This is a genomic window from Flectobacillus sp. BAB-3569 (assembly GCF_002270355.1).
GTDB lineage: Bacteria > Bacteroidota > Bacteroidia > Cytophagales > Spirosomataceae > Flectobacillus > Flectobacillus roseus.
In genome coordinates this window covers 230,686-288,356 of sequence record NZ_NJFZ01000003.1, presented here as the reverse complement: position 1 = coordinate 288,356, position 57,671 = coordinate 230,686, and the positions used below count along the sequence as shown (strand labels likewise).

At 37.0% G+C, this 57,671-nt stretch carries 49 protein-coding genes and 2 tRNA genes (1 of these 51 running past the window's edge); 30 read left to right on the top strand and 21 right to left on the bottom strand.

Annotated elements, in window-relative coordinates:
• The 13 genes from BWI92_RS01995 to BWI92_RS01935 form a co-directional block, all read left to right on the top strand.
• Positions 1–2,991, top strand: the final stretch of a protein-coding gene (locus tag BWI92_RS01995; RefSeq protein WP_095160446.1) for a tail fiber protein. The gene continues 3,657 nt to the left of window position 1, outside the view; 2,991 of the gene's 6,648 nt are visible here — the last part of the coding sequence; the start codon falls outside the window, past its left edge; it ends in the stop codon at positions 2,989–2,991.
• A gap of 7 nt (positions 2,992–2,998) precedes the next feature.
• Positions 2,999–3,349 (top strand): hypothetical protein, encoded by a 351-nt coding sequence (locus BWI92_RS01990; protein ID WP_095160445.1) that lies wholly within the window; start codon positions 2,999–3,001, stop codon positions 3,347–3,349.
• A 142-nt stretch (positions 3,350–3,491) separates the two neighbouring features.
• Positions 3,492–3,794 (top strand): hypothetical protein, encoded by a 303-nt coding sequence (locus BWI92_RS01985; protein ID WP_095160444.1) that lies wholly within the window; start codon positions 3,492–3,494, stop codon positions 3,792–3,794.
• Positions 3,795–3,849: 55 nt separating this feature from the next.
• Entirely contained in the window at positions 3,850–4,494 is a 645-nt protein-coding gene (locus BWI92_RS01980) for a hypothetical protein (protein WP_095160443.1), read from the top strand.
• Positions 4,454–4,987: a hypothetical protein gene (locus BWI92_RS01975; protein ID WP_141234670.1), complete on the top strand. Its 534-nt coding sequence runs from the start codon at positions 4,454–4,456 to the stop codon at positions 4,985–4,987. Before BWI92_RS01980 ends, BWI92_RS01975 begins: the two co-directional genes overlap by 41 nt.
• The gene (locus BWI92_RS01970; RefSeq protein ID WP_095160441.1) at positions 4,962–5,183 is read left to right on the top strand and encodes a hypothetical protein; all 222 of its coding nucleotides are present in this window, start codon (positions 4,962–4,964) and stop codon (positions 5,181–5,183) included. Before BWI92_RS01975 ends, BWI92_RS01970 begins: the two co-directional genes overlap by 26 nt.
• Entirely contained in the window at positions 5,183–5,407 is a 225-nt protein-coding gene (locus BWI92_RS01965; protein WP_095160440.1) for a hypothetical protein, read from the top strand. The genes BWI92_RS01970 and BWI92_RS01965 overlap by 1 nt, the downstream gene beginning before the upstream one ends.
• A complete protein-coding gene (locus tag BWI92_RS01960; protein ID WP_095160439.1) occupies positions 5,367–6,932 on the top strand; it encodes a hypothetical protein in 1,566 nt (521 codons plus the stop codon). Before BWI92_RS01965 ends, BWI92_RS01960 begins: the two co-directional genes overlap by 41 nt.
• On the top strand, positions 6,919–10,716 hold the full coding sequence (locus BWI92_RS01955) for a strawberry notch-like NTP hydrolase domain-containing protein (protein WP_095160438.1): 3,798 nt from the start codon (positions 6,919–6,921) through the stop codon (positions 10,714–10,716). The genes BWI92_RS01960 and BWI92_RS01955 overlap by 14 nt, the downstream gene beginning before the upstream one ends.
• Entirely contained in the window at positions 10,709–11,761 is a 1,053-nt protein-coding gene (locus BWI92_RS01950) for a hypothetical protein (RefSeq protein WP_095160437.1), read from the top strand. Before BWI92_RS01955 ends, BWI92_RS01950 begins: the two co-directional genes overlap by 8 nt.
• Before the next feature lie 26 nt (positions 11,762–11,787).
• The gene (locus BWI92_RS01945; RefSeq protein WP_095160436.1) at positions 11,788–12,489 is read left to right on the top strand and encodes a hypothetical protein; all 702 of its coding nucleotides are present in this window, start codon (positions 11,788–11,790) and stop codon (positions 12,487–12,489) included.
• 558 nt (positions 12,490–13,047) lie between these two features.
• A complete protein-coding gene (locus tag BWI92_RS01940; RefSeq protein ID WP_095160435.1) occupies positions 13,048–13,668 on the top strand; it encodes a hypothetical protein in 621 nt (206 codons plus the stop codon).
• 110 nt (positions 13,669–13,778) lie between these two features.
• Positions 13,779–14,324 (top strand): hypothetical protein, encoded by a 546-nt coding sequence (locus BWI92_RS01935; protein ID WP_095160434.1) that lies wholly within the window; start codon positions 13,779–13,781, stop codon positions 14,322–14,324.
• 101 nt (positions 14,325–14,425) lie between these two features.
• Here BWI92_RS01935 and BWI92_RS01930 read toward each other — a convergent pair whose 3' ends face one another.
• From BWI92_RS01930 to BWI92_RS01895, 8 genes are all read right to left on the bottom strand, one after another.
• Positions 14,426–14,860 (bottom strand): hypothetical protein, encoded by a 435-nt coding sequence (locus BWI92_RS01930; protein WP_095160433.1) that lies wholly within the window; start codon positions 14,858–14,860, stop codon positions 14,426–14,428.
• Positions 14,861–15,252: 392 nt separating this feature from the next.
• Positions 15,253–15,606, bottom strand: a complete 354-nt coding sequence (locus BWI92_RS01925) for a type II toxin-antitoxin system PemK/MazF family toxin (RefSeq protein WP_095160432.1) — start codon at positions 15,604–15,606, stop codon at positions 15,253–15,255.
• Positions 15,603–16,166: a hypothetical protein gene (locus BWI92_RS01920; RefSeq protein WP_141234669.1), complete on the bottom strand. Its 564-nt coding sequence runs from the start codon at positions 16,164–16,166 to the stop codon at positions 15,603–15,605. The genes BWI92_RS01925 and BWI92_RS01920 overlap by 4 nt, the downstream gene beginning before the upstream one ends.
• Before the next feature lie 336 nt (positions 16,167–16,502).
• On the bottom strand, positions 16,503–16,946 hold the full coding sequence (locus BWI92_RS01915; RefSeq protein ID WP_095160430.1) for a hypothetical protein: 444 nt from the start codon (positions 16,944–16,946) through the stop codon (positions 16,503–16,505).
• Positions 16,947–16,986: 40 nt separating this feature from the next.
• On the bottom strand, positions 16,987–17,706 hold the full coding sequence (locus BWI92_RS01910; RefSeq protein WP_095160429.1) for a hypothetical protein: 720 nt from the start codon (positions 17,704–17,706) through the stop codon (positions 16,987–16,989).
• Between the two features lie 51 nt (positions 17,707–17,757).
• Complete coding sequence (locus tag BWI92_RS01905; protein ID WP_176464334.1) at positions 17,758–18,969, bottom strand: phage integrase SAM-like domain-containing protein; 1,212 nt, start codon at positions 18,967–18,969, stop codon at positions 17,758–17,760.
• Positions 18,970–19,277: 308 nt separating this feature from the next.
• Positions 19,278–19,349, bottom strand: a tRNA-Glu gene (locus BWI92_RS01900).
• 63 nt (positions 19,350–19,412) lie between these two features.
• A tRNA-Glu gene (locus tag BWI92_RS01895) sits at positions 19,413–19,484 on the bottom strand.
• 396 nt (positions 19,485–19,880) lie between these two features.
• Between BWI92_RS01895 and BWI92_RS01890 the strand changes: the two genes are divergently transcribed.
• A complete protein-coding gene (locus BWI92_RS01890; RefSeq protein WP_095160427.1) occupies positions 19,881–21,464 on the top strand; it encodes a putative maltokinase in 1,584 nt (527 codons plus the stop codon).
• 186 nt (positions 21,465–21,650) lie between these two features.
• Here the strand turns inward: BWI92_RS01890 and kbl are convergent, their stop codons facing one another.
• Together kbl and BWI92_RS01880 are read right to left on the bottom strand one after the other, a co-directional pair.
• The gene (kbl, locus tag BWI92_RS01885; RefSeq protein ID WP_095160426.1) at positions 21,651–22,844 is read right to left on the bottom strand and encodes a glycine C-acetyltransferase; all 1,194 of its coding nucleotides are present in this window, start codon (positions 22,842–22,844) and stop codon (positions 21,651–21,653) included.
• 16 nt (positions 22,845–22,860) lie between these two features.
• On the bottom strand, positions 22,861–23,826 hold the full coding sequence (locus BWI92_RS01880; RefSeq protein ID WP_095160425.1) for an NAD-dependent epimerase/dehydratase family protein: 966 nt from the start codon (positions 23,824–23,826) through the stop codon (positions 22,861–22,863).
• Between the two features lie 203 nt (positions 23,827–24,029).
• Between BWI92_RS01880 and BWI92_RS01875 the strand changes: the two genes are divergently transcribed.
• The 3 genes from BWI92_RS01875 (at position 24,030) to glgB (ending at position 27,668) form a co-directional block, all read left to right on the top strand.
• Positions 24,030–24,491 (top strand): Lrp/AsnC family transcriptional regulator, encoded by a 462-nt coding sequence (locus BWI92_RS01875; protein WP_095160424.1) that lies wholly within the window; start codon positions 24,030–24,032, stop codon positions 24,489–24,491.
• Between the two features lie 189 nt (positions 24,492–24,680).
• Positions 24,681–25,298, top strand: a complete 618-nt coding sequence (locus BWI92_RS01870; protein ID WP_095160423.1) for a trimeric intracellular cation channel family protein — start codon at positions 24,681–24,683, stop codon at positions 25,296–25,298.
• Between the two features lie 309 nt (positions 25,299–25,607).
• Positions 25,608–27,668 carry a 1,4-alpha-glucan branching protein GlgB gene (gene glgB, locus BWI92_RS01865; RefSeq protein WP_095160422.1) on the top strand — a complete coding sequence of 687 codons (2,061 nt, stop codon included), beginning with the start codon at positions 25,608–25,610 and terminating at the stop codon, positions 27,666–27,668.
• 549 nt (positions 27,669–28,217) lie between these two features.
• Here the strand turns inward: glgB and BWI92_RS01860 are convergent.
• Complete coding sequence (locus BWI92_RS01860; protein ID WP_095160421.1) at positions 28,218–29,828, bottom strand: amidohydrolase; 1,611 nt, start codon at positions 29,826–29,828, stop codon at positions 28,218–28,220.
• A 1,019-nt stretch (positions 29,829–30,847) separates the two neighbouring features.
• On the opposite strand from BWI92_RS01860, the gene BWI92_RS01855 reads away from it, so the two are divergent.
• Together BWI92_RS01855 and BWI92_RS01850 are read left to right on the top strand one after the other, a co-directional pair.
• Entirely contained in the window at positions 30,848–31,066 is a 219-nt protein-coding gene (locus BWI92_RS01855) for a hypothetical protein (RefSeq protein ID WP_095160420.1), read from the top strand.
• A 15-nt stretch (positions 31,067–31,081) separates the two neighbouring features.
• Positions 31,082–31,309, top strand: coding sequence for a hypothetical protein (locus tag BWI92_RS01850; RefSeq protein ID WP_095160419.1), 228 nt, complete (start codon positions 31,082–31,084; stop codon positions 31,307–31,309).
• A 379-nt stretch (positions 31,310–31,688) separates the two neighbouring features.
• Here the strand turns inward: BWI92_RS01850 and BWI92_RS01845 are convergent, their stop codons facing one another.
• The 3 genes from BWI92_RS01845 to BWI92_RS01835 all read right to left on the bottom strand — a co-directional run bounded on the left by BWI92_RS01845 (position 31,689) and on the right by BWI92_RS01835 (position 34,977).
• On the bottom strand, positions 31,689–32,321 hold the full coding sequence (locus BWI92_RS01845; RefSeq protein ID WP_095160418.1) for a DUF1275 family protein: 633 nt from the start codon (positions 32,319–32,321) through the stop codon (positions 31,689–31,691).
• Between the two features lie 253 nt (positions 32,322–32,574).
• Complete coding sequence (gene pyrF / locus BWI92_RS01840) at positions 32,575–33,405, bottom strand: orotidine-5'-phosphate decarboxylase (protein ID WP_095160615.1); 831 nt, start codon at positions 33,403–33,405, stop codon at positions 32,575–32,577.
• Positions 33,406–33,741: 336 nt separating this feature from the next.
• Positions 33,742–34,977 (bottom strand): pitrilysin family protein, encoded by a 1,236-nt coding sequence (locus tag BWI92_RS01835; protein ID WP_095160417.1) that lies wholly within the window; start codon positions 34,975–34,977, stop codon positions 33,742–33,744.
• A gap of 240 nt (positions 34,978–35,217) precedes the next feature.
• Here BWI92_RS01835 and BWI92_RS01830 point away from each other — a divergent pair, with 240 nt between their 5' ends.
• Together BWI92_RS01830 and BWI92_RS01825 are read left to right on the top strand one after the other, a co-directional pair.
• Entirely contained in the window at positions 35,218–36,318 is a 1,101-nt protein-coding gene (locus BWI92_RS01830) for a glycosyltransferase family 1 protein (protein WP_095160416.1), read from the top strand.
• Between the two features lie 290 nt (positions 36,319–36,608).
• Complete coding sequence (locus tag BWI92_RS01825) at positions 36,609–37,694, top strand: glucosaminidase domain-containing protein (protein ID WP_166580029.1); 1,086 nt, start codon at positions 36,609–36,611, stop codon at positions 37,692–37,694.
• A 363-nt stretch (positions 37,695–38,057) separates the two neighbouring features.
• Here the strand turns inward: BWI92_RS01825 and BWI92_RS01820 are convergent, their stop codons facing one another.
• Both BWI92_RS01820 and pyrR read right to left on the bottom strand, forming a co-directional pair.
• Entirely contained in the window at positions 38,058–38,981 is a 924-nt protein-coding gene (locus BWI92_RS01820; RefSeq protein ID WP_095160614.1) for an aspartate carbamoyltransferase catalytic subunit, read from the bottom strand.
• A gap of 80 nt (positions 38,982–39,061) precedes the next feature.
• On the bottom strand, positions 39,062–39,598 hold the full coding sequence (pyrR, locus tag BWI92_RS01815) for a bifunctional pyr operon transcriptional regulator/uracil phosphoribosyltransferase PyrR (protein WP_095160414.1): 537 nt from the start codon (positions 39,596–39,598) through the stop codon (positions 39,062–39,064).
• A gap of 300 nt (positions 39,599–39,898) precedes the next feature.
• On the opposite strand from pyrR, the gene BWI92_RS01810 reads away from it, so the two are divergent.
• The gene (locus tag BWI92_RS01810) at positions 39,899–40,768 is read left to right on the top strand and encodes a sugar phosphate isomerase/epimerase (protein ID WP_095160413.1); all 870 of its coding nucleotides are present in this window, start codon (positions 39,899–39,901) and stop codon (positions 40,766–40,768) included.
• A 316-nt stretch (positions 40,769–41,084) separates the two neighbouring features.
• The gene (locus BWI92_RS01805) at positions 41,085–43,292 is read left to right on the top strand and encodes a carbohydrate binding family 9 domain-containing protein (protein WP_095160412.1); all 2,208 of its coding nucleotides are present in this window, start codon (positions 41,085–41,087) and stop codon (positions 43,290–43,292) included.
• 160 nt (positions 43,293–43,452) lie between these two features.
• Here the strand turns inward: BWI92_RS01805 and rfbC are convergent, their stop codons facing one another.
• The gene (rfbC, locus tag BWI92_RS01800) at positions 43,453–43,983 is read right to left on the bottom strand and encodes a dTDP-4-dehydrorhamnose 3,5-epimerase (protein WP_095160411.1); all 531 of its coding nucleotides are present in this window, start codon (positions 43,981–43,983) and stop codon (positions 43,453–43,455) included.
• 236 nt (positions 43,984–44,219) lie between these two features.
• Here rfbC and hemW point away from each other — a divergent pair, with 236 nt between their 5' ends.
• The 3 genes from hemW (at position 44,220) to BWI92_RS01780 (ending at position 47,709) form a co-directional block, all read left to right on the top strand.
• Positions 44,220–45,347: a radical SAM family heme chaperone HemW gene (gene hemW / locus BWI92_RS01795; protein ID WP_095160410.1), complete on the top strand. Its 1,128-nt coding sequence runs from the start codon at positions 44,220–44,222 to the stop codon at positions 45,345–45,347.
• Positions 45,348–45,802: 455 nt separating this feature from the next.
• Positions 45,803–46,600: a monofunctional biosynthetic peptidoglycan transglycosylase gene (gene mtgA / locus BWI92_RS01785; protein ID WP_229242160.1), complete on the top strand. Its 798-nt coding sequence runs from the start codon at positions 45,803–45,805 to the stop codon at positions 46,598–46,600.
• Between the two features lie 518 nt (positions 46,601–47,118).
• Positions 47,119–47,709, top strand: a complete 591-nt coding sequence (locus tag BWI92_RS01780; RefSeq protein WP_141234668.1) for a hypothetical protein — start codon at positions 47,119–47,121, stop codon at positions 47,707–47,709.
• Between the two features lie 48 nt (positions 47,710–47,757).
• Here the strand turns inward: BWI92_RS01780 and BWI92_RS01775 are convergent, their stop codons facing one another.
• Complete coding sequence (locus BWI92_RS01775) at positions 47,758–48,090, bottom strand: MGMT family protein (protein WP_095160407.1); 333 nt, start codon at positions 48,088–48,090, stop codon at positions 47,758–47,760.
• Complete coding sequence (locus BWI92_RS01770; RefSeq protein ID WP_095160406.1) at positions 48,090–48,662, bottom strand: DUF3109 family protein; 573 nt, start codon at positions 48,660–48,662, stop codon at positions 48,090–48,092. The genes BWI92_RS01775 and BWI92_RS01770 overlap by 1 nt, the downstream gene beginning before the upstream one ends.
• A 473-nt stretch (positions 48,663–49,135) precedes the next feature.
• On the opposite strand from BWI92_RS01770, the gene BWI92_RS01765 reads away from it, so the two are divergent.
• Positions 49,136–51,505, top strand: coding sequence for a LysM peptidoglycan-binding domain-containing protein (locus tag BWI92_RS01765; RefSeq protein ID WP_095160405.1), 2,370 nt, complete (start codon positions 49,136–49,138; stop codon positions 51,503–51,505).
• A gap of 278 nt (positions 51,506–51,783) precedes the next feature.
• On the opposite strand, the gene BWI92_RS01760 is transcribed toward BWI92_RS01765, so the two are convergent.
• Entirely contained in the window at positions 51,784–52,431 is a 648-nt protein-coding gene (locus BWI92_RS01760; protein ID WP_095160404.1) for an O-methyltransferase, read from the bottom strand.
• A gap of 350 nt (positions 52,432–52,781) precedes the next feature.
• Positions 52,782–53,552, bottom strand: coding sequence for a class I SAM-dependent methyltransferase (locus BWI92_RS01755; RefSeq protein ID WP_095160403.1), 771 nt, complete (start codon positions 53,550–53,552; stop codon positions 52,782–52,784).
• Positions 53,553–53,843: 291 nt separating this feature from the next.
• Here BWI92_RS01755 and BWI92_RS01750 point away from each other — a divergent pair, with 291 nt between their 5' ends.
• From BWI92_RS01750 to rlmB, 3 genes are all read left to right on the top strand, one after another.
• Complete coding sequence (locus BWI92_RS01750; RefSeq protein ID WP_095160402.1) at positions 53,844–55,094, top strand: GWxTD domain-containing protein; 1,251 nt, start codon at positions 53,844–53,846, stop codon at positions 55,092–55,094.
• Between the two features lie 210 nt (positions 55,095–55,304).
• Entirely contained in the window at positions 55,305–56,213 is a 909-nt protein-coding gene (locus tag BWI92_RS01745; protein WP_095160401.1) for a hypothetical protein, read from the top strand.
• 208 nt (positions 56,214–56,421) lie between these two features.
• Positions 56,422–57,219 carry a 23S rRNA (guanosine(2251)-2'-O)-methyltransferase RlmB gene (rlmB, locus tag BWI92_RS01740; RefSeq protein ID WP_095160400.1) on the top strand — a complete coding sequence of 266 codons (798 nt, stop codon included), beginning with the start codon at positions 56,422–56,424 and terminating at the stop codon, positions 57,217–57,219.
• Positions 57,220–57,671 lie beyond the last annotated feature (452 nt).

Genomic DNA, 57,671 nt, shown 5'->3' with positions numbered 1-57,671 from the left:
TATGAAAAAGATGCTGATTTATTCATTAGAAGTGATATGTCTCAAGCTGGAGCAAATGTTCATAATAAAATTTGGACTCAACTCAATCATGGGGTTGGCTCTGGATTGAATGCTGACCTTTTGGATGGATACCATGCCACGTATTTTACAAATGTAGATAACATTATTTCCAATGCTAACAAACGATTTGTGGCAGACACACAAATCTCATACTGGAATGCAAAAGTTGATAGAGCTGAACTTGGAGCTTATTTACCGCTTTCAGGTGGTAAGGTAACTGGTAGACTTGAGGTATTTGCTGAAGGTATTGATCTTACCAATGGAAATACATCGATTGATACAGCTAAACTAGTTATAACAACCTCAAATACTAGTAAGCCACCAGCGATTGTTTTTCATACGCCCACTATTTCGTCAGTCGCTCTGTATGAAAAATCAGGAAATCTCTACATAAGAGATTTTGGAAGTACTTCTGATAATGTATTATGGAGTCAAAAGAATCATGGCATTGGTTCTGGGCTAAATGCTGACTTACTGGATGGGTTTCATGCAGCATATTTTACGGATGCCAATAACATCGTGACTAATGCAAACAAGAGGTTCATTACAGATACTCAAGTATCTTACTGGAACGGTAAAGTAGATAGAAGTGAGCTTGGTGCGTATCTGCCTCTTACAGGAGGAAATATGACATTTGGAGCTAAGATAAACTTTGGAGGCTCTGAGTACATTGGTTATGGTACTGGTGATGGTGCGACACCTAGTTCGTACAATATTGAAATAGCATCTTGGTATGGAATTGGGTTTAAATCAACAATAGACAATACCACAAGAATCGTATTCGATACACGTGCTGGTAGAATCCTTTCCAAAGCCGTTCGTATTTCAGATTTCGCAGATGGACAGAATGCCGTCCCTGTTGTATCGGATGGAAGTGGCAATTTAGTCAAATCTGCCTTCTCTGCAGACTGGATTAATACAAGTGCTACTAAACGTTTTGTCTCAGATACGCAGATTAATTACTGGAATGGCAAGGTGGACAGAACTGAATTAGGAGCGTATTTACCTCTTTCAGGGGGCTATCTGACAGGTAAAGTTGAAATACAAGCTGTTGGTGGTACGCATTGGTCTGATTCTAAACTAGCAGTTATAACAACGGATAATACCAAGCATCCATCTATTACACTACATTCACCAGGAAGTTCTGCGGTAACTATTTACCAAAGAAACTTTGATTTATACATCAGAACCGATTATACTGACGCTGGAGCTTTGGTTCACAAGAGAATCTGGTCAGAAAATAACCATGGAATTGGCTCTGGTTTGAACGCTGACTTATTGGATGGATTTCATGCTTCCTATTTTACTGATGTGAATAATCTTATTACCACAACAGGTAAAAGATTGGTGTCAGATACTCAGGTATCTTACTGGAACGGAAAAGTAGACAGAAGTGAACTTGGTGCATATCTACCACTCGCAGGTGGTACGATGACGGGAAGAGTCATGTTTGACCCAAACTGCTACTTTGCCTACGGTACTGGAGATGGTGCAACACCAACGACCTACAACCTTGAGATTGCCTCTTGGTATGGAATCGGATTCAAGGATACTAATGGGAACAAAACGAAAATTATTTTTGATACTAGAGCTGGTCAAATGCAGTCTAAGAAAGTTTTTATTGCTAACTTTGATGAAGCTTCATATCACTCAATATCTCTCGAACAAGGAAAAGTATCTTTCATACCAGCTAATGGTTTGGTTGGTGGTCACATTTCTGTTGGTAACGCTGATAGCGCAACGACTACAGGCTACAACCTCCAAATTGGTTCTTGGTATGGCATCGGTTTCAAAGACACGTGTTTTGGTAACACCCACATCGTTTTTGACCTTCGCCAAGGAAGAATACTTTCAAAAACAGTCCGTATTTCTGACTTTGCAGATGGAACTAATGCGGTTCCTGTTATTTCAGATGCAAATGGCAACTTAGTCAAATCAGCTTTTTCAGCCGATTGGATTAATGCAAATGCAAATAGACGCTTTGTAACAGATGCCCAAATTACCTACTGGAATTCAAAATCGGACAGTAACCATACCCACAATTGGGATAGTATCACTGGAAAGCCAGCGGTATTCAATATTTTACTGCAAGAGAATGCAAACGACAAGGGTATATACAACACCGTTAACTTTTCTTCTGGCGCTTACAACGTAGTACAAGTAGACGGAAATGTGGTCAGATACCATGTGGATGTTATCAACGATGATGCCAGATGGTCAAACGCCATTACGAATCCTGTATCAGTTGCACTAGTGAAATCAAAAATTGATGGTAAAGCTGATTGGGGGCATACCCACCATTGGGATAGTATTGTAGGAAAACCAGCTTTTAACATATCATTACAGGAAAATGCTGGAGATAAAGGGCAATACAGCACTATCAATTTTTCCTCTGGTGCTTACAACGTTGTTCAAGTAGACGGAAATGTGGTAAGATACCATGTGGATGTTGTCAACGATGATGCCAGATGGTCAAATGCTATTACTAATCCTGTGTCTGTGGCACTCGTGAAAAATAAAATTGATGGTAAAGCTGACTGGGGACATACCCACAACTGGGATAGCATCACAGGAAAACCGTCCGAGTTTAATCCAAGTGCGCATAGTCATCATTGGGATAGTATCGTAGGAAAGCCTGCGACCTTTAGCCCAAGTCCACATGGACACGATTGGAATGACATTTCAGGAGCTCCAATTTGGGTTTCAAACGGGTCTGCTCTTATTTCGAACTTTATTCTTTACAGTCCGAAGGGATGTATTTTTGGTGATATGAGTTCATTCAATAGCATTTTAACCTCCAGTTTGACGCTAACTGGAAGTGCTATCAATATTAAGGATATTCCTCAAGTGTCAAAAAGTAACGCCCCTTATGGATACTTAACAATCGACTACTGGGGAAATGTAGTTTTCGTTCAACACAATGTAACTTAAAATCAATATGTTTAAAGCAATCCTTGCCTCTAATAAACGGGGCATTTCAGAAATTGAGATGAACTATGACAACATCTCTGAGTCAAGAAAAACAATTAATGTCAGCTACAACGAAAAAATTGATATTTCGAAAATTGCTGATTCAAAAAAGTACCCTGATGCGACTGGTTTCGCCACCTCTCCAAAAAGTTGGGAGGCTAACCAAACTGAGTTTCAAAATTGGTACAATCAACCAGAAATTCTACTCATTGAAATCCTTGTGACAAGTTTGGGATTGGTGGCGACTGAAATTCAACAACTGGATCCACAAACATCAAACTACTCAACTATCAAATTGCTAAATCAAGTTGAAGCGTAGTTGGTAGCAAAACACAAATTCTCTGGTCTAATATTATCCGTAAATTCTTAGCATCTGCTACCAATTTATAGTGGCCACACACACAACAACAGTTGTTCGACACTATATTTTGGTAGCAACAAATCTTCTAATTACTAAAAAAATGAAAAAGGACATTCAACCAATTGTAAAAAAAGTAAGTCTTAACACGCCATTTTTGGGAATCGACAATAAACCTATTCTCGAAAATGGGCAAGAAGTAAATCTGGGTAAAATCGTTGGGCAAAGCATTGCCTACTCTACCTCAAACCAAAATGCTCAAAAGCTCATGTACATTGGTTTTCAATTGTATAATGGAGAAGATGTACAACTCGACCCACAAGACCTTAAAATCTTAAAAGATTTCATCGAGGCCGACACACAAATGACCAATGTGTTCAAGTATCGGGTTTTAGAGCAATTATAATCCAAGATACCATTGTAGTGTAATAGCAATATTACACTACATAATTTTCAAAATAATGGCAGCACAAGCAGGAACAGAATTATTTAGCATACAGCTCAATGGAGCGATATGCTATGAAAGTACAGATGATTTTCCCAATACGCTACGGCCTATGCAGACCTTCTATGGTGATACAGATGGAGCAGCTGAACCTCCCAAGGATAAGCTTTTCTTGTCTGGAGAGAGGGTAGGCATAACATTAGGGGAAACAAAATCAGTTGGAAATAAGCTCTATTATCACATAAAATCCACTACAGAAAATAGAGAAAAATCGGGTTTTAATGGATGGGGTAAAGGAGTTTATAATAAGGTAGAAGCCGTAGTATGGGTTCTCTCAACCGATGTTACCGATGATAAGCAAGAGGCCGACAAGTTATTAAATGAGAGAATAAACGCTAAGCAGGTTGCCAAAGACAAAGCAACTCAGAAAGTCTTAGATACAATTGAGGAGAACGATAATTCTTTCGCAGGTACAGAGGGAAATAGTGATAATGCACAATCACTCAATATCACAAAGCTACTAGCGATTGTGTTGGGATTTATTGCCATCATCATCATGGGTGTACTTCTATTCAAGTCAAAAAACAGGGAGCAAATTCAATTAGCAGGTAAAAAACACTATGGGGTTCTCAAAACAAAGTGGAAACAGCTCTTCAACTAACCAGAAGACATCCACATCAAATAGCTCAAGCAATTCGAGCACCAATAATCAAACGGCATTAAGTAGCTTACTTGGAAGCGGATTTGACACCTCAAGCAATATCAGTGTAGGAATGAGTGCAGACCCAGTAAGCGCCATTGTAGGCTCAGTGTCAGGCGTAGTTCAAGCCTTCGTCAATGCAGATTCAAAAAAGGAAGTTGCTAGACTCCAAGTAGAAGCTGAACAACTGCAAGTCGAAGCTGAAGATGCCAAAGCTGACCAAGAGCTTTACAAGGTTTTACAGGAAAAAGTAAAGACCAAACAACAGCAATTGCAAACTGCGGCAGACAAAGCTAAACAAACAGCCACAAACAATATGCTGATTTTCTTAGGTGTTCTTGTCTTTGCCTTGGGAATCATCTTTGTCGTATTCAAGTACCTATTTGGTAAACCAAAGCAAGCCATCACACCAAAACCAACCACTAACAATGTTCAAACTATTCAAGCTAATTGAGATTTATAATAAGCTCAAAAGCCAGACTTACTTCTTTCATTCAAGAAACCAAAAGGTATCCTTAGTCATTCAAGATGCCAGAGTGACACAGGTACTCTTCAACGGACCTAATCCGAGCCCTGACGATATCAAGGACGCCATCAACCAAGGCGCTGAGTATATTGAATCTGAGGTCAAAAAATCCTTTGGGCTATAATGGACACTCAACAGGCGTTCATCAATTTGTTTGCAAGCTTCTATCGTCGTGGATTTACAGAGGCACAATCCTGCTCAACCTGTGCTGAGCAGGATTTAAGTGATTTATCTATATCCAAAGCAAAGGAGTTCTACCAGCAATACCAACCACTCATTGAAAATCTAGGTATTTATGCCTTTTTATATGAATCAGAGCTTACTTTTACAGCAGCCCAAAAAGAATGATTTTATCGAATTAATCAATTATTCGGGGGATGATACATTCAACCTAATCACACAAAATCTTATTCCCAAATCCATTGAACAAACCACCGTTCTATCTAATCAATTTAAACTTTACTCAGGTGTTGTTCTTTGTCAAAAAATTTACGAGTTTTGTAAAGCGTATATCAATTACCGTTTCGACAAAGAAGGTACTGAACAAATCAGATTACCCAGACGTACTTGGGCAGATAGACAAAAGGGCGTAGACTGCGAAGATTTTACCATTTTCATCTCTTCTATTTTACACAATCTCAAAGTTAACCACACGATTAAGATGGTTGATTTTGGGCAAGGATGGCAACATATCTATGTGGTTGTTTCCGATATAGTACTTGACCCAGTTCAAGATAAATTTAATTATGAGGACTCATATGAAACAGCTCGTGAGTATGATTTTGACTTCGCTTCCTTAGGTTCTATCGGTAGAAGCTTGAGTATAACTTCGAGTGAAAAGCAATTCGTTCAACAGGTACAATTAGAGCTTGAGCGCAATGAGAAACATAACAAAAGAAGTATTGAAAAGCTCGCTAGTAAGTTTGGAATCACTGATAAAACGGATATCAAAGAACTCACCGAATTAGCCATTGTTAATGTTTGTAGAAAGATTGCCAATGATAAGGCTCTAAGCGACTATGAAAAGTACCTTAGTATTCTTGAAACTTATCGAAATCAGGTAATACTTTCACATAGAACCAGTATTTCGATTTTATTACAACAGTACTCAACAGCATCTCCCATTGCTTATTTAGCAGGGTTGTATGTAAAAAATGGAGTACAAAATTATCAAGGTCAAATTTTTGAACCAACAGCAGGTAACGGCATGATGACCATTGCTTTTCGTCCTGAGCAATGCACCGTCAACGAAATTGATGATACCCGATACAAGAATTTATTAACTCAAGGTTTTAGAAAAGCAACGCAAATCAATGCTATCTACAACACGCCTAACGAGAAGTTTGATGGAGTCATTACCAATCCTCCATTTGGGGCAGTTGACCAAAGGGATTACCTAAAAATCGACAATAAATACATTCTCAAAGACCTTGACCATATTCTTAGCTATTATGCGCTCAACAATTTAAAATCAGATGGTCGATGTGCCATTATCATAGGTGGACACACGCATTATGACAGTGAAGGCAGGGTTCAGGCAGGTAAAAATAGAATTTTCCTAAGTTACCTATATCGCTATTTTAAGGTAGATGACGTAATTAACATCAATGGCGACCTTTACTCCAGACAAGGAACAAGCTTTGATATTCGACTTATTCTTATTTCTGGCATAAAACAAGTAGCTGAGGGATTTGCACCTCTCAAGGAACAAGCCAGAGGTGAAGTGATAAATACTTTCGAAGAGCTTTACGAAAGAGTTACTTCCAATTTTAGTCAAGAAACAACTAGCACTCTCAAAATTAAATACAAATATAGACTAAGGCTTCAATTACAGTCGAAGTCGCTTTCATCAGTACTACATGAAAAAAACTAAAAAATTGATGGATATTGCCCTTGGCATGAAGTACCCTGTACTTTCTCAGGGACAATCTCTTGATGTGGACACACCCGATTCTATGGCGTTTGAAATCAATCAAGCGCTACAAAATCTCAAACAAGCCATCGGCGGTGACGTGGATGCCTTCGTCCAAAGTCGTTTGAAGTACCTAACCAAGGCAGCTCTTTACAAAGCTTTATCGGCTGAGCAAATCGATGCTGTAGCACTTGCCATCTATAACATTGAAGCAAAAAATCAAGGGATTATCATCGCTGACCAGACTGGAATCGGTAAAGGGCGTATCGCTGCTGCAATGATTAGATATGCTACCAAACAAGGATATAGACCCGTCTTTATTACAGAGAAACCAAATCTATTTTCTGATTTGTATCGAGATATGGACGACATTGGAAGCAAGTCACTAAATCCTTTTATTGTGAATGCTCGTGATGCAAAGACTCAAATCAAAGACCGAAACGGAGACTTGCTATATGCTCCCCCAATGAAATCGGAACAAGATAGCATTATCAAATCTGGAATTCTTCCAAGAGAATATGACCTTGTTATGCTAACCTATTCTCAGGTATCAGACTCAAAAGGATCTCCCAAAATTGAATTCTTAACGAGCGTAGCAAAAGGCTCTATCTTGATTCTTGATGAAGCTCATAATGCCTCAGGGGTATCTAACACAGGCCAAATCCTGATGAATGCTTGTGCCCAAGCCAAAGGGGTTACATTCCTTTCAGCAACTTTTGCGAAAAGACCTGATAATATGCCACTGTATGCTATGAAAACTTGTATTTCGGAAGCTGCCATTGATACAGAATCTCTCGTAAGTGCCTTCAAACAGGGTGGTGTGGCACTGCAAGAAGTTGTAGCATCTCAATTGGCTAGTCAGGGACAACTCATTCGTCGTGAGCGCTTGTATGAAGGCATTGAAGTAAACTATATCAATCTTGATAAAAACGCTTTAAGGGATAGAAAAATAGCAGATGAGTTTACTGAAATTGTTAGAGACATCATTGATTTTCAGAAGGAGTATATTATTCCTGAAGTTCAACAACTCGACAAACAGGTTCGTGATAGTCAAGCCCAAGCAATTATTGAAAATGGTACTAAACGTGCTGGTGTTGATGCTTCTCCTGCCTTTTCAAAGGTGTTTATGTTGGTCAACCAAATGCTTTTTGCCCTAAAAGCTGATGATGTGGCAAACCGTGCTATATTGAGATTGAAAGAGGGTAAAAAGCCTGTTATAGCTTTTTCTTCAACGATGGGGTCTTTCTTAGAAAATATGGAGGATGAAGAAGGCACAATGGTCTCAGATGGTTCTACTATTTCAGCTTCGTTTAGTAATGTTCTCCTAAAGTCCCTAAATGCGGTACTAGCCTATTCAATCAAGGATGAGGTGGGGAAACACCAAAAAAATGCGTTCGATATTGAAGCCATGTCCATGGATGCTCGTGATGAGTATTTCCGTATTTTCAATAAAATACAAAATGCTTCACGCTCGCTATGTATTTCACCCATTGACTACATCAAGCAAAAAATAGAAGCCTATGGCTATAAGGTGGCTGAGGTTACAGGACGTAAATTGGAAGTAAATCTTTCTATCAATTTTACCAACGTATCACTTAATGGTCTTGGTGAAAGATTGTCTGAAAAAACTACTCAAAATTTTGTCGGAGTGGTCTCTCGAAGAAAAGCGGAAAATGTAAATGATGCCTTTAGAAGATTCAATGACAATGAAATAGATGTCTTGATGATTAACCAAAGTGGTTCTACTGGCGCTTCAGCTCATGCCATCATTACGGCTAAAGTACCTGCTGAAAAGGTCAAACAAAGGGTAATGATTGTTCTGCAAGCTGAATTGGATATTAATACTGAAGTACAAAAAAGGGGGCGAATAAACAGAACGGGGCAGATTAAGAAGCCTATTTACGATTACCTTATTTCCTCGATTCCAGCGGAAAAAAGACTCATGATGATGTTGCAGAAAAAGCTAAAATCTTTGGATGCTAACACAACAGCTAACCAAAAGAACTCTGAATCTTTGATGAAATCAGAAGATTTTTTGAACAAGTATGGTGATGAGATTGTGTTTAAATACATGCAAGAGAATACAGACCTTTGCTTACAACTTGATGACCCTCTTAATTTGTTCGAAGAAGATAAAGACCCGATCCAAATTGGAGCAGCCAGTAAAGTTTCTGGTCGAGTTGCAGTATTACCAGTACATGAGCAGGAAAAGTTTTATACTGAGATTTTGGAGCGCTACCAAGAGCATATCAAACAGTTAATCGAAGATGACAAGTTTGACCTTGAGGTTGAAACACAGGACCTGCGTGCAAAAACATTGGAAAGAACTATCGTACAAGTAGGTACGGGAGGTAGAAGCCCATTTTCTGACAATACATTTATCGAACGTTGTGAAGTAAATGTATTAAGAAAACCAATGAGTGTCTCTGAGTTACACGACGAGTTAAAAGCATCATTAGATGGTAAAAGACCTGAGCAAATTACTCAAGAGATTATTCTACAGGCTGAAAACTCCTTTGCTCTAATTCTTAAAAGAGACATTGAGAAAATAGAGAAAAGTTATGCCCTAAAAAGAGAAAGAATTACTTCTGAGAAAGCTTACCAAGAAAAAGCAGAAAAAGGAATACCTGCTGCTTTAGATTCTTATGTTCAAAGCAGGCTGATTGAGCTTGAAGAGGCTGAAGAATCATCCATCAATGATTGTAAAAGAAAATCGGCTAATGAATTATCTTACGTGAAAGAAATTGTAGGCTTCTTCCAAGTTGGAATGCCTCTATTATTTCCTGAAAATAATTTCGAAAATGGAAGCGTAACGAGAGTATTAGCCACTTGTTTAGGAGTCAGAATTAATCCAACAAAAGATAAACCTTTTTCGCCATCCAATATAGGGCTTCGAATTGCAATAGCTTCCTCGAGAAGATTACTCTCATTTCCGTCCATCTCAGGAAGTAATTCGGAAAGGATTTTTTCTATCAAAGGAACCTCTCAAAAAATGCCTCAAAATTACTCTTTCGTTAAAGAGCTTTTGCCTAAATGGGAGACCGCTATTTCGAATAACTTAAAGGATAGAAGTATTAGATACATCGTTACTGGTAATTTAATTCAAGCATACCGTAACGATAATTTTTCAGGGCGATTAGTTCAGTTTACCACTCTTGAAAATAAAGTTAGAAAAGGAATCCTTCTTCCAGAAAACTACATTCAAAAAGCAAGTAGAACCTCGTCACAGAAAGTAAGTGTACCTATCAATAAGTGCTTGAAGGTTGTCTCAAGTATTATGACCAACCAATCGTTACAGTGTTCTAATACTTTGTCTATCTTCAGAAAAGACCCTTATCACTTTAAACTGATTGTTTCAGCCAGTAAACAGGTGGCTGGAAATGTGTACCTAGACGAAGATATTCTTTCTGCTATTGTTGGAAACTCTTTCGAAAAGGTTTCTGCTACCATGACAGCGTTAGTCCATGTCAGTAACCTAAGTAAAGTCCTCAATACTTTAGGTGGCAAACTAAAGGTAAGTGCTGAGCTAAGCCCTGAGCAATTTAAAATTATTGCTGATGAAGTAAACCTTGAAAATCAGTTTAGTGATGAGCTTCAAGATCTGCCTGTATTTAATAGTCCAACCTTAGTGCAGGAACAGCCTAAGAACGATGATGCTAAAAGAGTTCTTACCCTCAAGTATAAATATCGTTTAAGGTTGCAGTTACAAATTCTTGAAAGAAATAAGCTATTACAAAATGGTTAAAGATAGCACAATTGGTAAACTCCCCCTTTCTCTCTACAGTCAGAGAGAAAGGTTTTTGGTAGCGCTTTGGAAATACTTTAAAAGTACAGGAATCTCTGGTGATAAAATCGATGGAAATGCAATTCCGTTCTTGAGTGTCCAAGAACTGGCTGACTATATCAGAAAAAACTTTGAGGTTAACTCCGCTGAGGCTGTTTTTGAAAATAGTATTCTTAAACTGAAGGTTACACTAAGTGACAACTCATCTGTAACCTTCAATCCGTATCAACTATCAAACTTGATTTATAGAATTGAAGGTGAAGAAGCTCTGAAGCCAGAACCCAATGAATTGATTAGTCCATCTAATCCGAAGTTCATGAAATTCATGGCAAAGTTTCTCGACCAGAGTTCCATATCACAAGACTACGGAATATGCTTTTCAGATGACGGGGTATTTAGTGCAAATCATTTTTCCATGATTTGGATACATACCAAGGGTTCACAAAGAGGGCATTATACAGAGCATGGTCTAAAGTTCGATGTGAAGTGGCCACCCAACTACTTAAGAGGTGTACCAGACATTGAAAAACATACCTTTGGAATTAATGTAGCTGAGTTGCTCAGCATCGTCGAAAAGTTCAACAGAATCGATGTAGCTGAAGGAGTTGAACACCCAAGAATCACTATTTCGGGAACTAGGTTTAGCGTTCGTGTCAACTCCAGCACCAATCTAAAATGGGCAGAGGGAATACAGACCAGTGGGCATTTTGTCTCACCTTCTGAAACCAATAGCGTCACTTTAATCAATGCGACTATTCTACCGATTTTAAAATTGCTTAAATCACAACAGGTAAAATATATCTACCTCAAGGTGAATCGTCAAAAAAGTGTGAGAATTGATGTCAATCTCAAGGATTATGGAGATGCTACCATTATTTTTTCTCAAAAAGCTGAATTGGATAAACTGGAGAAAATAGAAGACAAAGACCCTAAGATTATCTCGAAGAAATACACCTATCGATTAAGATTACAACTCCAGCAAATGGAATTACAAAAACTTAAATAATAACATTCACTCTCAAAATACATAACATGAATACTTCAAAAAACATCGAATTAGTAAAAAGTATTACTCCTTCTCAGTTAGCTCAACTAGACAAAGTTTCACAGGAGAACTATCAATTGTTAAAAGAGGATACTGAGGGATTTTCGGATTTTGACACTTTGTTCTCAATTTCAACGGAAGCAGAAGAAACCCTTGACGCACTAATACAAACCGCAGAAGCAGTTGGTATATTCCAAAAACAGGAAAAGCCAAAATCAACAACTTCAAAAGCTCCAAGTAAGAAAAAAATATCCAACTCAGTTGACAAAAGAGCACAACAAAAGGTCGAGAAACAAACCTTGGAAAGAGACAATCTCGAAAAGGAAGTAGAAGAGTTAAAAGCAACCGTGATTTCAAACGCTCAATTCAAAGAAAAGATAGCAGCAGAATTAAGAAAGTTCCTCAAAGTTAGCCAAACAGGATTATCAGGGGTATTAACCAAAAACCAAAAAGAGTTAACCTTGGAAGAGCAAATTCAAATTCTGAAAGGCAAAAGAAAATTCTATAAGAATCTCATCAAAGGTGATACAGCAGATTTCAAAGCTATTGCCTTACGTATAGGTTTAGATTTCAAAAAGTCTAAACCAAAACCTAAGAAGCAAAGTCTTTCAGGAGTTCCTCAAACCATTGCAGGCACAAAGAAAAACGTCTCATTAATTGATAAATTCAAGCACTGGTGGGATAATTAATCTTGCTACCAAAAATGAAAGCCCGGTAATGAAATAACATCAAATGCCAGGAACGAATTGGTAGCAAAAACCAACTTCTTACGGACAATATTTAACCAGGGAATTTGTGTTTTGCTACCAGTTTAAATTGTTTACAAAAGTGTTCCTTAAATGGTATAATTCAAAAGCTATTTTAAGACGCCTTGAAACGCATAAATATACTAGACAATACTTGTACCAACTATCAAAGTGTATTTTAGTATAATTCCTCTTGAAAAATGGTATAATAAAATGAGCTGAAGCCTTCCTTTCATTGAGTAACGAGAAAAGTCCTCCAGTAAAACCAAAGGACTTTCGAGATTAATAGTTCTACACCTATTTTGTATTTAAAACGAATTAACTAAAATATTGTCACACTAGAAAGGTTTTTTATTTTTTGGTAGCAAAAAGGTAGTGGCCAGATCTACTTCAGATAACAGTTACAGTTGTTTTTGCTACCAAAAATTTCTCAAGCTTTGCCTGATCAGGACGATATCAGGAATTAACAATCTAACTATTGCTACCAAAATCAATTTTAAAATGAAAAAAGCATTAATAGTAATTGGCTCAATTATTCTTGGAGGAGTAATCTATTTCGTGGGCAAATCTAAAAGATGGTGGACTCGAAGTATTGTCAAAACAAAAGATTCATCTAATGGGAGTGCCACAGTCAATAACCCTATGATTAAACTTAGTTCCAAACTGTCAAGCTTGGGTTTAAACAGCAATTCAAATATTGAAGTCAAAAACCCAAATGTCAACACTTCACCTTCACCGAATAATAGCTCCATTGTTGATACTTCGATTGTACGTATTTTTTGGAATGGTCAAAATGTCTATGCCAAGAAGGGAGGGAAATATGCGTATGAATTAGTAGAATATGGTTTCGGGTTCTTGCAGGATGGAACAATAGTTTATCAATATCCTAAAGATGGGATTTGGATATTTTCAACAAGCCCATATTTGAGTAGTATCAATGAATATGGTGTTGACACCAATAGTGCTTATGATAGTTGGTATGGTATCTCTATATATAGGCTTAGACCTCAAGGAAGTTCCAGTGATCCGTTTGTAATTGGATACCTTTATGATGGCACATCTGTTTTTGAAAGATGGGACAATGAAGGTACTCCAGATGAACGTAAGGTATATTATTGGTAGCAATAAATCTCACTTCAGTTGAGCAGCCTATTAAATATTGCTATCAAAAAAATAGGATTACATTTAATTATAAATCTATCAAGTGTTAAATAACATAATTTGCTATCAAAATGAAAAAAACATTATTGATTATCCTAACAATTACAGTGGCCATAATCACTTACTTCATCGGTAAATCGAAAGGTTGGTGGAATTTATTCCTAAATAATAACGCCGACTCGTCCAGTAGTAAAACTAATACTCTTGCCAAACTTACCAAAAAGGCAAGAAGCCTCGACTCCACGGTAAATGAATATGGAGTAGACACAGCCATAGTACAAGTAAACTGGGATGGCAAAGAAGTATATCAATTAAAGGACTCAGAAAGACCCACAGAGAAGTTTTCAGTAGGGTATTTATATGATGGTACAATTGTTTATCAATACCAAGAAAATGGCGTTTGGGTTTTTTCTACAGAACCCTATAAGCCAACTCAAAATAATTACGGTGTAGATACCAGAACGATATTGGACTACTATAATGGAATCCCTATCTATCAATTTGGGAGTGGTACAAAACCTGAGGGGGCTATAGGTTTTTTGGATGATGGTACTCCTGTATATGAAAGCTGGATAAATGAAGGTACTCCAGATGAGAAAAAAGTATATTATTGGTAATAACTGAACTAGAATAAATTTTGCTACTATTTACTTAGAGAGGCACGAAATTAGATGTTACATCTTCTATAGTGCCTCTTTAGTTTTACACTTTGTCTAATCTACTGTAGCAAAATGCTTTTCAAATCAACCAAAGGAAATATTTCATTTTGCAAAACAGTTCCTTTCATTCTTTCCGAAAGTATTCCTCTAATAGTCCCTGTAACTATTGTAGTTAAACTTAATATAAGGGTGTCAGGAAGTGCAAAAGAAGAGGAAGAATCTTGCCGAATAACTGACGATAGTGGGTATATCTTAAACTTAACAAGCGTTTTCATTTCTGCATACTTTACATTTCGCCTTTTTAAGTTAAGTACTACAATCGAGGTTACACCTATTTCACTTGATTCTTCAAAAAGTTGAAAGTTATATTGTGTTTGAAACTCTATCTCCCTATCCTCTATTGGGTCAAGACCTTCTATTTCGAACTGTGAGAAACTAAGAACTCGAATTGTTGAAATTCCTATCTGAAGGTTTGCTATATTTAGATTATCCATGTAGCTCTAGTATTTTAGGTATTTACTGGTAAGTTTAAATCTATTATGATAAGGTTGCTCTAAAACGGAAAAACAGCCAATACAGAATATAGGCTGTTTCTGATTGCTTGTGATATTTGAGACTAAGTATTTATCAATAAAGCCTCAAATTTTACCAAAAGTATTAAATTATCTTTTTAGTAAAAAATAAACTCATTGTAAACTACTAGGATTGCGTAAAGTTATAAAAATAGGTTTAACACAATTAGCGGTTAGGTATCGCTAAAAATACTAAGGCAAAAATTAGTCCAATTATCAATATAGTGTATTCTTGGTAAAAGAAAAAAAGCCCTTCAAATTAGAATGAAGGGCTTTTTTTTCTTTTATGGGTTTGAATTACGCTTTAAAAAATATCACTGTGGTAAATCAAGAAGGTCACTTAGAACAGTCAACACTTTGAAAAAGTGACTATTAGGTAGTACGCCAACTCTCTTAGTGATACGTTGGCTCGAAACACTTCGAATTTGATGACAAAGTGCATAAGAATCGGATTTAAGTCCACCATTTCCTTTTTTTACTTCGACAACGCTATACAATGAAGACTTTGGCTTGCTGGTGAATGGCACTATGATTGCCAGTTCGAGAGCATTTATCGATGAAATAATCAAACATGGGCGTGCATTTGCTTGTTCATGGCCTTTTACTTGGTCAGGCACTGTTCCTAGGTCTACAAAAACTATTTCTGCTTTTTGGTAATTTGGCTTCATAAATTTAAAACATATTCAGCTAACCCTTGTTCCAATAAAATAGAATCCTCATCAGATAGCTTTTGATTTTCAATATCGAACACATTAATCTTAGGGATTAACATCCCTAATTCCATAGCGCATGCTCCGTACTCTTGTGCTGTATTTGCAACAAAGCTTGAGACTTGGTTTAGTTTGGAAGGACTAATCTTTAAATTATCTTCAAGGATAAAAAGTGATGTTAGTAACGATATTTCGAGTAGAATTGAAGTATCAACCCAATTAATTACTTTTTCACTTTCTACTGGAGGGATATTGGCATAAATTCCAGCTACGAAGACATTATAATTTTGAGGAATAGATGACAAAACATCACGTCTTTCAAGCTCATTTATTTTCTCAAAATAATCTTCTTGTAATCCTTGAGAAAGTTTGGCAATTACTCTTAGATTAGTTCTAATGGCAAAATTAACATTGTCTATAAGTTCGTGTTTATCGCTAGAGACAAGTTCTTTCGAAAAACTACTATTGAAACTATCCATCACTTTCGACAAATCAGATACATTAAACTTTTTTGCCAAAAACCACTTCAATGTTAAAATTCTGAAATCAAACACATCAGAAATAAAGAGTATAACAGCGTCATTAAATCGCTTTCTTGATTGTAAAGCACCAATTATATCACTCTTAATTTTTTTACACGACTATCCATTTGAGCATCAATTCTAGTAGATTGATTCCCAAAATCATAATGAAATGGTAAAATACCCATTTCTATTCGTTGACTTATAGAGTGTAACATATAAAGCAAAGATAACAAAAAATCAGGACAATTCTTATAAACAAAACGATTCTTATGGCTTATTATTTCACATGATTTAGTCTGTGTAACAAAAGCTACACAGACTAAAATGATTTTAATCTTTTGTCAATAAAAAGGTTTGGCTAACTGTATTTTTACCATCATTGGACGTCAAATCAAGCTTTAAGTTTTTTCCAATCAATTTACCAGTGCCTGTTGCCATGTAGTTTTGACCTGAAGAGTTAACTATTGAACTGACACTTAAATCAGTTTCATTGGTACACTTAACATCAGGAATGGTAAATGAGTTAGTCGCCTGTTCAACTACTACAGAGCCTTTGGTAAGAACATAAGTGTTCGATGCAACCATCTTAACTTGATTTTCACCCGACTTTGTAATAAGAAATTTGTAAGTTCCCTTGGTTCGATAAAGGTTAGACTCCAATTCGTCATAATTTTGCGTAAAGGACCCTTGAAAGTTTACGGTGTAGTCTGGTGTCACATCTTTCTTGCAAGCGACAAATAATAGGACTAAAGATGATAGAATAATCTTTTTCATTTAATTTTTTACGGTGGTTGAATTTTAGATAAAGTCTTATTTACTTCTTCTTCGCTTCCAATGCTTCTACTTCTTGAACTGAAATATCTAGTTTGGATAATTGGGCAAATTTTGCCTCTCTATTTTGTTTAGTACCTAGTTCTCGAATAAAGCCACTGTCACTATTAACAACCGATACTACTATACACTTCTTTTGGTTGTAAAGCACATAATCACCTCGTTTAAATTTAGCTTCAACCACAACAGGTTTTGGCTCTTCCTTTGGTACCTCGACCTTTTTAGCAGGTTTTACAACTTCTTCTACTTTTTTCATAGCTACCTCTTCTTTCTTTACAATATCTGTAGTCTGAATTTGAGCATCGGTAACAGTAGACTTGATGGTATATCCCTTTCCAAAGACGGTAGTTTTGTAATTAACGTAGGTAAACAGAACAAGAGGAACTACAAGCTTTTCTGTTTGATATTTGGGTTGAAGGATTCCATCAATACCATTTTCCTTACAAGCCTTCAAATACGCATACTCACGTCTAGTCTCTTCAGTTTTACTCCCAAATGGAATAAATAGTAGCCAAAACTTATCGAATCCTTTTTCAGAAGAAACACTTTTTGTAATGTTTAGATTTTCAATTTTAAGCGCTTCTAGGTTAGTAGCATCAATTTTATTAATTCCCATTCCAGACCGATTATGTTGTACTGTAGAACACGAGGAAAGTGATAGAGCGAAACTTATCGCTGCAATGGGATAAAGCAATTTTTTCATTTTTTACGGTGTTTGAATTTTAGATTACAAAAGTAGTTGATAGAATTGAATTTAATTAAGCTCTTTCGCTGTTTTTACGGCATGGGCAACATCCTCCATGTCAAGGTTTACATAATACTTTTTAGTATCTGCTTTGTTATGCCCAAGCATTCTTGATACGAATTTGTCTGCTATGTTCGTTTTTTTGTACCAATACTGACCAAAGGTTCTTCGAGCGATTTTAGTAGAAAGACTTATCTTGAATCCTAAAATCTTTCCGATAACCTTCAGCTCTTCGTTAATAGTAGTTAAATGTAGACAGGGAATAGTTTCAATACTACCATACTTTTCTATTAACACTAGGGCTTTGTCGTTCACAACTACAGAGTAATCAATCTTTGTTTTAGACCTTTTTCCTCCGAGCATCGTCAATTCACTATCTAGCTTGTGTATCTGAGCCTCAGTTAAACCACTTGTATCTATGTGACTTTGTCCAGTATAGCACATCCAAAGAAAACAGTCAATAACTCTCTGATATTTTTCACAAACAAAAGGTGAAAGTTTTTCAAGTGCTTCTACTTCTTGTTGACTAAGGTGAGAATAGTCTTGAGAAACATCATTTGTATTAACCTTATACTTAAGCTCTTTAGCATTGATCACCTCAGTATCCACTCCAAAACTTATTACCTTCAAAATAAACGTAATTAATTTCTTGATAGAAGTGGACTTCATCTTCAATCCATGTGAATGAGATTTAGGCACATGGACGGTTTTAAAATAGATTTCTAGTTTTCTGAGAAATTCAGTATTTATCTGACCCGCAAGAATTTTTGTTTGATTTGAGTAGGCTAAATACTCCTTCACATTCTCTGCGGATGACTTATGACTCTTTATAGTATTTGGTGTTAAATGAGCTGAGTATTCTGCGAGGGTCTTTTCAATTAGTGCTAAAAAAGAAATAGGGTTTATAACTGGTTTTTTGAACTGCTGAATGATATCATCTGGAGAATAGGCCATTCTTTCATATTCGAAGCTCATTTTTATTGCCTCAAGCTTCTTTCTGATAAAGACTAAGCGATTGTTGTAAAACTCAAGACTAGCTTTGTCTATTTGTCCATTTTCACTTTTACATATCTGATAATGAGCGTCTAATGTATTACTTGGTACTTGAACTCCAGATGCAACCCATACGGTTTTGTATCCTTCAAGTGATATACCAACTTTAAGATTTACGAGTCCTTTTGAATTTGGCTTCTTGCCGTCTTCGCAAAAGCGAATTTCCATAACTAGAAAGTTATAGTGTAGATTCATGTTTTAGATGTATTTGTCTCACTGAAAAATTTAGAGTGATAAGACATACCCAGCCTAGTCCATGAAAACACATGAAAAAACAAATTTGGAGAATGGAGGGGGGCGCTGGAGAATAAATAAGTGTAAAATGGAGAATAGAAAAAATTCATGCGAAAAAACATGAATTATGCTCCATTTAATCATTTATATATCAGCGTACTTAGGTGTAAACTCAAAAAAAAGTACCCCTCTGTCATGAAAGGTACTATATGGCTTCTTTCAGTGAAAGAAATACTTCTGTGTAGTCCGTACGGGAATCGAACCCGTGTTTCATCCGTGAAAGGGACGTGTCCTAACCCCTAGACGAACGGACCTTGTGGGTTAACCTAATTAGTACTCTTACTTCGAAAATATTAACCTCTATCAGTAAATATTTGTAGTCCGTACGGGAATCGAACCCGTGTTTCATCCGTGAAAGGGACGTGTCCTAACCCCTAGACGAACGGACCTGATGGGGACAAAAACGCTTAGAATATGTTTCCTTGTCGTTTTTCGTGGTGCAAAATTACAGCTTTAAGGCATTCACTCCAAATGTTTTTTACAAAAAAAGTGAAATTATTTTTTAATCACCTGATTATGAATTCATTATTTTTATAAAATTTTTCAAACTGTAATTTAAAAACTCAATCATAAATCACAAATTGTTTGTTTTACTCCTAAATGAGTCGCTTTGGTTTTCTTTAACGCTACATTTTTTATTTCTCCCATAACAGCTTCCTATACTATACCCATTGATACTTTATTACTACCCAATCACTCCTTAGAGTCTGTGAAAAGGCTTTTTTTTCACCTAAATATATTCTAAATTTAAGCCATTAAAATACCATTTTTGTAAATAATCAACTATGAATGAAATCACCTCGACAAATCTCAGCTCCTTAAAGGCTTGGGAGGATATCAAAAATGATACGGCACTATTTTCAAAATTCGAGACCGAAATTCTTCCCTCTTACATGAATAGTTGTCGATGGTTTGCAGGTAAAGCCCGAGTTCAACAATATTTTAAAATCGCTTCAGCTCTCGAACTCCCGATCAAAGACTCGATTGCTTTGCTCTGCATTGTGGAGGTAGGTTACGACAATCAGGAGATTGAGCGTTATCTACTGCCTGTTTCATTTATCGAAGCTACTCAGTCAAACGCAATAGCGCCTGTAGGTATCATCAGCTTGGCATATATCAATGAAAAACGTGGTTTTGTAATTGATGCCTTATACGATGAGCGTTTTCAACAAGCTCTTTTTTACCAAATCTCTCATGCTGAATCGGTCTATCAACAAGAAGGAAAATTGGATTTTGTTCGTGGTAAAGGCTTATCAGGCGAGGATATCAACGCTCCTATTTCTTCCAAGGCTTTAACCTTATCTTCTTCTAACTCAGCGATGGTTTTTGGGGAAAAGTATTTTCTCAAACTTTATCGAAAGCTATTTAAGGAAACCAATCCTGAGGTTGAAATGATTGAGTTTTTAACCGAACATTCGGATTTTGCTTTTATTCCAGCCTTTGCAGGAAGTGTAACGTGGCAACAAGAGGGAGAAAGCGAAATTACCCTAGGTATGATGCAACGAATGGTCGATAATCAGGCTGATACTTGGGAAATGACAGGCAATCAGCTCAATGCTTTTGTCAATGCTTTTGTCGATAAAACCTTTGCTATTAAAGAGGATGTTTTCAGTCAGGTAGAATTGCTGGCACAACGCACTGCCGAAATGCACTTGGCGCTTTATGCTCCAGATGCCGAACCGATGTTTGCCACACAAAAATTTGATGATACCTACCGCCGTTTTATTCATAAACGTCTGTGCGATTTATTAGACCGTAGATATCATTTATTGATAGAAAAATATACCAGCATCACCGACCCAGTCACTCGTAAATTGGCTTGGGATTTTATGGAGGCAAAAGAATTAATTGATGAATTTTCCGACCAAATTTTGACCAAAGATTTGGAGTCTCTTCGGATTCGTATTCATGGAGATTATCACTTGGGACAGGTTTTGGCTACCAGTAACGACTATATCATTATCGACTTTGAGGGCGAGCCAGAAAGCTCCATTACCGACCGAAAAATCATGCACTCGCCACTCAAAGATGTGGCTGGTATGATTAGAAGTTACCATTATGCAATTTCGGCAAAGATGCTTAATTCAAGCGAAACAGCAGATATGGATGCATTTAGAGTACAAACAGCAGCTGACCGCTGGTATCGTTTAATTATGCAGACGTATTTGGAAAAATATTTAGAAACCTTTGGGCATCCGCATCCACTTTTCAAAAACAATAATGAAATCAACTTTTTACTCCTGATTTATTTATTAGAAAAAGCCGTTTATGAGCTTGGCTATGAGATTAGTTACCGACCCGACTGGGTAAAAATTCCCTTAAAAGGAATTGTCAATGTGATTCGAGAAATTGAGAAAATGAAGATGTAACAAAAATCCCCCTTACCAAATGGCAAGGGGGATTTTTTACTACCTATCCCGAATAAATAATAAATTGTTGTTTATGAGACACAAAGTTAATAAATGCCTCTTATTAAAACTATGGAACATCCGTGATTCATGTCAAATCACTAAATGTTTTTTACTATTTTTTATCAAATAATCACAAACTTCTTACTAAGCCTTCAAAACTCCAAGCTCCTTACCTACTTTGGTAAAAGCGGCTACTGCTTTCTCGAGGTGCTCCATATCATGTCCTGCCGAAATTTGTACTCGAATACGTGCTTTGCCTTGAGGCACAACTGGATAGAAGAATCCTATCACATATATCCCTTCCTCTAATAAACGGGCAGCAAATTCCTGTGCAAGCTTAGCTTCGTACAACATGATTGGTACGATTGGGTGCTCCCCTGGCAAAATATCAAAGCCTGCCTCGGTCATAGCATGACGGAAATATTTGGTATTGGCTTCTAGTTTATCACGTAAAGCCGTCGAACTACTCAAAACTTCTAATACCTTGATAGAAGCACCAACAATCGCTGGAGCAAGGGTATTTGAGAACAAGTATGGACGAGAACGCTGACGCAATATTTCTACGATTTCTTTACGGGCAGCCGTAAATCCACCAGATGCTCCACCAAGCGCCTTACCATAAGTACCAGTAATAATGTCGATACGACCCATCACATTTTTAAACTCATGCGTACCACGACCTGTTTTACCCATAAAGCCCGATGAGTGGCATTCGTCTATCATAATCATAGCACCATATTGCTCAACCAAATCACAGATTTTGTCTAGCTGCGCAATGGTACCATCCATCGAGAACACGCCATCCGTAACTACCAAAATACGACGACTTCCTTGAGCTGCCTTTAACTGCTCCTCTAAGTCTGCCATATTATTGTGCTTGTATCTAAAGCGTTTTGCTTTGCATAAACGAATACCATCAATAATAGACGCGTGATTTAATTCGTCAGAAATAATAGCATCTTGTTCGTTCAACAGTGGTTCAAATACTCCACCGTTGGCATCGAATGCGGCAGCATAAAGAATACAATCTTCCATGCCTAAAAACTCAGCAGTTTTTTGTTCAAGTTCTTTGTGAATATCTTGCGTTCCACAAATAAAACGAACCGACGACATACCAAATCCATGGGTATCGATGGCCTCATGTGCTGCCTTGATAGCCTCTGGGTGTGAGGATAATCCAAGGTAATTGTTAGCACAAAAATTGAGTACCTCTTTACCTGTATTAATTTGAATATTGGCAGCTTGAGGACTCACAATAATACGTTCTGATTTGTATAGTCCTGCTTCTTTGATGTTATCTAACTCTAGTTGAAGAGCCTCTTTTACACTTCCGTACATAAATAATACTTGGTTATTATTGAGTAATTAAGAGTTTTTGTTGGTATTTTTCAGATAATTTTTCAATCATGACCTGTGTCATACGCGCCAAGTCGAATTGAGGTTTCCAACCCCAATCTTGGTAAGCAGCTGTATCATCTACAGATTTAGGCCATGAATCAGCAATCATTTGTCTAAAATCTGGTTGGTATTGTACCTCAAAATCAGGGTAATACCTTTTTATTTCAGCTGTAACTTGAGCAGGTGTAAAACTCACACCAGCCAAGTTATACGAACTACGAATGCGAATATTTTCGACTGGCGCTTCCATTAATTCTAGCGTTGCACGAATCGCATCGTCCATATAAATCATAGGTAAAAGCGTATCTTCACGCAAAAAGCAGGTATATGGCTTGTGTTGAACTGCTTCGTGGAATATTTCCACAGCATAATCTGTAGTACCTCCGCCCGGCATAGATTGATAGCTAATTACACCAGGATAACGCAAAGAGCGAATATCTACACCATAACGTTTATGATAATAACCAGCCCAGTTTTCGCCTGCAACTTTACTAATACCATATACAGTCGATGGGTCCAAATAGGTAGCTTGTGGTGTATCGTATTGTGGAGCGCTATCGCCAAAAGCGGCAATTGAACTAGGGAAGAATACTTTATCGAGCTTTACTTCACGAGCTACTTCAAAAACATTGAAGAGGGTTCTCATGTTAAGCTCCCAAGCACGAAGCGGATCTAACTCGCCTTTGGCAGAAAGGACTGCGGCTAAATGATAAATTTGGGTAATGCCATGACGATGGACTGTTTCGACCATAGCCAAAACATTGGTGGCATCCAATACTACAAACGGACCATTCTCCTCACGAGGAGCTACTATATCTGAGCCAATTACTTGGTCTGTACCATGTATCTTGCGTAATTGCTCAAGCAATACTGTACCAATTTGACCATTGGCACCAATTACTAAAATTTTGTCTTTTGCCATAGTAGTTGATGAGTGTAATTCAAAAATATTACTGACAAAAACATATTTACCAGTAATTATATTGGCACAAATTTATATTTTCAGTTATATTTATCAAAACATATAGATTATTTCAATAAAAATTACTTTATTATAATATTTTTACCATAATTTTTACTTTTCCAAGAAGGCAAAATATTATTTGGGTAGAAAAATTTACTTTTATGGAAGCAATAGACGAAATAGACAAAAAAATCCTCAGGATTTTACAACAAGATGCTAAAGTAACAACCAAAGAAATCGCCAATCAACTGGGCTTGACTATCTCACCTGTTTATGAGAGAATTCGCCGACTAGAAAGCGTTGGATACATCAAGCAATATGTGGCAATTGTTGACAAAACCTTGCTCGACAATCCTATTATGTGTATCTGTCAGGTATCTATGCGCTATCATAATGAGGAGTTTATCGAGAAATTCGAACAGGCTGTTCAGCAATTGGAAGAAATCCACGAATGCTATCACATGGCAGGTCAGGTAGATTTTTTACTAAAGATTTATATAAAAAGTCTCGACGAATATCATGACTTTGTTAAATACAAACTTTCAAAACTAGAAAACATCGGTGTCCTAAACACAACTTTCGTTTTGAAAGAAATCAAACATACGTATTCTTACAGTTTTTAATGGTGAATTGTGAATGACGAATTAAACTCATTAGTTCTCAATTCGTCATCGATTACTAAACTTTTAGCATTACGCTTGGATCAGAAATATCTTTGAGAAAGTAAACAGTTTTTGTTATCACTAGAAATTTCCCGAAATCAGCGTAAACAGCTAATTCGTCATTCACAATTCACTTATTCATCATTAATTATGGAGCACCTCTACAAAATCATCAGTATTTTGGGCACAGTGGCTTTTAGTATATCGGGCGCATATGCTGGTATTCAAAAAAGATTGGATTGGTTTGGGGTTATTGTGGTAGCTTTTGTAACCGCCGTTGGTGGAGGTACACTTCGCGATGTATTTCTGGGTCAGCCAGTGCGTTGGATTCATGATGAAGCCTTGATTTTTATCATTTTTATCAGTGCCATTGTAGCAATTCTTTTTGCAACATGGATTCCCAAAGTAGATATTCCACTTCAAATTTTTGATGCCCTCGGTTTGGGTTGTTTTTATGTATTGGGGTATCAAAGGGGTATTTCTGAAAACAATGAAGTATTAAGTAGCTTTTTATTGGGCACTTGTACAGCCTGCGCTGGAGGTGTGATTCGAGATATATTACTCAACGAAATACCTGTTTTATTTCGAAAAGAAATATATGCAACCGCTTGTTTAGTAGGCTTTTTCACGTTTTATCAAATCAAAAGCATATCAAGTTTAGAAGCATACTCAAATCAAATTACCATCTTCATCATCTTTGCTGTTCGTATTCTTTCATGGAAATATGGACTCTCGTTGCCTCAGACAAATGCGAATAAATCCAATTGAAATTGTGAAAAACTTCTAAAAAATATTACTTTAGCAGTAATATCCAATCAATAGATTATTGGTTGTAATTAATTCTATGGCATATAGCTCAAAGCCCAAAGCCAATTTATGTATTTCCTTCAGAATTTTGCATGATAAATCAAACTAACACCTCTAAAAGGATAGTCGAAGATTTGAATAACGAAAAAGAAATAAGCGTTAATGTCAAATTTTCACCTATTCTCAATGATTGTACTATGACAACCTCTATCTTTACCAAAGTCTATCTAGTTCCTTTTGAAATTTAATCCATTAACCATTTCAGAAAATATGGCTAAGACCACCAAGGCAAAAACTCAATCTGAAGAAGAAAAAGCTGAAACCAAAGCTCCTGCAAAAAAAAGAGTCTCAAAAAAAACTGCTGAAGAAGCGCCAGTTGTCGAAACTACTATTGTTGCTGACCAAACGCCCACAGCTCCTCCTGTCGAGTTAAAGAATGTAGAAGCGTTTACTCGTTTCTCCGACTTCGATATTTCGTTGTTTAAATCTGGAAAACATTTTAGATTATTCGAAAAACTGGGTTCTCATACCACCGAATATCAAGGTGTGGCAGGTACTTATTTCGCTGTTTGGGCACCCTCAGCAAAAAGTGTATCGGTCATTGGTAATTTTAACTATTGGAATAAAGACTCTCACCACCTTTTTGTCCGTTGGGACGAATCTGGTATTTGGGAAGGATTCATCCCTCATATCGGTAAAGGAGAGGCTTATAAATATTGTATCGAAGCTCATGACGGTCGTAAACTCGAAAAAATTGACCCTTATGCGCACTATTTCGAAACACCTCCTAAAACAGCATCGATTGTATGGGATAACTGGTACGAATGGACAGATACTGACTGGATGGCAACTCGTAAGAGTAAAAATTCACTCTCGTCTCCAATGTCAGTTTATGAAGTACATATCGGCTCATGGCGTCGTAAAGCTGACGAAGAGAAACTATCGTATGTTGAACTAGCAGATGAGCTAGTTGCTTACGTTAAAGAAATGGCATTTACACACATCGAGTTTATGCCTGTGATGGAGCACCCTTACGAACCATCGTGGGGTTATCAAGTATTAGGATATTTTGCTCCCTCTTCGAGATTTGGTACACCACAAGACTTTATGTATTTGGTAGAACAATGTCATAAAAATGATATTGGCGTTATTCTCGACTGGGTACCATCACACTTCCCTGGCGATGCTCACGGACTCTATGAATATGATGGCTCACATCTTTTTGAGCACCCAGACATGCGTAAAGGTTATCACCCTGATTGGAAATCGTATATCTTCAATTATGGTCGCAACGAGGTACGCAGCTTCTTGATTTCAAATGCTATTTATTGGCTAGAGCGCTTCCATGCCGATGGCTTGCGCGTAGATGCTGTGGCATCGATGCTATACTTAGATTATTCGCGTAATCATGGCGAATGGGAGCCAAATATTTTTGGTGGTAATCATCACCTTGAGGCTATTTCGTTATTCCGTGAGTTAAACGAAATCCTTTATGCCGAATTCCCAGACGTACAAACTATTGCCGAAGAATCTACTTCCTTTACAGGTGTTTCTCGCCCAGTATACACCGGAGGTTTAGGATTTGGTCAAAAATGGATGATGGGCTGGATGAACGATACATTGAAGTATTTCGAAAAAGACCCAATGTACCGTAAATACCACCAAGATCAACTGACATTCTCAACGGTTTATGCCTTTACTGAAAACTTTATGTTGCCTCTTTCTCACGATGAGGTAGTATACGGAAAAGAATCATTGGTAGGTAAGATGCCAGGCGATGAATGGCAACGTTTTGCAAATTTACGTTTGTTGTTTACCTATATGTTTACACACCCGGGAACCAAACTATTGTTCATGGGTGGTGAGTTTGGTCAAACATCAGAATGGAATTTCTCAAAAAGCCTTGAATGGTGGTTATTAGACCACGGCTATCATAAAGGAGTTCAAAATCTTGTTAAAGAATTGAACTTAATTTATCGCAATGAACATGCGATGTTTGATAAACAATTTGCTCCAGAAGGTTTTGAGTGGATTGATACTTCAGACCGTAACAACTCGGTGGTAGTTTACGCAAGAAAAGGCGATTCGCACAAAGAACAGCTTATTGTAGTCTTGAACCTTACTCCAATCCCTCATAACAACTATCGTATTGGAGTTCCAATGCAAGGAGTTTGGCAAGAGATTCTAAACTCTGATGATACTAAGTTTGGTGGAAGTGGAAAAACAAACCCAGAACCAATCTTTGCAGAGGAAGTTTCTTGGCAAGGAAAAGCATATTCGATTCCACTAAACCTTCCTCCATTAGGTGGTTTAGTATTAAAAGTGAAATAAAAAGAAAATCGACTCTCAGCAATGGGAGTCGATTTTCTTTTAAATATAAAGTACTATTAGAGTTTCTTTTAAAAAGGAATTTACTTACTTGAACCCTATAAAAAACGAAACCCTCGAAGCCGCCACTCCAAGGGTTTTCTTGTTTTTTTAGTTCTCCTATTTAGAGGATTACTTTAAGATTACTTAGGCTATTGTTGTTTAATAATGCCAATAAACGTCACTGCCGCCACAGTTATTTTATCTTAATTATTAACATAAATTAAATTTTGTCATTGTATTCACTCCTGCCGCCACATTTGTGAACCTTTGACAATTCAAAGTTAGTACAATTAATTTTATCCACAATATAAATGTTTAGTATTTTTCTAAGATTTACATGAAAGATGGAATTTTGATGCTTTAATATTAAAATTTAATGCCAACAACATCTGTCCGTTGTACTCTCAACGTTGGTAGAAGATTATTCATCGTTAGTAATGAAATTTCATTCATTTGAAAAATAGCGTAGTACAGACATTTTGGACTATACTACGCTATCGTAACAAGAGATTATTCTTTCTTTTGTTCTACTTTTCGAACAGTAGGGTATTGAATACCTAACTGCTCCAAATAGGTTTTATACTTTGTTGGATCAAAATAATACTGCTTGAGCTTTGGACGATACAATTCCATAATATTAGCATTAATCGCAATCGCTGGTTTATCTGTTGGAGCAATCAACGGTTCGTATTTAATATCTTTGGTCTGTACATTTTTGTAATAATCCCATGCACTTTCAATGAGCTTTGGCTCGTTTAGTAAGTCTAATATTGTAAGTGCTTCCACCTTCGCTCCAGCTGTTATTCCTTTGTGGGCAATAGGAGTTGCCATCGAAATAGCATTTGCCCAGTGGTGCCCCGGCAAACCCGGAATATTTGAAGGATAACCCAATACAATGGTTGGCAACGACCAAGATATATCAGCAATGTCGTCCGAACCTCCTCCCATAGAACCTACAACTTCCAAAACGGTATCTATTTCTGCACGAAGTCCTTTTTGTTCAGGAGAGCTAAGCTCTTGCTGAATACCCTTCGCCAATTGCTGATCAGCCTCCGACCACGTTGGCAAACCTACTCGCTTGATATGCGAGAATGCTCTTTCGGCAATAGGCTTGTTAAAATGACCGGGCCATGCACTTCCTAGTACTTCCCACGAAACTTTAGTATCTGTCATCATAGCAGCACCTTGCGCTATTTTTTTACCATAATCATATAACTCTTTGATTTTAGGATAAGTACGTTCTCTAAAATAATACCAAACTGAGGCTTTTGAAGGCACTACGTTTGGTTGGTCACCCCCATTTACTACCACATAATGCGAGCGCTGTGTTGGCAAAAGGTGCTCTCTTTTGTAATTCCAGCCTACGTTCATCAATTCTACGGCATCGAGAGCACTTTTCCCACGCCAAGGATTGGCAGCAGCATGAGCAGCTTCACCTTCAAAGTTAAATTTTACAGATACTAATCCATTATTTCCTGCATCACCATGCTTTACACTCAAATTGCTGTTAACATGGGTAAAAATACAAGCATCTACATCTTTAAAATAACCATCACGAATGTAAAAAGCTTTTGTCCCCACCAATTCCTCCGCAACCCCAGGCCAAAGCATCAAGGTTCCTGAAAGTTTTTCACGCTCCATGATTTTTTTGAGCACCAATGCTGAAGTAATATTGAGTGCCTGACCAGAATTATGTCCTTCTCCGTGCCCAGGGGCACCGTCTACAATTGGGTCGTGGTAGGCTACGCCAGGTTTTTGAGAGGCTTTTGGAATACAATCGACATCAGAACCAATGGCAATCACAGGTTTGCCAGAACCCCACGTGGCGATCCAAGCAGTTGGGACACCCGAAATACCCTTTTGAATCGTAAAACCTTCTTTTTCCAGCAGGTTGATCAAGTACTGAGAAGTTTCAGTTTCTTGAAATCCTAATTCGGCAAAACTGAAAATCATATCATTGACTTGAGCAGAAAATTCCTTCTTTTTGTCAACTTCTTCGATGATTTCTTTTTGAAGTGCTTTTAGTTTTTGAGGAGAAAGCTTTTGGGCTACAATTGGTTGGGTCAAAAATGTACCTACAACCAACAGGAGTGTTGGAAGTTTACGGAAAATTTGCTTCATGATAATTTAGTTTTAGTTTGAAGTAAGATTTTATCCAACACAAAAGCACTAATGCTATTGGATTAGAAAAAATATATTAAAATTAAGGATTTGTAAATGAGATGAAAGGAAAATCGAGAGGAATGGAAAAAAATAATAAGAAATACCTATTATGTAAAAGATGAAAGGGGTATAAAATAATAAAGACCCGCAGCAATGCTCCGAGCCTTTACGCAATCCGCCTAAGTAGTTATCTTTTGGGTAATCCACCCATGAGCCGAAGCTCTAAAGTTTTTTTGCTTTCAAGCATTAGCTTTACTCACTCAGTTGAAAATTTTCAACCTTGAATTTTTTTGGTGATTGAGTAGCGGCTCAATCACCATTCTAGTAGCGTGTGCGGCACTACGTTGAAAAAGCGGTCAATATCTAACCTAATATCTTTGAATTGAAACGTTATTCAATTGCTAGTTCTAATCTAAATTGTGGGCTTATTTTGCTCACTTTGTAAACCTTTATTTTGTTGTTCTTGATTTACATTACAAATGTATTAACAATAAACGTGCCAAACAAATTTTATCGGAGTTTTTTTTGAAAATTTTTTGAAAAAATCTAACCAATACCATTTTTATCTCATGAACTGACACCTCAAAGTGCAATTTTGCATACAAACTGCTACGACCCATATAAAACAAGTTTCATGCCAATAAAAGTGGTCAATATCTCATTGGCGCAGAAAAAACCTTTTAAAGCACAAAATTTCAAGACTAATATTCACGGTTCTTATTTATCACTTTTAGTAACAAATTTGTTCTTTTAGGGTTAAAATCAGCATAAATGATAATTGTTGAATATAGTATGATTTACGGCGAAAAATATACACAAATAATAAATTAAGCATTTTTTTCTTGCTTTTTGCTATTTTTGATATTAGTATTGCACCAGTTCAAAACAATATCATTTTACCTATTACTAGAGAAATTTCATCAATAAACCTTCTTTTTCTTGAAATTCAATAGCAACCCATGAATTAATACTAACCAATGAATTATAAATTTATTTACCGTGATAAGGATTCTGGCAGAATTATCACAAATAAAGACATTATTAACCTACACAAATACAAAGTTGCTTGCGTAAAGCTTACCGAAAGAGGGATTATCAGAGACATTACAATACCGCCCGAATGGTGGATTGATGGTTCGATTGCCAACTGCAAGGACATTGCATATCACACAAGGATGAGTAAAACCAAAACTTAACTTAATTATATTAATATGAGATCTCGCCAAATTAATAAGCCATTTTCTATGCCATATCGTCCTGAAGATGTTTTTTACGTAACCTATTCGAAATTCCTGAGTACTGCATTTTTAATATTAAAAGAAAATAGAGAAAAGGTGCAGGTTATCGTAAAACACGAACACATGAAAGACCTTAAAGATTGGGTCACCAACAACAAGATTCTGACGGATGAGAGCGTACTCGAATTTATTCCTTACTAAATAGGAAGATGTTAATAGTATATTGGTTATTTGAAGATATTCACGATCAAAAAGTAATAGTCAAATTATTCCTCAGATATACTACTAAATAATGGTGCAAAACAAGATTTAAGTTGTGTTTAGGCACTAGACAACAGGCACAGAGTGTTAAAATGTTTTTTTACTGCCCACAGACATGCATTTTTCCAAAGCCCATCGCCGAAAGCCGTTACCTGAAAGCTTAAAGCACAATCTTATATTTTATTTTGCGAACTAACTAAATTTAATCTTTCCTATTACTTAATATTAAAAATACTATACACAAAATCCCTTGTAGTTATGAATTACAAGGGATTTTGTGTGTAAATAGACCACCTATTTATCGATAGAAACTTCGCTTCTAAAATTTTCGTAACAATACACTAATGATAAGACCTATATAAAATACTGCGGCAAGTAGCATCAAGCTCATAGTTTGATTTGTGACTGCTATGACTGCTCCTATGGTAAAAAATACAATAATAGTGAGTCTTGTCAATATGCTATCCCACAGACACCCTCTCGATTCGGGGCTTGTAAATTTTAGTTTTGATAATTCTACTCCTAAATCCATTACCAAACCCGTGAGTTGCGATGGCTTTACTTTGGCACAGGTAAAATTGGAAGCAAAAGCATTGTGGTTACTCATAGCAAATACCAAGCTGGGAATAAATGGCTCTTTCATTAAGTAAGCCACAAGCACTATCAACAAATTCACACTAGGAGTGATGAGTTTTTTCCACATTTTGGGGACTAACTGATAACTATGATACCACCATGAACTAAAAAATGAACCTAGTAAATAACTCAATATATATATAGTAAGCGTAAAAGGAAACTGATGTTCATTATCGCTCCACCATTGTACACCCAAACTAAACAACCCCGTAACGTTGGTAGTGACCACACCGAGTATCTTTATACCCAAAATATTCACAATCCCCGATATAATCGAAAACGGAATGGCAATTGTTATGAGTCTTTTGAGTTTCATTTTTAGTAATAAAGTGATTAAGTATAGAATCTCTTTGATACCCGAGAGAAATACAAATGAGAATTTCTATTAATTTTTAAGTCTATATATCAACAAACAAATATATTAACATTTTTTCATATAGTCGAAAAAAATCGATAATTGGATAAAAATATTAGGGGAATAGTCAAAAAATGAGTGGAAAAGAAAATTGGCACCTATTCTAAGAGTTGATGCTTAGAATAGGTGCCAAATCCAAATGGTAAGGTATCTATTATTTCTTCAAATACAAATCCAAATACTGAGCCATTTCAGCTTGTACTTTTTGTGCTTCTTCGGCAGCTTTTTCAGCAAAATCTTCACTAGAGGAAGCGTAAATAATCGCACGTGAAGAGTTCACTAATAAACCACAAGTGCTATTCATTCCGTATTTAGAAACTTCTTCTAAACTTCCTCCTTGCGCACCTACCCCAGGTACTAACAAGAAATGCTCTGGAGCAAGTGCACGCACCTGAGCAAGCATATCTGCTTTGGTAGCACCCACCACATACATCAGTTGCTCGTCGGTACCCCATTCTTGTGATTTGGTTAATACCTCCTCAAATAGGGCTTTATTTCCTACCGAAAGCGTTTGGAAATCTTTACTACCACCATTTGAAGTCAATGCCAAAAGAATAACCCATTTGTTAGGGAAAGTTAAGAATGGCGTAACCGAGTCTTCTCCCATGTAAGGTGCTACAGTTACTGAATCAAAATCAAGTCCTGAAGAGTTCGGGTCAAAAAAAGCTCGCGCGTACAATCCAGAAGTATTACCGATGTCGCCTCTTTTTGCATCAGCAATCGTAAAACATTCTTTGGGAATATAGGCTAATGTTTTTTGAAGACTCTCCCATCCTTTTGCGCCAAAAGCTTCATAAAAAGCAATATTAGGTTTGTAGGCTACAGCATATTGCTTGGTAGCATCTATAATTTGCTTGTTGAATTCAAAAATAGGATCTTCAGTATCCAACAAGTGCTTCGGAAGTTTTTGAAGGTCGGTATCAAGACCAACGCATAAATAGGATTTTTTGGACAAAATTTGTCCGAAAAGTTCTTGCTTTGTCATTGTTATGTTCAACTGTGTATTACATGAAAAATAGCTACGGCTGTAGCTATTAGAAGAAGTGCCACCTTCGTAAGATTGAGATTTGTGCCATAGACACTGTTCTTCCCTTTTGAAAGCATATTTAATAATTTCATTTGGTATTTGTCGAAAAAACAAAATTCCCATTTGACACTCCTTACTTTTCTTGTGTCAAGACAAGAAAAGTAACCGCAGCGGCGGCCGCAAAAGAAAGTCAAGAAATCCTAAACTCGCCTGCGGCTCAAACAGTAGGATTTCAGAAAAATACATTTGTCCATAAGCTGCTAACTATAAGCAACTTATGAAATTTAACATATTCTAATTCTCAGGAAGGAAAGTCAAATAACTTAAATCCTCTTCTCGGCAAAGTTCGTTGGCCAAATCTTGCAACTGAGTAGACGAAACCGTACGAATCTGAGCAAATAGCTCTTCTAATGTATCGATACGATTAATATCTAACAAACTTTTAGCCATCATAAGCATAAAGCTCATGTTACCCTCTTCAGACATAGCCATTTGCCCCATCAATTGCTCTTTGGTATTGTGCAATTGTGTCTTAGTCAAAGGTACTTCTCTGAGAGTTTTTAGCTCTTTCAGAATTAGGGCATTGGCTTTTTTCAAATGCTTGGGTTCTGTTGCAAAATAAATACCCCAATAACCCGTATCGATAAATGGCGTATAGCCTGCATCAATCGAATACACCAAGCCATTCTTTTCTCTTACAGCCAGATTCAAACGTGAATTCATACCTGGACCACCCAAGAGATTAATCAGCATAAAAAATGGTAATCGTTGGGCATGAGTAATTTCGTAGGCCGTGCGACCAATCGCTACGTGCGCTTGCGTAATACTACGTTTATGATCTACATTTTTAGGTGCGTAAATAGCTGGAGGAGTTCTTACCAAACTAGAGCTTTTAGCAGGAATATTCTTCAAATATTTCTCTACCAAAGTCACTACTTTTTTGAAAGGAAGATTACCCACCGATGAGAAAATAATACGACTTGTATCTAGGTTTTCAGCTATAAAATCAAGTAAATCTTGACGTGTAAATCCGTTTACACTTTCTTGTGTACCCAAAATATTACGTCCTAATTGATGATTTGAAAAGATAATATCATCAAAATCGTCTTGAATAGCATCCTCTGGAGAATCGTAATACATCGACATTTCTTCGAGAATTACACCACGCTCACGCTCTACCTGTTTGTCGGGAAAAACAGAGTGAAAAGTAATATCCGACAAAAGTTCTAATGCTCGCTCATAGTGAGGAGTTAGTACTGACGCGTGAAAACAGATTTTTTCTTTGGTAGTATAAGCATTCAATTCACCTCCCACTACCTCAAGTCGATTGATAATTTGTAATGACGAACGTTTGTCCGTTCCTTTAAAAGCCATGTGCTCCCAGAAGTGCGCCAAGCCTTGTTGATGAGGTTTTTCGTCACGGCTACCCATATCGAGCATCAAACCCATGTGTGAAATCGCTGTATGCGTTACTTGGCGATGTACTATTCGGATACCGTTTGGTAATGTATATTCTTGTATTCCGTCCATTCTAATGAATTTCCTTGTTTGATGGTGGTTCTCAGACAAGTTATTTACTAATTTCTAAAGCACTTTTTTATCGAACTACAAAGTTACACAATTTTGAAGCGATTGATATGGTTCGTAAAACTACTTATGAAAATAAGATGCCTGAATGTTATAACACATTTTCAAATAAATACATTCTCGTAGCCAGAAAGTTTAGGTAATTTTGTGTTTTGTCAGTATTCACCATTAGCCCCCAAGAGTATGCGTATAGGATTTGATGCAAAACGAGCTTTCCAAAATTTTACAGGATTAGGAAACTATAGCCGATTTATTATTGAATCTTTATTAGCTTCTCCTACGCAACACGAATATTTTGCCTACACACCCAAGCTCAACAGCAAAGTCCAGTTTGATAAAAGATTGCATGTCGAATTACCACAAACCTCTATGCCCAAACCCCTGTGGCGGAGCTGGGGTATCAATCAACAATTAAAGAAAGATAAACTCGATGTTTTTCATGGCTTGAGTAATGAACTACCTTGGCAAATTCAAAAAACAGGTATCAAAACTGTGGTAACTATCCACGATCTGATTTTTATACGATATCCAGAATTATATCCCACAATTGACCGTTGGATTTATAAACAAAAATTTAAGTCTGCATGTGAAAAAGCCGATTGTGTGGTGGCGATAAGTGAGCAAACCAAAAATGATATTGTTGATATGCTTCACATTAACCCTTCCAAAATAGAGGTAGTATATCAAGATTGTGATGTGGCTTTTAAAAATCAGTTGTCGACTGCACAGCTTTCTGCTGTTACCCAGAAATACCATTTGGATAAGCCTTATATCTTGTGTGTAGCTACAATTGCCGACCGAAAAAATCAGCTTACCTTGGTGAAAGCATTTGAGGAACTTCAAAATAAGGATGTGGATTTGGTACTTGTAGGAGGGAAAAGTGCCTATCAAAATCAGATCGAGGACTATATCCAACAAAAAAACCTCAAAGGAATTCATATCATCAATGGCGTACCTTTCGCAGATTTACCAGCTTTATACCAAAATGCTACCTTAACTGTTTACCCATCCATCTTTGAAGGTTTTGGTATTCCTATTGTAGAAGCCCTACACTCAGGTATACCTGTTATAGCAGCCACAGGCTCATGCCTAGAAGAAGCTGGTGGCAATGGGGCAATTTACGTGAACCCCTATGATGTTAGAGGTATGGCAGATGAAATAAAACGAGTACTTTCAAACCCTATTCTTCAAAAAAAACTAGTTACACAAGGGCAAGTTTACATCAAAAAGTTTTCTTCAATAGAAATCGCAAAAGATTTAGAAAAAATTTATCAAAAAATTTAACAATGAGTAATCGGTAAAATCTATTCTCAGAACACACAAACGAACATTTGGTAATTTATCCCACCATTTTTATTTTAATATCTATAAAAAAATATCCAATATTTATAATTCTGATTTATACAATAGGCACGGTTTTTGAAAATTTGTAACACATTGACACTAAGTTGAGTAAATCTCAACCCGCTTGTGATACAAGAACCCTAAGTATTATCCGAGTTATGAAGAAAAATAGTCTTTTTCTACTTAAGCCATTAAGTAGTTGCAAGGGCTTTATGTGTTTGTCCTTACTAATGTTTAATTTATTTTCAATCTCTGCAAAATCTAAAGATACTTCCATGGAACTTAAGGTGTATTATCCCAAATACGCCCAAACAGGTCAAGAAGTGTTTTTTAATTTTGTTACACGATTGAATATCCATCGAATTCGTGTTTTTGTGAACGGTAGTAGCCTTGGTTCTACTTACGTTTCCAACAATCACGCCGAATTCAAATTCAGGTTTGTGTACGCTAGTACCAAAAAACTAAAATTCGTCGGCATTTCTCCAGAAAACAACACCCTGAGTGAAGTTCAGGGAGAAATAACCATTGCTGGCAAAAATCAAATTTCTAAAGAAACTAAGTACGAATACACAAACGCTAGTTTGCCACCCAATACGAGCGACAAAAGCGCTAGTTATAATGGTGGAAGTATTACATCTGCCCTTTCAGGTGCTAGTGTGGTATACCCCAATCCCAATGTTCCTACTTTTTCAGACACTTTTGATGAGAGTAGTAAAGGTGGATCGAATGCGAACCCTGTATACCAACCCACAAATGAGGTGGCATGGACATTCTTTAGTAGTATTCAAAACGAAGTACTTCCTCTTGCACAAAAATACCGTGTGCCAGCTAGTGTAATTATGGCTATGGCAGCCCTTGAAAGTGGTTATGGGTACAGTACTCTCTCCATTGCTGCTAATAATTATTTTGGCATTAAGCAATGGAAAGCTTCAGCAGATGGCTACCAACTAATAGGACAAGCAGACGAACACAACGGTAGAGTAAGAATACTCAAACATGCAGGACAGGGTCAATACGTCTATGACGAATCCAGAAGGAAAGACAACTGGTATCGCTCTTTTAAGTCAAGGTCGGAATGTATCAAGTTTTTGGTAGAAGAAGTTTTCTTGCACAAAACAGGAAAATGGAAACGAGACTATTCGGGAACCGTACGCGAATATCACAGTCTTCTTGACAGAGGATATTCGAAATATGATGCGGCCTATCGATTTGCTTTTCAGCTAGGCTCAAAAGGCTATACCCATTTGGGAGGCAGGTATTATGCCGATAGAACGATGAAGATTATCGAAAAATATAATCTGCTTAGTTTTGATTAAATCATTGGTAAATAAAAGATGTATCCGTACTTTGCGGTCATAATCTCAGTATTTTGATTTTTTGAATTACCCACAACAAACTAAAGCTAAGTTAACATGATTCATCTCTCATTTAGTGATTTGTGAATGAGTGATTATTTTAAGGTACTTTCCACTTGTAGAGACGCAATATTTTGAGTCTAAAGATGTGTCATTTTAAAAGATAGTATCAAAAAAGGCGTTCGAAATGAGATTTCCGAACGCCTTTTTTGATGAAATTTGGAGTATTAGCCTAATTTTAAAATTTGCAAAGAGCCACTTTTTAAATATAAAATATTGAAAAACAAATACTTATATTAAAAATTCACAATTCAAAACTAATCTTTAGTTCTGTGCTGCTAATAGATACAATACTGCCATACGCACTGCTACACCATTTTCTACTTGATCCAGAATAATAGAATGGTGAGAATCAGCAGCATCTGAAGTAAGTTCGACCCCACGGTTGATGGGACCTGGGTGCATCAATACGATTTCCTTATCTAGTTCATCCAACATTTTTTTGTTGATACCATAGTACAAAGAATACTCACGCAAAGACGGGAAATATTTAATTTGCTGACGTTCCAACTGAATACGCAATACGTTGGCTACATCGCACCATGCCAAGGCTTTTTTAACATCGTGGCAAACCGTTACACCTAGCTCAGTAATATGTCGTGGAATCAAGGTAGAAGGGCCACAAAGCATTACTTCAGCACCTTGTTTTTTCAAGGCAAAAATATTAGACAATGCCACACGTGAGTGTAAAATATCTCCGATAATCGCGATTTTCTTTCCTGCTAAATCTCCCAGCTTTTCACGCATCGAAAACGAATCTAATAATGCTTGAGTTGGGTGCTCATGTGTACCATCACCTGCATTGACAATATTCGCACTGATATGTTTTGACAAATAATGTGGTGCTCCTGGACTAGCATGACGCATCACAATCATATCTACTTTCATGGCCAAAATGTTATTGACCGTATCCAGTAATGTTTCTCCTTTTTTCACAGAACTTCCCGCTGCAGAGAAGCTTAGGGTGTCGGCAGAAAGACGTTTTTCTGCTAATTCAAAAGAAAGACGAGTACGAGTTGAGTTTTCGAAAAATACATTAGCAATTGTCACATCACGAAGCGAAGGCACTTTTTTGATTGGACGATTGATAACTTCTTTAAACTCAGTGGCAGTAGCCATAATGAGTTCGATATCTTCAGGAGTTAGGTCTTTGATACCCAAAAGATGGCGAGTGCTTAATTTTTGCATGGTAATATATAGCTCAAAACGCAGTATGCGATGAAATAAGTCAAAAAAATACACGACTCAAAAAGAATCGTGCCATCAGATTATTTTGTAATCAACCAAATTCTATCGGCTTCGTGGCCTTGTTCTTTCCATTCAACCAATACCTTTTCGGTATCAATAGTATTTACCTTTTTGCCAACGTAATCTGGTTTTACGGGTAAATCACGGTTGTAAATACGGTCAATCAACACGCACAATTCCACCTTATCTGGGCGACCAAATGCCGTCATAGCGTCTAGTGCTGCACGCACCATACGTCCTGTAGCCAATACGTCGTCGACTAAGATAACTTTCTTATTTTCAATCAAGAAAGGTACTTTAGTAGCGTTGGGCTTTAGGGGCTCACGGCGACGAAAATCGTCACGATAGAAAGTAGCGTCTAATTGTCCTAATGGGATATTTTTGCCTGTAATGCTTAACAATTCTTCTTGAATACGTTTAGCAAAGAAGATACCTCTTGGTTGTAAACCAATGATGACACTATCAGTAAAATCTTGGTGATTCTCGATCAATTCTTGACAGAGACGGCTGATAGTAATCTCTAAAAGGGGGCTTGAAAGAATAAGTTTCCGTTGCATTGGATGCAAAGATAATATTAAATTATGAATTGTTCGTGCAGAGACGCATTAACAGCTACAAAATTACAGGTTTGTTTAGTTTTTGAGCTATAAAACCCTCAGAGATTGTTGATTTATGATTTAAGTTTTTATTCGATTATTTTTTGAAGCTAATATAATTTTACAAACGCCGACACCAACAAATTATAGTTACCCCAATAACTACTGATAAGAAACAGATTATTGTCCCTAATTTTGTAAATAACTATCCCCAAACCCCACAAAGGGGTTTTGTTTTACGTTTAAACTATATCCAAACTCATGCAAAGAAGAAATTTTCTTAAGCAATCAGGCTTACTTGCCGCTGGAGCGTTCGCGCTAAATTCTTCAGACTTATTCGCCAATTCGAATAGCAAAATCATCAAAACTTTTGGTGTGCAATTGTACAGTGTTCGTGATGTGTTGCCAAAAGACCCTAAAGGCGTGATGACTCAATTGGCACAAATGGGTTACAAACAATTTGAAAGCTATGGTGGTGCAAAAGGGTTTCTTTGGGGCATGACACCTAAGGAAATCAAAACTTTTTTGGGCGATATTGGTGTAAAAATGGTCAGTACACATTTCAATTATACAGGCGAAATCAAAAAACCAGAGGAGTTGAAAAAGAGTATTGACTTGGCAGCTGAGGCTGGCTTGAAATATATCCTTTGTCCTTACTTAGGTGCTCAAAAAACTTGGGACGACTGGAAGCGCATCGCAGATAAATTTAACGAAGTGGGTGAGCAAGTAAATAAAGCTGGCTTGAAATTTGGTTATCATAACCACGATTACTCTTTCCACTTGTTAGACGGCAAAATGCCTCAAGAATATTTGTTGGAAAATACTGATCCATCAAAGGTAATGTTCGAATTGGATTTGTGCTGGATTGATGTGGCTGGTGTAAATACAGCAGAACACTTGAAAAAATATGGCAAGCGTTATGAGCTTTGTCATGTAAAAGATTACAAAAAAGAAAATGGTAAACCCGTTCAAAATGACCTTGGCAAAGGTAGCGTAGACATGCAAAAAACGCTTAGAGCTGCACTAGACAATGGCATGAAGTATTTCATGGTTGAACAAGAGGAATATCCAGAATCGTCATTGATTAGTTTAAAATATGACGCTGAATACATGAAAAAGCTTTCTATCTAGTATTATCAATCGTCTGCTTTAGGCTATAAGCTTTAGGCATTAAGCCAAAAAGCTTTTTTGCATTTATTGGGAATATTTTTGCCGAAAGCCCATTGCTGAAAGTCGAAAGCCAAAATTTGATTTTTATATTACCTACTAACTTAGGCAAAGAGAATATAGACATTCGTTTAAAACTACATTGCTATCTCTTTGCCTATTTTCTATTAATCAGTCCACACAACACCTTCAATCATTTGATTATCTGACTTTTACAAAAATACCTCTACGCCTCTCTTTCAACGTTTAATCTCAACTCACATACTATCCTAAATAATTAATGAAAAGATTTCTCCTCCCACTATTATTGGTTTGGACTGGGGTAAGTGCACAAGATGCTGAAGTATTTAAGCCAGATTCCATCAAAAAAGAACTTAGAGCTATTCAGATACATCATAAACTAAAAGTCGATGGCTTACTCAATGATGAAGAATGGAAATTAGCGCCGAGTTCGCCACATTTTACCCAAATAGAACCTTTCCAAGGCAACAAACCCAATCACCAAACTGAGGTGAAAGTGTTGTATAACAAACATTTTTTATACTTTGGTATTATTTCAAAGGATTCTTTAGGGAAAAAGGCCATTAGAGCCACCGATTTCAAACGAGATTTCAATGCCCTCCAGCACGATTTAATCATGCTGTCATTTGATGGATTTAATGACCAACGAAATGCAATTTCGTTAGGAACTAACCCTTATGGCGTGCAACGCGATTTGCTATCCTTCGATGATTTATATTATGATATGGATTGGGATGGACTTTGGCGTGTACGTACTAGCCGAAGTGATTCGGGTTGGGTGGCTGAAATAGCGATTCCTTGGCAAACTCTTCGTTATCCGAAAACAGCAGATTCTATTCAAAATTGGGGAATAAATATCTACAGAAATAGAAGGCTCAGCAACGAGGTTTCTGCCCTTTCGGCGTTTCCTCGCTCGTTTACAGCGATGCGTATGAATTACGCAGGGAAATTGACTAATCTAAAACCTCCTCCCCCAACCTCAAATATTCGTTTTCAACCCTATTTCTTGACTTCGTACGACCACTATTCAGGCTATGATGCTTCGGTAAAACCTGAAGCAACAAGTGTCAAAGTTGGTGGAGAAATGAAGTGGGCTATCAATACAAATACCATTTTTGACTTAACAATCAATACCGACTTTGCTCAGGCTGATGCCGACCGTCAGGTAAATAATGTGAGTAGGTTTTCGGTATTTTTTCCAGAAAGACGACAATTCTTTCTCGAAAATGCTTCTCTTTTTGGGGTAGGTATTAGCCGAAATCCTGATGAATCGGGCGGAAATATGCGTATTCAGCCGTTTTTTAGTCGCCGAATCGGCTTGGACGACAAGGGTAACCCTATTCCTATCGAAATTGGAGGTAGAATCGTATATCGTTCTGATAAAAGAAATTTCGGAGCCATACTGATGCGCCAAAAAGAGCTTGGCGACTCTCCTGCAACCAACTTTTTCGTAGGACGTTTTTCTGAAAACTTTGGAAAACAAAATCGTGTAGGTGGCTTATTAACCCTTAAAAATAGACCCGATGGCACTAATGTCGTCAGCACGGTAGATGCTTTTTTTAGACTTTCGGATACACACTCTTTAAATACCTTGGTATCACAATCATCATCGAGTATTACAGGAAAAAATGGAATGTCGGCGTATGCGCAATACTTTTTTGTCAATAATCAATTCAAAATTTGGTGGACACAATCTATTGTCACCAAAGATTATGACCCCGAATTGGGCTTTGTCTCTCGTAACGATGTTGTGGCTACGACGCCAGGCATTTTTTGGTGGTATCGCGGAAAACATCTACCTTTCAAAAAATGGCTACGTGCATGGGAACCAAGTATTTTCCCCGAATTCTACCATCAAGCCTCTACAGGAAAACTGATTGAACGAGTTTGGACGATTTATCCAATTTGGTTAAACCTGCAAAGTGGAGGATACTTTGGATATAGTATCAACCCAACTTATCAGTATTTGACAGAAGCTTTTGAACCACTAGGGGTAAAAATTGGAGCAGGTGAGTACAACTACGTGCGTCATCAGATGTATTACAGTACTGACCCTTCACGTGTACTTAATTTACAAGTAGGCTATTCGGGAGGTTCTTATTTTAATGGTCATTTGGACGGCGCCGATGCTACCTTACAGTTTGCGCCCATGCCTCATGTGTCATTATCTGGGAGATTTAACCGAAATCATTTCTCGAAAGTGGGAGAAAATCAAACCACGACCAATGTAGATTTATACTCAATAGAGGGACGATTTGCTCTCAATCCTAGGTTACAACTCATAGGGTTTTACCAAAGAAACTCTGAAAATAGCTCACAGAATTACAACATTAGGTTTTCGTGGGAATACCAACCCTTATCCTATATCTATCTGGTATTCAACCAACAAGCCTTTAATCCATACATGGAAAGAGTGCGTGTAGAAAATCATGTGATTACCAAAATCAGCTACTTGAAGCAGTTTTAGAAAAAAGGAAACAGAGATAAGGTGCAAATAAGTAATTGCCTCAAATCTCAAGCGCTAAACAAAAACCCCTTCAACTCATAGATAGCGTTGAAGGGGTTTTGTTTTGGATAATTTTCAAGATAATAGCAAGAAAGCTTTATATGAAAAACTTTCTTTTTGACTACTTCAAATCCTTGAAGCTTGGCAATACTAAATCCTTTGAAGATACGATTGGGTTTTCTACGCCCCAGTCGATGCCAAGATCAGGGTCATTGTAAATAATACCTGATTCAGAAGCTTTGTGCCAGTATTCAGTACACTTGTACAAAAATACAGTTTCTTCCAAAGCCACAAAACCATGTGCGAATCCAGCAGGGACAAATAGCATATTGCCCACGTTTGAATCCAATTCAAATTTGGCGTGTTGACCAAAAGTTGGAGAATTACGGCGAATATCTACCACAACATCAATGACTTTTCCAGTGATTACACGCACCAATTTGCCTTGTGCAAAAGGATCATATTGGAAGTGCAAGCCACGAACGACGCCAGGCTTTGACCAAGAGTGATTGTCTTGAACAAAATTCCCCGGAACACCATTTGCTTCAAAAAGTTTTTGATTGTACGATTCGAAAAAAAAACCTCTTTCGTCCTCGAATTTAGTGGGATAGCATTCGATAACTCCTTCTAAGGCTGTTGTCTTAAACTGCATTATTAATGAAATTGAATAGACTGATTAAAAAATTGTTTTGAGATTCTCCAAAGTTAGTTTTTTCATAACGAAACCTAAAATTATTTTAAAGGAATCTACTTATTTGATTGCGATTATATCGAAGTCTGTTCTTTTCTCTATAGGAAAAGTTCAAAAACTTTATCGAATAAACTTCCTACCTTTGCTATTTATTTGCCTCGAAAATAGGGGCTTTCATTAACATCGCACTCAAACGTATGCATATATACCTTCATATTCCTTTTTGCAAACAAGCTTGTTACTACTGTGACTTTCATTTTAGTACCTCCTTATCCCAAAAAGAAGCCGTAGTTGAGGCGATTTGTCAAGAAATCCGTTTACAGAAAAGCTACCTCAAAAACACCCATATATCGACCATCTATTTTGGCGGTGGCACGCCCTCTATTTTGGATGAAACTTCGCTAGAAACCATCTTTTCTACATTACACCAAACATTTACCATTTTGCCTGATGCAGAAATTACGCTAGAGGCAAATCCAGACGATATTAGTGTAGCAAAACTGGCTATTTTCAAAAAGTTTGGCATCAACCGACTTAGTATTGGTATTCAGTCATTTCACGAGCCACATCTCAAACAGATGAATCGTGCGCACAATGCAAAAGAAGCCGAAACTTGTGTCAAATTGGCACAAGATGCAGGTATTGACAATATTACGATTGATTTGATTTATGCGATTCCAGCCCCAGACCATCAGATTTTATATTCAGATTTGGCAAAAGTTGAAGCGCTCAATCTTCAGCACGTTTCTGCCTATTGTCTGACAATCGAACCACAAACGGTTTTTGGGAAATGGACTAAACAAGGTAAAATGCCCAATATTGACGATGACTTTTCGGCACAGCAATTCAGTATTTTAGTCGAAAATCTTCAAAGAATGGGTTATGAACAATATGAAATATCCAATTTTGCCCGAAATCAGCATTATTCAAAGCATAATACCAGTTATTGGAAACAAGAGGAGTATCTAGGCATAGGTCCGTCGGCACATAGTTTTAATGGTGTTAGTCGCCAGTATAATATTGCCAACAATACCAAATATGTTCAGCAAATCGGCACAGGGCTTATTCCAGCAACGCTCGAAATCCTTACTAAAGAAGACCAAATCAATGAATATTTGTTGACAGGATTAAGAACAATTTGGGGCTGTAAAATTGAGTATTTAGATAGTATTCTTGGAAGCTCTTTTTTAGATTTACAAAAAAGCTATCTTCAGCCAATTTTAAGAGCTGGTCATCTTGAAATTATTGAGCATACACTCAAACTCACGGAAGCAGGAAAACTTTTTGCTGACCGTATTGCATCAGATTTATTTGTGGAAGAATAGAGCAAAATATCATTTCTCCGAGGCAATAGTTTGGGTAGAATCTTTTTTACTGACTATTCTTAGGCTGAGTGCTAAAAATGCTTTATCATTCAAAATCAATATTTTGTATTTTTTCTAGAAATACTTCCTGAAATTATCACAAAACCAATGATATTTTTGAGTAAATTTGTGTTTCTCAGCTTACGAGTATGTTTAAAAATTTTGGTATTTGTCGAAAGAACGAAATTTCCATTCGCCACTCCTTACTTTTCTTGTCTTGACACAAGAAAAGTAACAAAAGAAAGTCAAGAAATCCTAAACTCGCCTACGGCTCAGACAATAGGATTTCGTAAAACTAAATACTAAAATCTGTAAATTATCCATTTTGAATAACTTATAAATTTAAACATGCGCTTATGGCAAAAACCTAATCTACTCGTACAAATCAACTCCTCATTTGATATACAGATTGCTTTATGGGAAAAAATACATTCAAAATCACTGAGCAAGAACCAATGGAAGAAACCACGCCCAAACCTAGTTGGTGGCAACGTTATAAAGCATTTAGAGAAGAACATACTTTTGCACAATACCTACAACGTCTTTTCTTAAAAGCTATACTTTATTTTTTGGGCATCTCGTTGGCATTGGTACTGATTTTCAAATTTGTACCCGTTTGGTTTACTCCTACTATGCTCGACCGTAAATTAGAAGCAATTGCAGATGGACGCGATTCTGAAATCTATTCAGATTGGGAACCTTACGAAAATATTTCGAAAGAAGTAGCCTTGGCGGTTGTTGCCTCTGAAGACCAGCTTTTTCCAGAACACCACGGATTCGATTTTGATGCGATGTGGGGTGCTTTTCGCCATAATTTTAAAGGCAAAAAAATCAAAGGAGCTAGTACTATCTCGCAGCAAGTAGCCAAAAACGTGTTTTTGTGGCAAGGCAGAAGCTATGTTCGCAAAGCACTTGAAGCCTATTTTACCTTATTAATCGAATTGATTTGGGGAAAAGAGCGTATCCTTGAAGTATACCTAAATGTTGCTGAAACTGGTAAAATGACGTTTGGTGTAGAGGCTGCCTCTCTCAAATATTACGGGCATTCGGCCAATTCTTTGACACGTGCCGAAGCAGCAAGGATTGCAGCAGTATTACCTAGCCCTAATCGTTTTTCGATCAAAAAACCTTCAGGCTATGTACAACGTAGAACCAATTTTATTGTAAGACAAATGCGAGGATTGGGTGGCAAACAATATATTTCGAATCTATAGAAAAGACAAAATATTCTAAAAGTAAAAACGGGTAAAAGGTGTTTTTAAGAAACATTTTTACCCGTTTTTCTATTTTATCACACCTCTAAAAATATATTTCCTAACGATACAGAGAGGCAACGGACTTTATTAAACGGTTTGGAAAATTGATAAAAAATGTATTACCTTTGCATACACTCTTGTGAAAATGTCCAAAAACGTTCTTTGAATCAAAATTTCACACGTCAAATTTAAACAACTGTAAAACAGTTTCTTACTTAATTACACATCATTTGTCCAGCTTATTCGGACACGAACATTTTCACAAAATAATCCAAAACCTAATCACAATTAAGGTATTCGCTTTCATTCCCCAAGACTCCGTACAGCTTGGCTCCGAATGACTGTTTTCTGTGCTATCTTATTTTTTGAGCACAAAGAATATTCAAGAATGACTACTACTTGAATACGGGAAGGTGCAGTAGTCTCGCATCAGGCCGAAAGAGGCTTTTTGCTCTACTTAAACAACCATATATTGTATGAGAAAGACGCTATTACTCTGCATGTTTTTCGCTATGATTAGCATGCTTGTTGCTGCTTGTAAAGTCAAACAGAAACAACACGACCTTTCTTCTCAGGACAGTCCATCTATCATCACTGAATTATTAGAGGGAGATGAACTAACCAATCAATTGTCTAGAACTTGGACAATCAACAAGGTAAATTACCAAGCAGATGCCAAAAAGGATATGCTTTACCAAAGAGGAGAAGTAGCAAATTTGCGTGATTATTCGAAAGAATGCTTCAAGTTATCGCCCGACGGTACTGTGATTCACACAGACGAAGGAGGTGACAAACATGAAGGAAAGTGGAAGCTCGTGGACAACAACACTAAATTAAAAATGGTGTTGGAAGACAAAAAAGAGGTGTTATGGGATATTTTGAAAACCGACACTAAAACTTTGGTACTCCATTTGAGTGTAAACGCGCGCAAAGTAAATTGGGATATTCAAAAACTCGATGAGATTGATATTCCGACCGCCGCAGTATTCGCAGGTTTTTTCGCCGGCATTGTTGATGAAAATACACAAAACATTAGCATTACTTATCAAATGAGCCCTAGGGGCTAATCAAAAAAGGCTAACCATCAGGTTAGCCTTTTTTGTTTCTTACTGGCATTACAACAGCTCTTCCGAGGGAATCCACAAATGCTTTTTGAAATCGACAATCTTATCATTTTTGATCACAAGACCTTCGGCTTCTAATAGTTCTTGCATAAGATTACCACCAAAAAAGCCCTTACCTGTAAGTATGCCTGAGCTATTAACAACACGATGTGCAGGAATGGATGGATCGGCATGAGAGGCATTCATCGCCCAGCCTACTAATCTTGCTCCACTTTTTTTTCCTAAAAACTGAGCAATAGCACCATAGCTAGTCACTCTTCCTTGAGGAATAAGACGCACTACCGCATACACATCCTCGAATATGCTCGATTTGTCGGTAGCCATTACTCCTCTTGACGGTCTTTAATTTCTTCTAACAATTCTTGATACCAAGCCTCCCCATATTTACGAATCAGCGGTTCTTTCAAAAACTTATAAAGCTCTACGCCCAATTGTTCACCATGTGAACAAGCATCCGAACATATATGCCAACGATCGTAGTTTAAGGCATCATATTGGTCATATTTTGAAATACGAATGGGATACAAATGGCAAGAGATTGGTTTTCTCCATGAAATTTTACCATCGAAATACGCCTGTTCAATACCACATTTCAAAATACCTTTATCATCATACAAAGCGAAAGCACACTCACGACCTTCGATTACAGGTGTTGAAAAATCACCCTCCCAGTCTTTTACATAAGTGCCTTCCTTTTCAATTACGGCTAAGCCTTCTGGCGACAAGTATGGTTTTACTGCATCTAGGATTTCGTCCATAATAGGCAATTCGTCGTCCTCCAACGGTGCCCCTAAATCACCTTCAACACAGCACGCTCCTTTACATTTAAGGAGATCACATACAAAAAATTTCTCGGCGATATCATCACTAATGACCGTATTCTCAATTAAAATCATAATCCTATAGTATATTCGTTAAATTTGGGAAAAAGCACCAAATAAAATGCACCACTCAATAAAAATCTAGCGAAATTAAAGTAATTTTTAGATACTTTTACAATTTGGCACTCTAATTGAGTTTGCTAGTCAAGATGTAAAGAATCTCTTTCTCATTTGCACCTGTGCAATTTACTTTGATTTAGGTTGTATCAGAATGACTCATTCTATCAGCTAATAGCTTACTTCTACATAAATTGAGTATATAGACCTATCAACATTTGATTCGTTATCATTTTCTTTTAACACAGGAGGTATTCCAATATTTTGTAGCCTCTCATTGAATTATTAAGTATTTATCGAAACATCAAAACTTTTGAAAGTCTAAGAAACAAAACACTGTAGAAATTGCTTGGCCCTGACATTTATACTAAAGTACCGTAGTTGAATTAAAAATTATTGCACAAAATATATCTTACTTTTCTTAAAAGTTCATGAAATTATATCGCTACCTAACATTACTTGTTGCTTTCTTCCCGAGCGTACTAATGGCTCAAGATGTTCCGTCAAGTATGGTCATTGGCTCTGTTAATGTAAAAATTACGGATGAGGCGCGCACCAAAATTCAAAATGAAATCAGCCCTCTCACGATCAATGCCAACTATTTGAATAGAATGGTGAGCCGAATGCTGACCTACCTACCAGCTGTTGAGCGTATCTTGCAAGAGGAAAGAATTCCAGATGAAATCAAGTATTTATGTGTTCAAGAGAGCTTCTTGAGCCCTGATGCACGCTCCACTTCAGACGCCATTGGCTATTGGCAATTCAAAAAAGAAACTGCTAGAGATTTCAATCTTAGAGTAGATGCTGTGGTAGACGAGCGTAAGCACCTTATGGCTTCGACCAGAGCTGCTTGTAGTTATTTTAGAAAACATAGAGATTTATTAGGCAACTGGGTAGCGAGTATTTTATCGTATCGTTTGGGGTACACAAGCTTCAGGAAAGCCAAAGAGATGGAATGGGCCAACAAGTCTGAAATTACCGTTACTGGCGAAACCGACTGGTATATTATTCGTTTCTTGGCATATAAATTAGTTCTTGACCAAGAATACAATAAGGCTAAGCAAAACCCTCCTCTTAGCAATCCCATATTGTTTGAGTATAGTAAAACAAGAGGAAAAAGTCTTTACGAAATTGCAAGCTATCTGAAGGTGAGTACACAAGAAGTTGAAACTTACAACTCTTGGCTAACTTCCAAATCTATTCCTGATGACAAAGATTATACCCTATATTTGGTAGTAGATCCGATGAAGTATCAAGAGTTAATGAATATTGTTGATGCTGAAAATACCAACTCGACAAATATATATAATGACAGTAATAGCTCCAATGGGCCAGATACAACTCCAGATATTGGTTTTCCTGTACTTAAAAGACTTTCGCCTGCCAATACAAACCCGAATGAGCCTATTTACTACGAAATCAATGGTAAAAAAGGGGTTTTAGCCTTGGAGGGAGACACGCCCGAAAAAATAGCTGACCGTGGAAATATCAGTTTAAAGAAATTTTTGAAATATAATGATTTGGAAGATAACGAGCGTATCATTCCTAATCAGGTATATTACTTACGTAAAAAAGACCACAAAGCACAAGTCGCATTCCATACAGTTCGTGGGAATGAGTCACTTTGGCAAGTGTCTCAAATGTATGGGATTAATCTCGATGACTTGAAACAAAAAAACCGTATTACAACAGTTCAAAGATTACAGAAAGGAAGACTTTTGTATCTGATTGATACTCGTTCAGAAAAGGTTGATATTCAGATTAGCACAGATGCAGAGCAACCTCAGCCTCCAAGAGATACTAATAAAAACCCTGTAGTACCTACTCCTCCCAAAGAAACGCCTAAACCAGACAATGGTGGTAGCAGTGGTGTGGATAAGATGCCACCTCCAATTCTGGTAAATCCGGGTACCCCAACCAAACAGCCTGATGCTCCTGTAACGCCATCAAGTCCTGGCAAAAAAGAACCAGATCCTTTGGATCCTGTGTACCCAACACCGAATCCAAAACCTGCGAATCCAACACCTCCAAACGATGCAAGTGACTCAAGGAAAAACTTTAATATCGGCTCGCACCGTGTTGAAGCCAAACAAACCTACTTCAGCATTGCTCGCTTGTATAATATGTCTGTTGCAGACTTATATCAGCTCAATGGCGTGGATGCAAGTGTGACTTTGCGTGTTGGTCAGGATATAAAAGTGTACAAAAGTGGAGCTTCAAATGCTTTGATTGGAAACCAAGACAGTACTATTCCAAACGACTATAAAAAACCAAAACCATCAGCTATTGACGAACCTAGTTATGGTAGCAGCCCTGATAAAAATGATTCGCAGATGAAAGTTCCAGATAATGTTGGAAACTCAACTTTCTCAAGGTCAACAAACAAACCGATATTCAAAATTGTACACACTGTACAAAAGGGTGAAACGCTTTTCCGTATTGCACAGTTTTACGATGTAAGCGCTGAAAACGTCCGTAATTGGAATAGTTTACCATCCAACAATGTAGAAGTAGGACAAGAAATTTCTATTCCAGGAGAATATGCCCATTTGCCAACAGAAGGCTCAGGAACAAGCACTTATGGTTCGATTCCTCTACCGCAGAAAGTCCCTGTTCGTACTCAAACAGATTATGTGTCTACTGCCCCTGCTCCTACAGAGACAAAATATCATACGGTGAAAGCAGGCGAAACAGCCTACCGCATATCACAAATGTATGGATTATCTGTTCCTCAATTCCTGAAGTTAAATGGCTTATCTAGTCCATCTATTTCAGCAGGGCAAAGACTAAAAGTGAAGTAAGCAGATATTAATATTTAGTGATTTGAGATTGAGTGAATGAGTGATTATTTTAATATTTATATTCTAGCAGTAGAAACGCAATGATTGCGTCTTAAACCAAGTTATATCTAACATAATAGCATGAAAAAAAGCGGTCGAAAAATAATTTTCGACCGCTTTTTTTCATGCTAAATTTCATTGTGATATATCCCTAGATACAAATTACTGCGTTTCTGCTACTAAGATTAGCTTTTGCATAATCGCTCCATCATAACTCACTCAATATTCAAATAGGCCTCTTACAATTTTCTAGAAATCATAATCCCATCTCTTAATGGTAATAATATATTTTCAGTTCTTGGGTCGTCGTGACACATTTTGTTGAAGTCTAATAAGTTCTTCGTATCCTTATCTATTTTCTTTCCCTCCTCTATGTTCGCAACTTTTCCACTCCATAATACATTATCAGAGAGGATATATCCACCTTTACGAACTTTATCAAAAACTAAATTATAGTATTTGGTATAGTTCATTTTATCGGCATCAATAAATACCAAGTCAAAAACTTCGTCGAGGGTTGGAATAATTTCGCCAGCATCGCCTATGCGATAATCAATTTTATCGGCATAAGGAGATTCGTCAAAAAAGCTACGAGTAAAAGTTTCTAGCTCCTCATTTACGTCAATGGTGATAATTTTACCGTCATCTACCAAGCCTTCAGCCAAACAAAGTGCCGAATATCCTGTATAAGTTCCAATTTCAAGGATACGACGCGGTCGCATCATATAACTTACCTCCGCCAAATAACGTCCTTGCAAATGCCCAGAAAGCATACGAGGTTGTAAAATTTTGACATGCGTATCTCTATTCAGTTTTTTCAACAAATCACTTTCAGGTGAGGTATGTTGTTCTGAATAATCATTAATATTTTGTGGAAGAAAATCCATTTTAAACTCAATTAAACTTCGTGATGAAAGTACCTAAGCCCTAGTGCTCAATTATGAGTTGAGAATTGTGAATGATGAATTGGTCCTTTATAAAGGAAATATTCCCCAGTTTTTTGCCTCATATTTCAGGAAAATTATGGAATACTCCCCTATTTTCGAAATCAGAAATTCATAACTAGTAGTGTACAAAGGATTATGAAAAATGTTTATTTCGGAAGTATAATCTTCTATATTTTGTAAAAAACAAAGGTATTTTACTTTATTTCCGAAATCAGAAATCCCAAATCTGAAATTGTTGAAAATCCTTCGTACAGTCTCCTAATTCATAACTCACCATTCTATATTATTAACTACTTTGTGGCGATATAGAAAAAGTCAAAACAATTTTCTGCATCGTCATTAATAAAGTAATCTTGCCAAGTAATATCCGAAACTAATTTACCGTCACTTTTTTGGATAATATCGCGGCTCATACGATTGGCAATATCATAAGGTATTTGCAACATCCATCTTGGCAAGCGGTATTGTAAGTTGAAAATGTCAAATCTTGTAATTTTTTCAACAGAACGTTTATTTTCCTCATAGTACGCCATCACCTTAGCATTTCCGTGAATACCTCTAGTTTGGATGGTAGGGAATACTTTCAAGATTAAGTTTTTCAACTCATCTGCTAGGTATTCTCTCACGTGCCAAGGATTGCGGCTCAATGAATATTTACGGTTTACCGTAGTCAAAATCAACTTTCCTCCTGGTTTTAGTACACGGTGAGCTTCTTTGATAAACGCCAAATCGTCTTCGATATGCTCGATTACTTGAAAAGTCACGATGTAATCAAACGTATTATCAGCAATGCCTTTGAGCGGCGGCAAAAACATATCGATAAATTTGAAGCTAGGATATTCGGCCGTTAGCTTGGTCATCAAAGGCTCGTTTTTGTCGACACCCGTATAATTTTTTACCGAAGGTGCCAACACAGCCACTCCACGGCCAGTTCCACAACCAATTTCCAACATGTCGCCAGAGACCATTTTTGCGGCTTCGATATAAGGGAATAACAAACGCTGATGAACAGGATTGTCTGATACAATTTCAGAGGAAGCGATTTCGGTAGTTTTATACATTGTATTCTTGAGTAAAATCCAATTTGTCAATAAAGTGTGTTTTCACGCTTTGGCACTTGGAGTCTTTGTATTTTTTTTCAAAATTACCGCTTTTGCTTGACATCAGAAAAATACTCCTTAAATTGGTTCGTTATTTATCCGAAATAAGTTTCGGTTTGGTAAAATTCTAAGCATATATCCTTCAAAAAATGCTTTAAAGAATTTACCTCTCAAGCTTTTTTACACTGAATCATTTGAACATTCCCTACAATTTGTAGGTTGACGAAACGAGCTTACTCATTTAGAATTACTATGAAACAATTATTTTACCTATTCGCCGCATTAGTTTTGTTGAGTGGATGTACTGCTACCAGTCCAGCGGTAAAACAAACTGCCAATAACCAAGAGAATAGAGTTCCTTTACAACGAATTCTTACCAAAAGTAAGTTTTTGGACAATGGTAATAATATCAGAGTATATGTGACTTTCTATTTGGACCGCCCTTCTACCCTTGCAGAGGTTAGTCGTGAAGTGGTAATTAATTATCAATTATATCCAGAATACAATAGCACCAAGCAAGCATTGGCAAGTGGCAATGTTAATTTTTCGGTCAATTCATTGCTTGAAGACAAAGGCTGGTACATCGCGTCATTTGACGTACCCAAACCTAAAGATTTGTACACAGGGGTTGTTTTGACAGAAATTAGAGACAATCGTAGCAATAACAAGGTAATCAATGACTGTTTTGTTAGATTTCAGTCTGGCAAAGTTGGAGACTACTATATGTTTTTTGATAAAACAGGCACTATGCCAATCTTACAAAGCTTCATAACCGCTGGCGATTCAGTGATTTTAAAAAGCTTAGACAACAAAACAACAGCGTTCAAAACGATGCGCTACAAATACGAGTTTGATCCTGCCCTTTCACCAATGGCCACAGGACAACGTGTACCTCAAAAAAGCCTGTACACCGACTCGGCCTACACCATTCAGTCAAATAAAGTTGTCAGATTTGATATAGAATCGCTGTATTATATGACTAAGGACACCTCTGAGGCATTTGGCATAGGTTTGATGGTGGTAGATAAACGTTTCCCTAAACTAACTCGTCCAGAAAAGCTAGCTCGTCCGCTGATATACATGAGTACTACGACCGAAACGGCAGATCTTTACGGATCAAGAGAACCTAAAAAAGCACTCGACAACTACTGGTTAAATGTAACTCAAGGAAATCAAAATAATGCGAAACGAACCATCAAGGCATTTTATCAACGTGTAGAACAAGCCAATAAGATGTTTAGTACTTACAAAGAAGGTTGGAAAACCGACAAAGGAATGGTGTGGATTATCATGGGAGACCCTTCTAAAATAGTACGAACTAAGGATAAAGAAATCTGGACATATACCCGCAATAGCCAGTATTCGGAAGTAAATTTTACCTTCAATAGACGAGCCAACCAATTTACCGAAGACCATTATGAACTTCAACGCTATGCGGAATATCAGTCTATTTGGTACCCAACGGTAGACCAATGGCGTAATGGAGATGTTGGAGTTAGATAACATCTATTTTCACACGCTTATTGAAAAAACTTAAATCAAAACGCTGTAGGTGCAACCATGCATCTACAGCGTTTTTTATTGAAAAAGTATTTTGTGATACTTATAAAGTATGAAGTTTCGCCTATTACAAGTGAATAATGAAGAATTTCTTTCAAAACACCTTATTAAAATATATCTTTAGGTATCAACTTTATACCTAAATATACCGTAATGAACTCATCATTTCTACGTACCATTTCTCTTTCACTATTATTATTTATTTCTGTTACAAGCATCAAGGCTCAGGTAATTACCCAAACTGATACTTCCCGTGTACAACCCGAATCTGTAATTTATTTAAAAAGTAAAATCTTCTACACTGGAAAAATGCTTGAACAAACTCCAGAATTTGTTCGATTTGAAACACCTGATGGTCGGAAGAAAAAAATTTACAACACAAGTATCGACAAAATTGTACCCCTCGATCCTACAAACCCACCCGTAAAGCACTACTTCGAAGACCGATTTTTAGATAGACTCATTCTAAGTCCAACAGGATTTGAAGGTGGGCAAGAAGGAGCGCAACTCCATATTCATTCAGGGATAACAGAAATATCTTTGTTTCCGATTAAAAAGTTTTCGATGTCGGGAGCCATATTTCCTTTTTATCCTAGGCTATTTTATATGTACAAAGCCAAGTTTATTTTTTTAGATACAAGGCTTTTTCATGCCTCTGTATCAGGTGGAAAAATAGGCGCATTTAGCAGTAGTGGTGCGTACTGGGCTCCTGCGCTAAGTATTGGCACAAGCAAATCATTTGTGAATATTTCAACGGCATTTTTCAAAAATGATCAAGAAAATAGCAAAGGTGTTGTAGCCACAACGCTAGGATACTCCAAACGTTTAAATCATCAATTGACTTTAATGAACGAAGGAGTCATGGTGTTTGAAGAAGGAGATGCTATATTAACGATGCTGGGTTCGTCATTGAAAATTAGTCGAGCAAGATATGCCTTGGAGTTGGGACTTAACTTCATCATTGATACAGATGACTATAGGAATAGAGTTACCATCAATGGTTCGCCCAGATTTAGTCTTCATCTTCTGCTTAATAAACCTAATGCTCAAAAAAATCCGTAATCCTTTGATGCAAACAGATGAGTTTTAAAGATTTTAGTAAAATACCATTCAAAGCACTGCATAAGAATGCGGTAGTTGTTGGTTACTGCCAAAAACTTTACGAACTTTGCTAAAATTTTCTCATTAACAAAAAGAGAAGGTACTTGAGTATATCTATCTGATTGTTAATACCAAACATAGCTAAGTGCTATATTTATATTCAAAAAAAATGTCACTCGAACAAAAATCTGAAGGGCCTAAAAAACCTTTCAAATATTTTAATCATGCACCGAGACCAGACAATAAAGATATTGTTTTTGGGGTTCAATCGGTATTGGAGACACTGCGCTCAGGGAAAGAAATCGACAAGATTTTAGTACAAAGAGAATTGGGATCTATTGAAGTGTTAGAGTTCGCTCGTCTTCGTGGTATTCCAGTTCAAAAAGTTCCTTCTGAAAAATTAGACCGTGTTACTCGCAAAAACCACCAAGGTGTAATTGCCTTCGTATCAGCTATCAACTATGCTAAGTTGGACAACGTAGTAGCGGGTATTTACGAAAAAGGAGAAACACCACTTCTTTTAATTTTGGATAGAGTAACCGACGTTCGCAACTTTGGTGCGATTGCTCGTACGGCTGAGTGTACAGGTGTGCATGCTATTGTGCTTCCTACAAAGGGAGCAGCGCAAATCAATGCTGACGCCATGAAAACGTCTTCTGGAGCTTTAAACTTTTTACCTGTTTGTCGTGAAGAAAGTTTAGCTCAAACAGTAAAGTACCTTCAAGAGTCAGGGATTCAAGTGGTAGGTTGTACAGAAAAAGTTTCGAAAAATCTATATGAAGTAGATATGACTATTCCTACAGCTATCATTATGGGTTCTGAGGAAGATGGTATTTCGGATGAGTTATTAAAAGCAGCTGATGAATTGGCCAGTATTCCAATGGCTGGTCGCGTAGGCTCGCTTAATGTTTCTGTAGCCAATGGCGTAGTATTGTACGAAGCAGTACGTCAGCGCCTTAGCTTGTAGTACATTTATAGTTTGCAGAAACTAGCAATATCTGACTAGTTTCTGCAAATATTTTCACCTAACAACGATTTCTTCGCACAAGAATTTGCCTCTTCGTTTTCCCCCTTCTCTCGGCGGTTAACTCCATTTTTTGATTTTAATCACAATGTGCCGTTCACTCAATAATCAGAGTTATATTCCACATATTCAAGGAAGTATTTATAATTTTGATTAGAAATCAGAATGCAAAGTTGAGTTTGTTCGTTTTTAGTAAAATTTCATTTCCTAATTACCTGCTACTAATTTGACAAATTGCCTCTCATTTATCAAAAATCGAATTTCACGCAGTTTTTTGCATACCCAGTTATTGAAACAATAACATTTTCGTGCACAGTTCGTTTTAGAATTGAACACGTTTGGATTTAGAAATAATTAGTTACCATAAATAAGTTCGGAATATGAAAAGCTCAATG

Excerpts from the sequence above, each read along its gene's own strand:
- BWI92_RS01990 (WP_095160445.1), top strand. The coding sequence starts at position 2,999 with ATGTTTAAAGCAATCCTTGCCTCTAATAAACGGGGCATTTCAGAAATT.
- BWI92_RS01985 (WP_095160444.1), top strand. The coding sequence starts at position 3,492 with ATGAAAAAGGACATTCAACCAATTGTAAAAAAAGTAAGTCTTAACACG.
- BWI92_RS01980 (WP_095160443.1), top strand. The coding sequence starts at position 3,850 with ATGGCAGCACAAGCAGGAACAGAATTATTTAGCATACAGCTCAATGGA.
- BWI92_RS01975 (WP_141234670.1), top strand. The coding sequence starts at position 4,454 with ATGGGGTTCTCAAAACAAAGTGGAAACAGCTCTTCAACTAACCAGAAG.
- BWI92_RS01970 (WP_095160441.1), top strand. The coding sequence starts at position 4,962 with ATGTTCAAACTATTCAAGCTAATTGAGATTTATAATAAGCTCAAAAGC.
- BWI92_RS01965 (WP_095160440.1), top strand. The coding sequence starts at position 5,183 with ATGGACACTCAACAGGCGTTCATCAATTTGTTTGCAAGCTTCTATCGT.
- BWI92_RS01960 (WP_095160439.1), top strand. The coding sequence starts at position 5,367 with ATGAATCAGAGCTTACTTTTACAGCAGCCCAAAAAGAATGATTTTATC.
- BWI92_RS01955 (WP_095160438.1), top strand. The coding sequence starts at position 6,919 with ATGAAAAAAACTAAAAAATTGATGGATATTGCCCTTGGCATGAAGTAC.
- BWI92_RS01950 (WP_095160437.1), top strand. The coding sequence starts at position 10,709 with ATGGTTAAAGATAGCACAATTGGTAAACTCCCCCTTTCTCTCTACAGT.
- BWI92_RS01945 (WP_095160436.1), top strand. The coding sequence starts at position 11,788 with ATGAATACTTCAAAAAACATCGAATTAGTAAAAAGTATTACTCCTTCT.
- BWI92_RS01940 (WP_095160435.1), top strand. The coding sequence starts at position 13,048 with ATGAAAAAAGCATTAATAGTAATTGGCTCAATTATTCTTGGAGGAGTA.
- BWI92_RS01935 (WP_095160434.1), top strand. The coding sequence starts at position 13,779 with ATGAAAAAAACATTATTGATTATCCTAACAATTACAGTGGCCATAATC.
- BWI92_RS01930 (WP_095160433.1), bottom strand. The coding sequence starts at position 14,860 with ATGGATAATCTAAATATAGCAAACCTTCAGATAGGAATTTCAACAATT.
- BWI92_RS01925 (WP_095160432.1), bottom strand. The coding sequence starts at position 15,606 with ATGAAGCCAAATTACCAAAAAGCAGAAATAGTTTTTGTAGACCTAGGA.
- BWI92_RS01915 (WP_095160430.1), bottom strand. The coding sequence starts at position 16,946 with ATGAAAAAGATTATTCTATCATCTTTAGTCCTATTATTTGTCGCTTGC.
- BWI92_RS01910 (WP_095160429.1), bottom strand. The coding sequence starts at position 17,706 with ATGAAAAAATTGCTTTATCCCATTGCAGCGATAAGTTTCGCTCTATCA.
- BWI92_RS01905 (WP_176464334.1), bottom strand. The coding sequence starts at position 18,969 with ATGGAAATTCGCTTTTGCGAAGACGGCAAGAAGCCAAATTCAAAAGGA.
- BWI92_RS01890 (WP_095160427.1), top strand. The coding sequence starts at position 19,881 with ATGAATGAAATCACCTCGACAAATCTCAGCTCCTTAAAGGCTTGGGAG.
- kbl (WP_095160426.1), bottom strand. The coding sequence starts at position 22,844 with ATGTACGGAAGTGTAAAAGAGGCTCTTCAACTAGAGTTAGATAACATC.
- BWI92_RS01880 (WP_095160425.1), bottom strand. The coding sequence starts at position 23,826 with ATGGCAAAAGACAAAATTTTAGTAATTGGTGCCAATGGTCAAATTGGT.
- BWI92_RS01875 (WP_095160424.1), top strand. The coding sequence starts at position 24,030 with ATGGAAGCAATAGACGAAATAGACAAAAAAATCCTCAGGATTTTACAA.
- BWI92_RS01870 (WP_095160423.1), top strand. The coding sequence starts at position 24,681 with ATGGAGCACCTCTACAAAATCATCAGTATTTTGGGCACAGTGGCTTTT.
- glgB (WP_095160422.1), top strand. The coding sequence starts at position 25,608 with ATGGCTAAGACCACCAAGGCAAAAACTCAATCTGAAGAAGAAAAAGCT.
- BWI92_RS01860 (WP_095160421.1), bottom strand. The coding sequence starts at position 29,828 with ATGAAGCAAATTTTCCGTAAACTTCCAACACTCCTGTTGGTTGTAGGT.
- BWI92_RS01855 (WP_095160420.1), top strand. The coding sequence starts at position 30,848 with ATGAATTATAAATTTATTTACCGTGATAAGGATTCTGGCAGAATTATC.
- BWI92_RS01850 (WP_095160419.1), top strand. The coding sequence starts at position 31,082 with ATGAGATCTCGCCAAATTAATAAGCCATTTTCTATGCCATATCGTCCT.
- BWI92_RS01845 (WP_095160418.1), bottom strand. The coding sequence starts at position 32,321 with ATGAAACTCAAAAGACTCATAACAATTGCCATTCCGTTTTCGATTATA.
- pyrF (WP_095160615.1), bottom strand. The coding sequence starts at position 33,405 with ATGACAAAGCAAGAACTTTTCGGACAAATTTTGTCCAAAAAATCCTAT.
- BWI92_RS01835 (WP_095160417.1), bottom strand. The coding sequence starts at position 34,977 with ATGGACGGAATACAAGAATATACATTACCAAACGGTATCCGAATAGTA.
- BWI92_RS01830 (WP_095160416.1), top strand. The coding sequence starts at position 35,218 with ATGCGTATAGGATTTGATGCAAAACGAGCTTTCCAAAATTTTACAGGA.
- BWI92_RS01825 (WP_166580029.1), top strand. The coding sequence starts at position 36,609 with ATGTTTAATTTATTTTCAATCTCTGCAAAATCTAAAGATACTTCCATG.
- BWI92_RS01820 (WP_095160614.1), bottom strand. The coding sequence starts at position 38,981 with ATGCAAAAATTAAGCACTCGCCATCTTTTGGGTATCAAAGACCTAACT.
- pyrR (WP_095160414.1), bottom strand. The coding sequence starts at position 39,598 with ATGCAACGGAAACTTATTCTTTCAAGCCCCCTTTTAGAGATTACTATC.
- BWI92_RS01810 (WP_095160413.1), top strand. The coding sequence starts at position 39,899 with ATGCAAAGAAGAAATTTTCTTAAGCAATCAGGCTTACTTGCCGCTGGA.
- BWI92_RS01805 (WP_095160412.1), top strand. The coding sequence starts at position 41,085 with ATGAAAAGATTTCTCCTCCCACTATTATTGGTTTGGACTGGGGTAAGT.
- rfbC (WP_095160411.1), bottom strand. The coding sequence starts at position 43,983 with ATGCAGTTTAAGACAACAGCCTTAGAAGGAGTTATCGAATGCTATCCC.
- hemW (WP_095160410.1), top strand. The coding sequence starts at position 44,220 with ATGCATATATACCTTCATATTCCTTTTTGCAAACAAGCTTGTTACTAC.
- mtgA (WP_229242160.1), top strand. The coding sequence starts at position 45,803 with ATGGGAAAAAATACATTCAAAATCACTGAGCAAGAACCAATGGAAGAA.
- BWI92_RS01780 (WP_141234668.1), top strand. The coding sequence starts at position 47,119 with ATGAGAAAGACGCTATTACTCTGCATGTTTTTCGCTATGATTAGCATG.
- BWI92_RS01775 (WP_095160407.1), bottom strand. The coding sequence starts at position 48,090 with ATGGCTACCGACAAATCGAGCATATTCGAGGATGTGTATGCGGTAGTG.
- BWI92_RS01770 (WP_095160406.1), bottom strand. The coding sequence starts at position 48,662 with ATGATTTTAATTGAGAATACGGTCATTAGTGATGATATCGCCGAGAAA.
- BWI92_RS01765 (WP_095160405.1), top strand. The coding sequence starts at position 49,136 with ATGAAATTATATCGCTACCTAACATTACTTGTTGCTTTCTTCCCGAGC.
- BWI92_RS01760 (WP_095160404.1), bottom strand. The coding sequence starts at position 52,431 with ATGGATTTTCTTCCACAAAATATTAATGATTATTCAGAACAACATACC.
- BWI92_RS01755 (WP_095160403.1), bottom strand. The coding sequence starts at position 53,552 with ATGTATAAAACTACCGAAATCGCTTCCTCTGAAATTGTATCAGACAAT.
- BWI92_RS01750 (WP_095160402.1), top strand. The coding sequence starts at position 53,844 with ATGAAACAATTATTTTACCTATTCGCCGCATTAGTTTTGTTGAGTGGA.
- BWI92_RS01745 (WP_095160401.1), top strand. The coding sequence starts at position 55,305 with ATGAACTCATCATTTCTACGTACCATTTCTCTTTCACTATTATTATTT.
- rlmB (WP_095160400.1), top strand. The coding sequence starts at position 56,422 with ATGTCACTCGAACAAAAATCTGAAGGGCCTAAAAAACCTTTCAAATAT.